Source organism: Streptomyces sp. NPDC005303, assembly GCF_040607335.1.
GTDB lineage: Bacteria > Actinomycetota > Actinomycetes > Streptomycetales > Streptomycetaceae > Streptomyces.
In genome coordinates, this window is sequence record NZ_JBEXGM010000032.1 from 1 (window position 1) to 56143 (window position 56143).

55 protein-coding genes and 1 pseudogene (1 of these 56 cut by a window edge) are annotated in these 56143 nt (G+C 70.4%); 25 read left to right on the plus strand and 31 right to left on the minus strand.

Annotation, left to right across the window (positions count from 1 at the left end; translation table 11 throughout):
• From ABZT93_RS32260 to ABZT93_RS32290, 7 genes and pseudogenes are all read right to left on the minus strand, one after another.
• Window positions 1-148, minus strand: a pseudogene (locus ABZT93_RS32260) (MBL fold metallo-hydrolase); the annotation flags it as partial.
• Between the two features lie 38 nt (window positions 149-186).
• Window positions 187-798, minus strand: coding sequence for a DsbA family protein (locus tag ABZT93_RS32265; protein WP_356111338.1), 612 nt, complete (start codon window positions 796-798; stop codon window positions 187-189).
• Window positions 799-924: 126 nt separating this feature from the next.
• Window positions 925-1428: a MarR family transcriptional regulator gene (locus tag ABZT93_RS32270; protein ID WP_356111341.1), complete on the minus strand. Its 504-nt coding sequence runs from the start codon at window positions 1426-1428 to the stop codon at window positions 925-927.
• Between the two features lie 134 nt (window positions 1429-1562).
• Window positions 1563-3617 (minus strand): nitrate- and nitrite sensing domain-containing protein, encoded by a 2055-nt coding sequence (locus tag ABZT93_RS32275; protein WP_356111342.1) that lies wholly within the window; start codon window positions 3615-3617, stop codon window positions 1563-1565.
• 391 nt (window positions 3618-4008) lie between these two features.
• Complete coding sequence (locus ABZT93_RS32280; RefSeq protein ID WP_356111344.1) at window positions 4009-5130, minus strand: PP2C family protein-serine/threonine phosphatase; 1122 nt, start codon at window positions 5128-5130, stop codon at window positions 4009-4011.
• A complete protein-coding gene (locus tag ABZT93_RS32285; protein WP_356111346.1) occupies window positions 5127-6005 on the minus strand; it encodes an MFS transporter in 879 nt (292 codons plus the stop codon). Before ABZT93_RS32285 ends, ABZT93_RS32280 begins: the two co-directional genes overlap by 4 nt.
• A 270-nt stretch (window positions 6006-6275) precedes the next feature.
• Window positions 6276-7988: a helix-turn-helix domain-containing protein gene (locus tag ABZT93_RS32290; protein ID WP_356111348.1), complete on the minus strand. Its 1713-nt coding sequence runs from the start codon at window positions 7986-7988 to the stop codon at window positions 6276-6278.
• Between the two features lie 139 nt (window positions 7989-8127).
• Between ABZT93_RS32290 and ABZT93_RS32295 the strand changes: the two genes are divergently transcribed.
• From ABZT93_RS32295 to ABZT93_RS32320, 6 genes are all read left to right on the plus strand, one after another.
• On the plus strand, window positions 8128-9867 hold the full coding sequence (locus ABZT93_RS32295; protein WP_356111350.1) for an FAD-dependent monooxygenase: 1740 nt from the start codon (window positions 8128-8130) through the stop codon (window positions 9865-9867).
• A 51-nt stretch (window positions 9868-9918) separates the two neighbouring features.
• Entirely contained in the window at window positions 9919-10788 is an 870-nt protein-coding gene (locus tag ABZT93_RS32300; RefSeq protein WP_356111351.1) for an intradiol ring-cleavage dioxygenase, read from the plus strand.
• Entirely contained in the window at window positions 10785-11852 is a 1068-nt protein-coding gene (locus ABZT93_RS32305; protein ID WP_356111353.1) for a maleylacetate reductase, read from the plus strand. Before ABZT93_RS32300 ends, ABZT93_RS32305 begins: the two co-directional genes overlap by 4 nt.
• A gap of 43 nt (window positions 11853-11895) precedes the next feature.
• Window positions 11896-12810, plus strand: coding sequence for a YceI family protein (locus ABZT93_RS32310; RefSeq protein WP_356111356.1), 915 nt, complete (start codon window positions 11896-11898; stop codon window positions 12808-12810).
• Window positions 12811-12859: 49 nt separating this feature from the next.
• Window positions 12860-13267, plus strand: a complete 408-nt coding sequence (locus ABZT93_RS32315; RefSeq protein WP_356111358.1) for a DUF3224 domain-containing protein — start codon at window positions 12860-12862, stop codon at window positions 13265-13267.
• A 207-nt stretch (window positions 13268-13474) separates the two neighbouring features.
• Window positions 13475-14581 (plus strand): FAD-dependent oxidoreductase, encoded by a 1107-nt coding sequence (locus ABZT93_RS32320; protein WP_356111360.1) that lies wholly within the window; start codon window positions 13475-13477, stop codon window positions 14579-14581.
• Between the two features lie 228 nt (window positions 14582-14809).
• On the opposite strand, the gene ABZT93_RS32325 is transcribed toward ABZT93_RS32320, so the two are convergent.
• On the minus strand, window positions 14810-15487 hold the full coding sequence (locus ABZT93_RS32325) for a response regulator transcription factor (protein ID WP_356111362.1): 678 nt from the start codon (window positions 15485-15487) through the stop codon (window positions 14810-14812).
• A gap of 243 nt (window positions 15488-15730) precedes the next feature.
• Here ABZT93_RS32325 and ABZT93_RS32330 point away from each other — a divergent pair, with 243 nt between their 5' ends.
• A complete protein-coding gene (locus ABZT93_RS32330; protein WP_356111363.1) occupies window positions 15731-16582 on the plus strand; it encodes a hypothetical protein in 852 nt (283 codons plus the stop codon).
• Between the two features lie 74 nt (window positions 16583-16656).
• On the opposite strand, the gene ABZT93_RS32335 is transcribed toward ABZT93_RS32330, so the two are convergent.
• Window positions 16657-17502, minus strand: a complete 846-nt coding sequence (locus tag ABZT93_RS32335) for a helix-turn-helix transcriptional regulator (RefSeq protein ID WP_356111365.1) — start codon at window positions 17500-17502, stop codon at window positions 16657-16659.
• A 103-nt stretch (window positions 17503-17605) separates the two neighbouring features.
• Between ABZT93_RS32335 and ABZT93_RS32340 the strand changes: the two genes are divergently transcribed.
• Entirely contained in the window at window positions 17606-18313 is a 708-nt protein-coding gene (locus ABZT93_RS32340; RefSeq protein WP_356111367.1) for an SDR family oxidoreductase, read from the plus strand.
• A 46-nt stretch (window positions 18314-18359) separates the two neighbouring features.
• Here the strand turns inward: ABZT93_RS32340 and ABZT93_RS32345 are convergent, their stop codons facing one another.
• Window positions 18360-19553: a CaiB/BaiF CoA-transferase family protein gene (locus tag ABZT93_RS32345; protein ID WP_356111369.1), complete on the minus strand. Its 1194-nt coding sequence runs from the start codon at window positions 19551-19553 to the stop codon at window positions 18360-18362.
• A gap of 146 nt (window positions 19554-19699) precedes the next feature.
• Entirely contained in the window at window positions 19700-20158 is a 459-nt protein-coding gene (locus ABZT93_RS32350; RefSeq protein WP_356111371.1) for a MarR family transcriptional regulator, read from the minus strand.
• A 185-nt stretch (window positions 20159-20343) separates the two neighbouring features.
• On the opposite strand from ABZT93_RS32350, the gene ABZT93_RS32355 reads away from it, so the two are divergent.
• Window positions 20344-20697, plus strand: coding sequence for a hypothetical protein (locus tag ABZT93_RS32355; RefSeq protein ID WP_356111373.1), 354 nt, complete (start codon window positions 20344-20346; stop codon window positions 20695-20697).
• A 15-nt stretch (window positions 20698-20712) separates the two neighbouring features.
• Here the strand turns inward: ABZT93_RS32355 and ABZT93_RS32360 are convergent, their stop codons facing one another.
• Both ABZT93_RS32360 and ABZT93_RS32365 read right to left on the minus strand, forming a co-directional pair.
• Window positions 20713-21702, minus strand: a complete 990-nt coding sequence (locus ABZT93_RS32360; protein WP_356111375.1) for a helix-turn-helix domain-containing protein — start codon at window positions 21700-21702, stop codon at window positions 20713-20715.
• Between the two features lie 547 nt (window positions 21703-22249).
• Complete coding sequence (locus tag ABZT93_RS32365; RefSeq protein ID WP_356111377.1) at window positions 22250-23227, minus strand: alpha/beta hydrolase; 978 nt, start codon at window positions 23225-23227, stop codon at window positions 22250-22252.
• Between the two features lie 245 nt (window positions 23228-23472).
• Between ABZT93_RS32365 and ABZT93_RS32370 the strand changes: the two genes are divergently transcribed.
• A complete protein-coding gene (locus ABZT93_RS32370; RefSeq protein WP_356111379.1) occupies window positions 23473-24441 on the plus strand; it encodes a TerC family protein in 969 nt (322 codons plus the stop codon).
• 101 nt (window positions 24442-24542) lie between these two features.
• Window positions 24543-25424, plus strand: a complete 882-nt coding sequence (locus tag ABZT93_RS32375; protein WP_356111380.1) for an LLM class F420-dependent oxidoreductase — start codon at window positions 24543-24545, stop codon at window positions 25422-25424.
• A gap of 137 nt (window positions 25425-25561) precedes the next feature.
• Here ABZT93_RS32375 and ABZT93_RS32380 read toward each other — a convergent pair whose 3' ends face one another.
• A complete protein-coding gene (locus ABZT93_RS32380) occupies window positions 25562-26125 on the minus strand; it encodes an NAD(P)H-dependent oxidoreductase (RefSeq protein WP_356111382.1) in 564 nt (187 codons plus the stop codon).
• A gap of 101 nt (window positions 26126-26226) precedes the next feature.
• On the opposite strand from ABZT93_RS32380, the gene ABZT93_RS32385 reads away from it, so the two are divergent.
• The 4 genes from ABZT93_RS32385 to ABZT93_RS32400 are packed head-to-tail and all read left to right on the plus strand — an operon-like array spanning window position 26227 to window position 30662.
• Complete coding sequence (locus tag ABZT93_RS32385; protein WP_356111383.1) at window positions 26227-26907, plus strand: TetR/AcrR family transcriptional regulator; 681 nt, start codon at window positions 26227-26229, stop codon at window positions 26905-26907.
• 59 nt (window positions 26908-26966) lie between these two features.
• On the plus strand, window positions 26967-28001 hold the full coding sequence (locus ABZT93_RS32390; RefSeq protein ID WP_356111505.1) for a LacI family DNA-binding transcriptional regulator: 1035 nt from the start codon (window positions 26967-26969) through the stop codon (window positions 27999-28001).
• 16 nt (window positions 28002-28017) lie between these two features.
• On the plus strand, window positions 28018-29196 hold the full coding sequence (locus tag ABZT93_RS32395; protein WP_356111385.1) for a 4-hydroxybenzoate 3-monooxygenase: 1179 nt from the start codon (window positions 28018-28020) through the stop codon (window positions 29194-29196).
• A 29-nt stretch (window positions 29197-29225) separates the two neighbouring features.
• Window positions 29226-30662 carry an aldehyde dehydrogenase family protein gene (locus ABZT93_RS32400; RefSeq protein WP_356111387.1) on the plus strand — a complete coding sequence of 479 codons (1437 nt, stop codon included), beginning with the start codon at window positions 29226-29228 and terminating at the stop codon, window positions 30660-30662.
• A gap of 3 nt (window positions 30663-30665) precedes the next feature.
• Here ABZT93_RS32400 and trxA read toward each other — a convergent pair whose 3' ends face one another.
• Window positions 30666-31094: a thioredoxin gene (gene trxA / locus ABZT93_RS32405; protein WP_356111507.1), complete on the minus strand. Its 429-nt coding sequence runs from the start codon at window positions 31092-31094 to the stop codon at window positions 30666-30668.
• Between the two features lie 484 nt (window positions 31095-31578).
• Between trxA and ABZT93_RS32410 the strand changes: the two genes are divergently transcribed.
• Both ABZT93_RS32410 and ABZT93_RS32415 read left to right on the plus strand, forming a co-directional pair.
• A complete protein-coding gene (locus ABZT93_RS32410; RefSeq protein ID WP_356111389.1) occupies window positions 31579-32034 on the plus strand; it encodes a hypothetical protein in 456 nt (151 codons plus the stop codon).
• Window positions 32021-32479, plus strand: a complete 459-nt coding sequence (locus tag ABZT93_RS32415; protein ID WP_356111391.1) for a helix-turn-helix transcriptional regulator — start codon at window positions 32021-32023, stop codon at window positions 32477-32479. Before ABZT93_RS32410 ends, ABZT93_RS32415 begins: the two co-directional genes overlap by 14 nt.
• 93 nt (window positions 32480-32572) lie before the next feature.
• On the opposite strand, the gene ABZT93_RS32420 is transcribed toward ABZT93_RS32415, so the two are convergent.
• Both ABZT93_RS32420 and ABZT93_RS32425 read right to left on the minus strand, forming a co-directional pair.
• Window positions 32573-32794 carry a hypothetical protein gene (locus ABZT93_RS32420; RefSeq protein ID WP_356111393.1) on the minus strand — a complete coding sequence of 74 codons (222 nt, stop codon included), beginning with the start codon at window positions 32792-32794 and terminating at the stop codon, window positions 32573-32575.
• A 5-nt stretch (window positions 32795-32799) separates the two neighbouring features.
• Window positions 32800-33009: a hypothetical protein gene (locus ABZT93_RS32425; protein WP_356111394.1), complete on the minus strand. Its 210-nt coding sequence runs from the start codon at window positions 33007-33009 to the stop codon at window positions 32800-32802.
• A gap of 386 nt (window positions 33010-33395) precedes the next feature.
• Between ABZT93_RS32425 and ABZT93_RS32430 the strand changes: the two genes are divergently transcribed.
• The 3 genes from ABZT93_RS32430 to ABZT93_RS32440 all read left to right on the plus strand — a co-directional run bounded on the left by ABZT93_RS32430 (window position 33396) and on the right by ABZT93_RS32440 (window position 35817).
• The gene (locus ABZT93_RS32430; protein ID WP_356111396.1) at window positions 33396-33920 is read left to right on the plus strand and encodes a DUF6879 family protein; all 525 of its coding nucleotides are present in this window, start codon (window positions 33396-33398) and stop codon (window positions 33918-33920) included.
• Between the two features lie 20 nt (window positions 33921-33940).
• Window positions 33941-34789 (plus strand): helix-turn-helix transcriptional regulator, encoded by an 849-nt coding sequence (locus ABZT93_RS32435; protein WP_356111397.1) that lies wholly within the window; start codon window positions 33941-33943, stop codon window positions 34787-34789.
• 86 nt (window positions 34790-34875) lie between these two features.
• Window positions 34876-35817, plus strand: a complete 942-nt coding sequence (locus ABZT93_RS32440) for a hypothetical protein (RefSeq protein ID WP_356111399.1) — start codon at window positions 34876-34878, stop codon at window positions 35815-35817.
• A 131-nt stretch (window positions 35818-35948) separates the two neighbouring features.
• Here ABZT93_RS32440 and ABZT93_RS32445 read toward each other — a convergent pair whose 3' ends face one another.
• The 8 genes from ABZT93_RS32445 to ABZT93_RS32480 all read right to left on the minus strand — a co-directional run bounded on the left by ABZT93_RS32445 (window position 35949) and on the right by ABZT93_RS32480 (window position 42661).
• Window positions 35949-36545 (minus strand): hypothetical protein, encoded by a 597-nt coding sequence (locus tag ABZT93_RS32445; RefSeq protein ID WP_356111401.1) that lies wholly within the window; start codon window positions 36543-36545, stop codon window positions 35949-35951.
• A complete protein-coding gene (locus ABZT93_RS32450; RefSeq protein WP_356111402.1) occupies window positions 36542-36790 on the minus strand; it encodes a hypothetical protein in 249 nt (82 codons plus the stop codon). The genes ABZT93_RS32445 and ABZT93_RS32450 overlap by 4 nt, the downstream gene beginning before the upstream one ends.
• A gap of 45 nt (window positions 36791-36835) precedes the next feature.
• Entirely contained in the window at window positions 36836-38032 is a 1197-nt protein-coding gene (locus ABZT93_RS32455) for an HK97 family phage prohead protease (RefSeq protein ID WP_356111404.1), read from the minus strand.
• On the minus strand, window positions 38033-38410 hold the full coding sequence (locus ABZT93_RS32460; RefSeq protein WP_356111406.1) for a hypothetical protein: 378 nt from the start codon (window positions 38408-38410) through the stop codon (window positions 38033-38035). It lies immediately after the preceding gene.
• An 83-nt stretch (window positions 38411-38493) separates the two neighbouring features.
• Entirely contained in the window at window positions 38494-38745 is a 252-nt protein-coding gene (locus tag ABZT93_RS32465) for a hypothetical protein (protein ID WP_356111408.1), read from the minus strand.
• Between the two features lie 100 nt (window positions 38746-38845).
• Window positions 38846-40684, minus strand: coding sequence for an AAA family ATPase (locus ABZT93_RS32470; protein ID WP_356111410.1), 1839 nt, complete (start codon window positions 40682-40684; stop codon window positions 38846-38848).
• Window positions 40685-40738: 54 nt separating this feature from the next.
• The gene (locus ABZT93_RS32475; RefSeq protein ID WP_356111412.1) at window positions 40739-40990 is read right to left on the minus strand and encodes a hypothetical protein; all 252 of its coding nucleotides are present in this window, start codon (window positions 40988-40990) and stop codon (window positions 40739-40741) included.
• Window positions 40991-41116: 126 nt separating this feature from the next.
• Window positions 41117-42661 (minus strand): recombinase family protein, encoded by a 1545-nt coding sequence (locus ABZT93_RS32480; RefSeq protein ID WP_356111413.1) that lies wholly within the window; start codon window positions 42659-42661, stop codon window positions 41117-41119.
• A gap of 193 nt (window positions 42662-42854) precedes the next feature.
• On the opposite strand from ABZT93_RS32480, the gene ABZT93_RS32485 reads away from it, so the two are divergent.
• A complete protein-coding gene (locus tag ABZT93_RS32485; RefSeq protein ID WP_356111415.1) occupies window positions 42855-44294 on the plus strand; it encodes an NAD(P)/FAD-dependent oxidoreductase in 1440 nt (479 codons plus the stop codon).
• A 123-nt stretch (window positions 44295-44417) separates the two neighbouring features.
• Here ABZT93_RS32485 and ABZT93_RS32490 read toward each other — a convergent pair whose 3' ends face one another.
• Window positions 44418-45065, minus strand: coding sequence for a peptide deformylase (locus tag ABZT93_RS32490; protein WP_356111417.1), 648 nt, complete (start codon window positions 45063-45065; stop codon window positions 44418-44420).
• Window positions 45066-45183: 118 nt separating this feature from the next.
• Here ABZT93_RS32490 and ABZT93_RS32495 point away from each other — a divergent pair, with 118 nt between their 5' ends.
• Window positions 45184-46578 carry a PepSY domain-containing protein gene (locus ABZT93_RS32495; RefSeq protein ID WP_356111419.1) on the plus strand — a complete coding sequence of 465 codons (1395 nt, stop codon included), beginning with the start codon at window positions 45184-45186 and terminating at the stop codon, window positions 46576-46578.
• A 53-nt stretch (window positions 46579-46631) separates the two neighbouring features.
• Here ABZT93_RS32495 and ABZT93_RS32500 read toward each other — a convergent pair whose 3' ends face one another.
• The 3 genes from ABZT93_RS32500 to ABZT93_RS32510 are packed head-to-tail and all read right to left on the minus strand — an operon-like array spanning window position 46632 to window position 47954.
• The gene (locus ABZT93_RS32500) at window positions 46632-46973 is read right to left on the minus strand and encodes a tetratricopeptide repeat protein (RefSeq protein ID WP_356111421.1); all 342 of its coding nucleotides are present in this window, start codon (window positions 46971-46973) and stop codon (window positions 46632-46634) included.
• 55 nt (window positions 46974-47028) lie between these two features.
• Complete coding sequence (locus ABZT93_RS32505; RefSeq protein ID WP_356111423.1) at window positions 47029-47475, minus strand: MarR family transcriptional regulator; 447 nt, start codon at window positions 47473-47475, stop codon at window positions 47029-47031.
• Window positions 47472-47954: a MarR family transcriptional regulator gene (locus ABZT93_RS32510; protein WP_356111425.1), complete on the minus strand. Its 483-nt coding sequence runs from the start codon at window positions 47952-47954 to the stop codon at window positions 47472-47474. The genes ABZT93_RS32505 and ABZT93_RS32510 overlap by 4 nt, the downstream gene beginning before the upstream one ends.
• A gap of 135 nt (window positions 47955-48089) precedes the next feature.
• Between ABZT93_RS32510 and ABZT93_RS32515 the strand changes: the two genes are divergently transcribed.
• Both ABZT93_RS32515 and ABZT93_RS32520 read left to right on the plus strand, forming a co-directional pair.
• Window positions 48090-49055, plus strand: a complete 966-nt coding sequence (locus tag ABZT93_RS32515) for a pirin family protein (RefSeq protein WP_356111426.1) — start codon at window positions 48090-48092, stop codon at window positions 49053-49055.
• A gap of 1244 nt (window positions 49056-50299) precedes the next feature.
• Window positions 50300-51169, plus strand: a complete 870-nt coding sequence (locus tag ABZT93_RS32520; protein ID WP_356111428.1) for a DUF3592 domain-containing protein — start codon at window positions 50300-50302, stop codon at window positions 51167-51169.
• A 477-nt stretch (window positions 51170-51646) separates the two neighbouring features.
• Here the strand turns inward: ABZT93_RS32520 and ABZT93_RS32525 are convergent, their stop codons facing one another.
• Both ABZT93_RS32525 and ABZT93_RS32530 read right to left on the minus strand, forming a co-directional pair.
• Window positions 51647-52720 (minus strand): tetratricopeptide repeat protein, encoded by a 1074-nt coding sequence (locus ABZT93_RS32525; protein ID WP_356111430.1) that lies wholly within the window; start codon window positions 52718-52720, stop codon window positions 51647-51649.
• Window positions 52717-53934: an ATP-binding protein gene (locus ABZT93_RS32530; RefSeq protein ID WP_356111432.1), complete on the minus strand. Its 1218-nt coding sequence runs from the start codon at window positions 53932-53934 to the stop codon at window positions 52717-52719. Before ABZT93_RS32530 ends, ABZT93_RS32525 begins: the two co-directional genes overlap by 4 nt.
• 593 nt (window positions 53935-54527) lie before the next feature.
• On the opposite strand from ABZT93_RS32530, the gene ABZT93_RS32535 reads away from it, so the two are divergent.
• Window positions 54528-56143: the 5' portion of an AAA family ATPase gene (locus tag ABZT93_RS32535; RefSeq protein WP_356111434.1), read on the plus strand. The gene runs 1261 nt beyond the window's last position; the window shows 1616 of its 2877 coding nt (coding positions 1-1616); the start codon lies at window positions 54528-54530; its stop codon lies off the right edge, out of view.

Below are 56143 nucleotides of genomic sequence, written 5' to 3' on the forward strand. Positions count from 1 at the left end.
TCTCGGCGACCAGACGGTGTCCGTCGGCGCGGGTGAAGGCCGCGTCCACCAGCAGGGCCTCGCTCTCGCCGGTGACGAGGGTGGCCGTCTTGTTCTTGCTGCCGGCGGGGAAGTCGAGGTCGAGGATTTTGAAGTCGAGGGTGCTCATGAAGGGGGCTCCTGGCTGGTGGAGAGGGTGGGACGGGGTCAGGACAGGCTCGCGAGCCGGTGGTCGATCTCGTCGGCGGTGGCGTGACCGCGGGCCAGCGGGACGACCCGTTCGCCGTCGACGGCGAGCAGGGTGGGGAAGCCGGTGACGCCGAGGTCGGCCGCGCGGCGGAAGTCGTTCTTCGCGGCAGCCGACGCCGCGGGGTCTTCGAACGCGGTGACCACCGCGTCGGCGTCCAGCCCGGCCGCCTCTGCGATCCGGCGGTAGGTGGCCGCCTCCGACAGGCTGCGCCCGTCGACGTAGAAGGCCGTCTGGAGGTCGATGGCCAGCTCCACCGCACGCTCGGGAGCGGACCCGCGCAGCGCGGCCAGGCCGCGGGCGGCGGCCTCGGAGTCCATCACGAACGAGCCGTCGGCGATCAGCCGCTCGTAGCCCTCGCCGAAGTCGGCGCCGGTCAGCTCCGCGATCTGGGCGTTGGCGCCCTGGACGTAGCCGAACTCACGGATCGGGACCCGGCGGCCGCCGGTGAACAGGCCGCCGGAGACGACCTCGACCGGCAGTTCGGGGTGGCGGGATACGACCTCGCGCAGGGTCGCGGAGAAACCGTGGGACCAGCCGCAGTAGGCGTCGAAGACGTGGACGAGCTTCATCGAAGACCTCGGGGGGAGGGTTGCGCCCGCCTGGTGCGGACGCTCACCTCTGGGAACATTATCTGACTCAGCAGGTATTTCGACGCGAGGGAGCCCGGTGGAGTGATGCGCGTCACAGTCCGCTGCTCAGGGCAGCAGCGGCAGGGAGTCCCGGGCCGCGTGGCTGAGAATGCGCAGGTCCTCCATGAAGCGTTCCCGGTGAGTGGCGGGCAGGGGCTCCAGGAAGTACCGCTTGATGTTCTCCACGTGCAGGCGGGATGCGCGTACGGCGGTCTCCTCACCCCGGGGTGTCAGGGTCACCAGGCGTCCGCGGCGGTCGTCCGGGTCCGTGACGCGCCGCACCAGCCCGGCGGCCTCCATCCGGTCCACCAGCCGCGTCGCCCCGCCCGTGCTGAGCACCTGCTCCTGCCCGATCGCCCGCATCGACAGCCCCGGCTCGCCCGCGCGGCCGAGGATCAGCAGCACCTCGAACATCAGGTGGCTGATCCCGCACTCCTCCTCGATGCGTCGGCCCAGGATGTACTCCAGCCGGCCCGCGGCGCCCTGCAGCCGTCCGAACGCCAGCACCAGCGCGTCGTCGGCCGCCTCCCTGGCGGTCGTGATCTCCCTGTGTGCGTCCGGCTCGCCCACGGCACCTCCGTATGTTCCCAGAGGCGGAACCTATCGCGCCTGATCGGCGGCAGCGGCCCGGGTGCGGGCGGAGCGGTGCCGGGGAGAAGGCCGCCGGTGACCGAACACCGCGTCTCGCGACCGGTGTCGGCCGCCTACCTGTCGTTCCAGGCCTCGTAACCGCGGGCGGTGGCCCCGGGGAAGCCCGGGTCCGCGAAGGTTGCCAGGGCCATGGTGTCGATGTCGGACTCCGTCGCCGTCCCGCGGTAGGTGATCGTGTCCGGGAGCATCGCCAGTGCGGTGGTGCCCTGTCCCTCCTCGGACGGGCGCAGCTGGACGCGGATGCCGTGCCGGTCCGCGAGCCGGCCGACCACGTACAGGCCCATGCGCTGGGAGATCGCCGCGTCCACGGTGGGCGGGTCGGCCAGGTGGTGATTGATGTCGGCCAGCTCATCGGGCGGCATCCCGATGCCCCGGTCGTGGATCTCGACCATGATCCGACCGTCGGGCAGCCGCGCCGCGGTGACCAGGACCCGGGACTGCGGCGGCGAGAACGCCGTCGCGTTCTCCAGGAGTTCGGCCAGCAGGTGCACCAGGTCGGTCACCGCGCGGCCGTGGATCTCGGCCTCCGGGATCCCCGACAGCTCGACGCGCTCGTACTGCTCGACCTCCGAGGCCGCCGCGCGGATCACGTCGACCAGGGGCAGCGGCTGGTCCCACTGCTGGGCGGGTGTCTCACCGCCGAGCACGAGGAGGTTCTCGCCGTTGCGGCGCACGCGGGTGGCGAGGTGGTCCAGCTTGAAGAGGTTCTCCAGCTGGTCGGGGTCGGCCTCCCGGCCCTCGAGATCGGTGATCAGGCCGAGTTGACGCTCGATCAGCGACTGGTTGCGACGTGCCAGGTTGCTGAAGATCGTGTTGATGTTGGCGCGCAGCAGGGCCTGTTCGGCGGCGAGCCGGACGGCCTCGCGGTGCACGTGGTCGAAGGCGCGGGCGACCTCGCCGATCTCGTCCGTGGTGGTGATCGGGATCGGGGCGAGCTGGGCGTCGACCCGGCCCGGGATGGCCCGGGTGAGCTGGGTGAGCAGGGCGGGAAGACGCTGCCCGGCGATCTCGTGGGCCGAGGCGCTCAACCGGCGCATGCTGGTGCTCATCGTCCGGGCCACCCAGGCGGCGAGCAGGAAGGCGACGAGGACCGCGGTGAGCACCAGCGCGGCGTTGATGACGGCGTCGTCGCGGGCGTCGTCGGCGATGCTGTGGGCGTCCGACAGCGCGCTGTCGGTCAGATACACCTCGACACTGCGGTACGCGTCGAAGCTCAGGGTGGAGGCGGCGAAGAACGTCTCGGGCGTGATGCCCTGCGCGGTGAGCTGCGCCGCCGACTTGCCCGAGGCGATCTCCGCGGCCATCTTCTCCAGGCTCGGCGGGGCCACGAAGGGCTTCCCCGCCGCCTCGGCCTGCGTCCGGGCCGCCTCGGCCTGCTTCTCGCCCTGCTTCTGGGCATCGGACAGCGCCTTGCGCAGCCGGGTCATGTCTCCGGCGGTGCCGGCGCCCGCGTACTCCTGGAGCGCGACCTGCTCGAGATACACGTAGGAACTGAACGAGCCGAGCTGCGCCTGGAGTTCGCCCGGGGCCAGCTTGCCGCGGTCCTCGACCAGGAGATGGGTGCCGATCGCCCGGATCAGGGACTCGGCGGCCTGGGTGAGGGAGACGGCGTAGAGGGTGCGGCCGAAGCTCGCCTGGTTGCTGCTGCCGAAGCCGAGCTCGTTGGAGATCTCCATCAGCGGGTGCTGGACGGCGTGGTAGCTCTCCTCGGTCTGCACGCCGGTCAGCCGGGAGGTGAAGGCGTTCGCGCGCACGGTCGCGAGCTGTTTCTCGCCGATGCGGACGAGTTCGACCCGGCGCAGCAGTCCGGCTGCCTGCGGCATCCGCTCCACCGCCTCGTCGAACTCCCTCGCGTCCGCGTCGGTGTTCGCGCGGGCCTTCGCGACCACGCTCGACGTCCGGTCGCCCTTGACCAGGGGGATGACCGACACATCGCGTTCGTCGATGGCGTCGCTGGCGTACTTGTTGGCCGCCTGGACCAGTTCCGCCACGCGGACCGCGTCGTCGGCGTCCTGCCAGGTGTCCACGGAGCTCTTGACGCGTATGCCGCCGAGGACAAGGGCCACGATCACCGGGATGAGGAGGATGGCCTGGAGTTTTCTGGCCACGCGCCAGTTGCGGGTTCCCCATCCCCGGCGGGTGGCGGTCGGTGTGTTCGACAAGATGGCCTCACGGTTCTGGTTCGCCTCGCGTCCTGCACTCCTAACAACGCGGCGCACAGGGGTGGTTGTTCAGATCGTCCCGCCGGACGAATCGGGGGGAGGGGCGCGAGACGAACAGTTCTGGCCAATTCCTAGCACTGCGTCTCGACCTGTGACCGGCCTTTCGCCGAAGTGGGTCTCACCCCGGCGCCACCCGGCGCACCCGCGCCGACTCGGCCTCGGACGGGCTGCCCAGGAAGCGGCAGGCGATGCCGGACAACCGTCGGCCGGCGACGGAAGCTCGTCCATGGAGCCGACGCCAAGGGGTCCCGCAGGCCTGCCCGTCGCAGCGCGCCTTTCAGGGCCGCACGGAACGGCGGACCGTCAGGACGGCCACGTCGTCGTGGGGGCCGCCGGGGCCGGCGAACGCGCGGGCGTCGTCGTGCAGGGCCTGCGGCAGCTCGGTGGGGGAGAGGTCGACGTATGTCGTCAGGCGTTCGTCGACCGGGTAGAACGTGCCGTCGGCGGAGCGGGTCTCCGTCAGGCCGTCGGTGCTCAGCAGCAGCGTCGCGCCCTCGGGGAAGTCGAACCAGCCCACGGTGGTGGGCTCGTGGGCGAGCTCGGCCAGGCCCAGCGGGACGCCGGGATCGAGTTCGAGTGTGCTGACCGTCCCGTCGTGCAGTACATGCGGCAGGACGTGGCCGCAGTTGACGGCCTGCACCTCGGTGTCCGCGTCGACGCAGACGATGAGCGCGGTCACGAAGCGTTCGTCGTCGCCGGTGTGCGTGGCGTAGGAGTTGTGCCGTACGACGGCGGCGTCCAGGGTGTCCACGAGCGCGGTGAGGGTGGGCTCGCGGTGGGCCGCCTCCCGGAAGGCTCCGATGACGGCGAACGCGGAGCCGACGGCGGCGAGCCCCTTGCCCTGCACGTCCCCGATCAGCACCCGGGTCCCGAAGGGTGAGTCGACGACGTCGTAGATGTCCCCGCCGACGAGCCGTTCCTCCTGGAGCGGTTCGTACACACCGTTGACCAGGACGTCGTCGGTCACCAGGGGGAGGGGATGCAGGATGTGCCGCTGCATGGCCGCCGCGGTGGAACGCAGCCGCAGCATCGCGTCCTCGCGCCTGATCCGGCGGTGGCAGCCGTACACGGAGGTCGCCGCCAGGACCAGCGTGAACAGGATCAGCAGCAGCCGGTCGAACCAGTGGCCCGCCTGGCGGTCCCGCACCAGCACGCTGGCGGTGACGACGAGCGTGGTCCACACGGCGACGAACGCCGTCTGCCGGACCGTGCCCAGCGCCGAGGCGGCGCCCGGCAGGAACACCAGCAGCCCGAGAAGCCACACCTCGGACCCGGACAGCGCGCCGAGGAACTCGACGAGGCCCGTCACGGTCACCACCGCGGCGACCAGCCCGGCGTCGCCCGGAGGCTCGATGGCGTCGAAGGCGTCGCCGGGTCTCTTGCGGCGGCTACCGGTCATGCGGGCTCCCGGGCAGGTGGTGATCTGCCTCTACGGTATGCAGGCCCGCGTCGGCCCGGGGTGGCGCCCCGCCGATCGGGGCCCCCGCTCTGACACCGCCGGTGCGGGGGCGCGGCCGCTCGGCGCCCTGGTCGTGCCCGGCGGCGGGCGGGCCGTACCGGCACCGGATCGGCGCCGCTCACCACGGTATTGCTGACACTGCCGATGCCCTCGACCGTGAGCGTGACCGTGTCACCGGGCTTCAGCGGGGCCGGGTCCCGCTCACCGCGCAGACCCCACAGCTCGGCGAGGCAGCCGCCGTTGCCGCAGGTGCCGGAGCCCAGGACGTCCCCGGGGCGTACCCAGGTCCCGCGTGCGGCGTACACGGTCGCCGACGCGGAGGCGCACATGGTCTGCAGCGCGAGGTACTTCACCCGCAGCCGCCCCGAGTAGTAGTCCCCGATCAGTGTCGTGCAGCACGTCATGATCGCTGCCTCGGTGACGCCGACCAACGCCCGGCTCGCGATGATCGCCCCCAGCGACTCCAGCCACAGCGGCGCCGTACCGAAAACGGCGTACAGCAGCGTCGCCACGATCAGCAGCCGCTTGCGCCCGAGCCGGTCCACGATCACCCCGGCGAACGGCGCCAGCAGGGTCGGCGACAGCGCGGGAACGGTCAGCGCGAGCGGCACGAGTGCCTTCGCGCCCGGGACGGACGCGAAGTGGTCCTGCATCTTCGGCAGCACCGGGGCGATCAGCACCGCCCCCAGGATCGGGAGGCAACTTCCCGCCATCAGCAGGGTCACTCGCAGCAGATGGGCCGGGCCCGACACGGTGACGGGGGAGGGGACGCTGTCGTCCTGCGCGGCGGGGGACCGGGGCATGGATCCGGGCATGACGACTCCAGAGAACGGTGTACGGGGAGCGGGCATGCCGTGAGCGAGACGCCTACGAGGGCGGCCGGCAGGCGGTGCGGTCCGCACACCGGCGGCTGGTCCGGACAGCGGCGTGCGGGCTGGCACGACTATGGGCGGTCCGGACGGTCCACCGCCATCCTCCACACGATCCGAATCCCGTATCCGGCTCATCCACGCAGTGGATGCCGGCGGCCGGGACCACCCGCAGGGTTCCTTGACGCGCCGGGGCGGGCGTCCTGGCCGTGCTCCTCAGCCCTCGTACTCCCGCAGTTTGCGATACAGCGTCGCCCGCCCGATGCCGAGTGCCGCGGCCGCGCGGGACTTGTTGCCGCCGTGGCGGTGCAGGGCCTCCAGGATCGCGGCACGCTCGGCGTGTTCCATCGGGCTGAGCGGACGGGCGGCGGGGCCCTCCCGCACGGTGTCCGGCAGCTCGGCCCGGCGGACCGGTCCTGAGAGCCGTCGGTGCTCGGCCAACGCCTGCACGACATGGGCGAGTTCGGTGACGTTCCCGGGCCACGGATGCTGTTCGAGGGCGCGCAGGGCGTCCAGGGTCCAGGTCAGTGGAGGGCTCCCCGGTGCCGGGCGCGGCGCGAGGGCCGACAGCAACTCCCGGATGTCCTCGGCGCGTTCCCGCAGCGGCGGCAGTACGACCGTGCGGGCGGCCAGCTTGTCGAGGAGCCGCTGAAGACAGGGGCCCGGCGGGGTTCCCGGGCTGTGGGTGACCAGCAGCCGGGCATCCGGGTGCTCGTCGAGCAGGGAGTTGAGGGTGGCCACGGCGGGCTGCGTCAGCCGCTCGGCGTGCCGGAGGATCAGGGGGCTGCCGGCGGCCCATGCGGCCAAGTCCCCTTCGAGCCCTTCGTCTTCGGCCGCGTCGATCATCTGAAGGTCGCCCGCTGCCAGCAACTCCCGGGCCAGCGCGGTCTTCCCCGTCCCCCGTTCACCGGTGAACAGCACGGGCTCGGGGGAGCGGACCAGCCCGGCGGCGCGCTCCACGGCGTACCGCCACGGAAGAGAGGAGCCGGCCAGCCGGGGCAGCGGGCGCGGCCGGGGCCTCGGCGTCTCCCCGCCCCGCGGCTCCAGGACGGCCACGATCCCCACGACCGCGCCCTCCTGCCGCACCAGGTCGATCCGGGCGCCGCACCCCGCTCCCGCGGGCAGTTCGGCGGTCACCGGCGCATCCGTGTGCCGTGCCGCCAGCGCCGTACGCTCAAGCACCCGCAGGACCTCAGGAGTCGCCAGCCGCTCCGCCGCCGCGTTGATGAGGCGGTTGCGGCCGTCCAGCGCGGCCACCGCGCGGTCCTCGCCTCGGGCGGCTCGCAAGTAGGCGTCCAGGAGGACCTGTTCGGGCTGTCCCGACCGGGCCGGCAGTTCGGCCTCGACCGCGGCGGCGGCGGCCTCGGCGAGTGCGGCCTGAGGGTGCGGCGGGCGTCCGCCGCACAGGTGGGAGGCGATGGTGAGCGTGCCGATGGCCTGTCCGCTCTTCGGCGCGAGGACCGGGACGCTGACCGCCGACACGTCCTGCCACACGTCGAGGAAGTGCTCGGGCCCGTGCACCTCGGCACGACGCCGGCCGCGCAGGGCGAGGGCCGCGCTGTTGTGACCGACCTGCTGTTCCGACAGCCCTGGGCACCGGGCGAGCCCGGGCGCCTTCCCGGACGTCCACAGCACCCGCAGCCGCGCGTCGGTGAGGAGGAGGACCGAGCGGCTCGCGTCCAGAGCGGGGGCGATCCGTTCGAGCACCGGGCGGGCGGCGCCGAGCAGCGGCGACTCGGCCGGCCGGGGCGGATCGGCGGCCGGCTCCCTCAAGTCGTGCGGTACGCCGAAGAACCGGGCCCGCCGCCACGCCGCGAGGACCTCCTCCGGCACACCGTCCGGCAGCGGGCGTCCGGACAGGAAGCGCTCACGCGCCACTCGCAGGGGTGGGCGGGCGTGGACTGCGGGGGAGGGCTCTGTGGTGGTCACGACGTACCCACCGTAGCGGGCTCGGTTGAACGGACAACGACTGCGGGGGTGTCTCGTATTGAGACACCCGTGCCGGGGCGGATCGCGCCATGATCACTACTGTCCGTCGTCCCTGTTCCGTCCCCGCCAGGAGCGCCCCGTGTCCACCGTCGTCGAGACCGACGTCCTGATCGTAGGCAGCGGCCCGGCCGGTGCCTCGGCCGCGCTCGCCCTGAGCACGTACGGCGTGCCCAACATCGTCGTCACCCGCTACGCGAGCCTCGCCGACACCCCCCGCGCGCACATCACCAACCAGCGGACGATGGAGGTGCTGCGCGACCTCGGGGTCGAGCAGGACGTGATCGCGCAGGCGACCCCGCAGCACCTGATGGGCAACACCACCTTCTGCACCAGCCTGGCCGGCGAGGAACTCGGCCGGGTGCGCTCGTGGGGCAACGACCCGCTCGTCCAGGCCGCCCACGAACTCGCCAGCCCCACCCGCATGTGCGACATGCCGCAGCACCTCATGGAGCCCGTCCTCGTCGACGCGGCCGTGGCCCGCGGCACCAGCCTGCGCTTCCAGACCGAGTACCTCTCCCACAGCCAGGACGACCACGGCGTGACGGTCACCGTCCGGGACCGGCTGCGCGGGGACACGTACGAGATCCGGGCGAAGTACCTGATCGGCGCGGACGGCGGCCGCTCGAAGGTCGCCGAGGACGCCGGGCTCCCGATGGGCGGCCAGATGGGCGTGGCCGGCAGCATCAACATCGTCTTCGAGGCGGATCTGACCGAGTACACCGCCCACCGGCCCTCCACCCTCTACTGGGTCCTCGCCCCGGGTGCCACCGTCGGCGGGATCGGTGCGGGCCTGGTGCGCTGTGTGCGGCCGTGGAACGAGTGGCTGATCGTGTGGGGCTACGACGTCACGGCGGGCGCCCCCGACCTGACCACCGAGTACGCCGAGTCGGTCGTACGGCAGCTGGTCGGCGACGACGAGATCCCCGTGACGATCAAGTCGTCCTCGGCCTGGACCGTCAACGAGATGTACGCCGAGACCTACTCCGCCGGCCGTGTCCTCTGTGCCGGAGACGCCACCCACCGCCACCCGCCGTCCAACGGCCTCGGCTCCAACACCTCCATCCAGGACTCCTACAACCTCGCCTGGAAGCTGAAGCTCGTCCTCGACGGCACCGCCTCGCCGAAGCTCCTCGACACCTACACCGCCGAACGCGCGCCCGTGGGCAAGCAGGTCGTCACCCGGGCCAACCGGTCCATCGGCGAGACCGCCCCGATCTTCGAGGCCCTCGACGGTCTCTCCCCGCAGACCCCCGAACAGCTGTGGGCCAACATCGCCGCCCGCAAGGAAGCCACCGAGGCCGCCGAGAAGCAGCGGGCCGAGCTCCGTGAGGCCATCGCCTTCAAGGTGTACGAGTTCAACGCGCACGGCGTCGACCTCAACCAGCGCTACACCTCGGACGCGATCGTCCCCGACGGCACCCCCGCGGAGACCTTCGCCCGCGACCCCGAACTCCACCACCAGCCCACCTCCCGCCCCGGCGCCCGCATCCCGCACGCCTGGCTCACCTCCGGCACCCGCACCCTCTCCACCCTCGACACCGTCGGAAAGGGCCGCTTCACCCTGCTGACCGGCATCGGCGGCGAGGGCTGGATCCGGGCCGCAAAGGCGCAGGACGTCGAGATCGCCACCGTGGTCGTCGGTCCCGGGCAGCAGTACGAGGACCCGTACGGCGACTGGGCGCAGCTGAGCGAGATCTCCGACGCGGGCGCCCTGCTCGTACGGCCCGACGGGTTCGTCGCCTTCCGGCACGCGACCGCCGCCCAGGACGCCGAGGCGCTGCTCTCGGACGCGCTGCGGCGGATCCTCGGTCACGCCTGAGAACGCGCGACCATGGCAGAAGCGGAACGCCGTCGAGCACGAGGAGCCGGGATGACCAGCGACGCGATCGGAACCAGCGTCACCGAGGAGGCCGTCGCCAGTTTCCACGCGACCGCCGATCCACGACTGCGCGAACTGCTCGCCGGTCTGATCGGTCATCTGCACGACTTCGTGCGCGAGACCCGGCTCACCCAGGAGGAGTGGGAGAAGGCGGTCGCGTTCCTGACGGCGACCGGGCAGACCTGCACGGACACCCGGCAGGAGTTCATCCTGCTGTCGGACGTCCTCGGTCTCTCCATGCTCGTGGAGACCGTCAACGGCGACCGCCTACCGGGCGCCACGGAGTCCACCGTGCTCGGCCCCTTCCACATGACCGAGTCGCCGGTCCGGGAACTCGGTGACGACATCGACCTGGTGGGCGGCGCCGAGCCGTGCGTGGTCAGCGGCCGGGTGCTCTCCGCGGACGGCACCCCGCTGCCCGGCGCCGTCCTCGACGTCTGGCAGGCCGACGACCGGGGCTTCTACGACGTCCAGCAGCCCGACGTACAGCCCGCGGGCAATGGACGCGGACTGTTCACCACCGACGCCGAGGGCCGCTTCTGGTTCCGCACCTGCGTCCCGGCGCCGTACCCGATCCCCACCGACGGCCCGGTCGGCGACCTGTTGCGCGCGACCGGCCGGCACCCCTACCGGCCCGCGCACATCCACTTCATCGTCGGCGCCGAGGGCCACACCCCGGTCACCACCCACATCTTCGTCGCGGGCAGCGACTACCTCGACTCCGACGCCGTCTTCGCCGTGAAACAGAGTCTGGTGCAGGACTTCGCGAGGACCGACGACCCGTCCCTGGCCGCGGAGTTCGGCATCCCGAACCCCTTCCGGCACGCCCGCTTCGACCTCGTACTGGAGCCGAACGCATGACGTTCATGGGCGACTTCAGCTATGAGAGCCGTCCCGTACGGGTCGTGTTCCGGCCGGGTGCCGCCGTGACCGCGACCCCCGCAGAGGTCGAACACCTCGGTCTGCGGAGGGTCCTGGTGGTCTGCGGCAGCCGGGGCGAGGCCGTCGCGCGGGCGGTGGCGGACGCGCTCGGCGACTCCTGTGCGGGGCTGCACACCGAGGCCCGTATGCACGTCCCCGTCGAGGACGCCGACCGGGCCGAGGCGGTGGCCCGCGGGGCCGGGGCCGACGGTGTCGTCGCGGTCGGCGGCGGCTCCTCCATCGGCCTGGGCAAGGCGATCGCCCTGCGCACCGGACTGCCCCTCGTCGCCGTGCCGTCGACCTACTCCGGCTCCGAGATGACCCCCGTCTGGGGCCTGACCGAGGGCGGCGCCAAGCGCACCGGCCGTGACCCGAGGGTCCAGCCCCGCAGCGTCGTCTACGACCCCGAGCTGACCCTCTCCCTGCCGGTACCGCTCACCGTGACCAGCGGCATCAACGCCCTCGCGCACGCGGTCGAGGCGCTCTACGCCCCGGACACCTCACCGCTGATCGCGCTGATGGCGGAGGACGGCGTCCGCGCGATGACCGCGGCGCTGCCCCGGCTGGCCGCCGACCCGGCGGACCTGGAGGCGCGCGGACAGGCGCTCTACGCGGCCTGGCTGTGCGGGTCCTGCCTCGGGTCCACCACCATGGGCCTGCACCACAAGCTGTGCCACGCTCTCGGCGGCACCTACGGTCTCCCGCACGCCGAGACCCACACCGTCGTCCTGCCGTACGCCCTCGCCTACAACGCTCCCGAGATCCCGGGGGCATTGACCGTGCTGAAAAGGGCACTTGGCACCGACGACCCGCCCCATGCCCTGTGGGAACTGGCCGGGCGCCTCGGCGCACCGCGTTCCCTCGCCGAACTCGGTCTCCGGGAGACCGACCTGGCGGAGGCGGCCGTACAGGTGGCGGGGCAGCCGTACGCCAATCCGCGTCCCGTGACCGCGGACGGCGTGCGGGCGGTACTCGAGGCGGCCTATCAGGGCCGTCGGCCGTGAGCGCCGCAGCACCACAGCAAGTCCCCTAAGAAAGGTGAACATCATGGCCCTCGCACTCCTCCGGCGTCGGCGGTCCAAGGCTGCCCTTGCCGAGGCGGCGGGCCTTTCCGTCCCCCTCCCCGAAGGCGCGGGCGCCGTGGCCCGTGAGATCGTCGACCCGATGGGCTCGCCCATGCCGGGCGCGGACGTCACCGTCACCGCCCTGGACACGCACCGGGTCGCGGCGCGCGGCACGACCGACCCCTACGGCTACTTCCTCGCCGTACTGCCGCCCGGCCGCTACAGCCTGATGGCCGCGGCCGAGGGACTCCAGCCGCATCGCGAGACGGTCGACGTGGGTCCGTACGGGGTGACGCCCACCGAGCGGGTCTGGCTCCAGCCGGCCCAGGCGCTCCAACTGCCCACGCCCGGCGTCTGGTTGTTCGATCCGCCGCACACCGCGATCCGTTTCATCGCCAAGCACGTCGGCATGGCTCATGTCCATGGCCGCTTCGAGCGTTTCGAGGGCGGCATCCAGGTCGCGCAGGACATGTCCCAGTCCCGGGTCCAGGTCCGCATCGACGCCTCCAGCATCACCACGGGCAACACCACCCGCGACAACCACCTGCGCTCCGGCGACTTCCTCGACGTCAAACGCTTCCCGCACATCGATTTCGTCAGCAGCCGCTTCGCCTACCGGGGCGGCAGCAAGTGGACCCTCCAGGGCAGCCTCACCATGCACGGCGTGAGCCGCTCGGTCGCCCTCGACACGACCTACCTGGGCACCGTCAACGGCGGCTACGGCGAGGAACTGCGCTGCGCGGCCCTCGCGACGGCGGAACTCCACCGCGAGGACTACACGCTGAACTGGCGTTCCATGCTGGCCCGGGGCATCGCGGTCGTGGGACCCACGGTCCAGCTGGAACTGGACGTCCAGGCGATGTACCGCACCCACGACACGCCGACCCCGCCGGAGTAGACGGGACGGGCGGCGGGGCATTGTCAGACCCGGTCGGTACGGTCGGCGCATGAGAGCCGACGGAACATTCAGCGTGAAGGCGTTCGTCCCGACCGAGCTGACACCCGAGCCCGCCGTGGCCACCGGGCTCCCGGTCGGGGTCGCGACGATCGAGAAGCACTTCGAGGGCGAGGTCGCCGGCCGCTCGGCGACCCTGTTCACCGCCGCGTACGACCAGGAGTCCGGCGTCGGCACCTATGTGGCCATGGAGTCCTTCGAGGGCTCCGTGCACGACCGGTCCGGCGCCTTCAACTTCGCCCACTCGGCGACGACCTCCGGCAGCGACCGCACCGCGGAGTTCTTCACCATCGTTCCCTCCAGCGGCACCGGGGAGCTGTCGGGGATCTCCGGTACCGGGGGCCTGGCGGTGGATGCCGACGGCACCCATCGGATCTGGCTCGACTACGAGCTCGACTGACCCGGCGTCGGTACCGCGGGGCCGGGTCCAACTCACCGTCATCCGCGGGCACATCGCATCCCGCGGTGCCCGACAGCTTCACGAAATGCACACAAGACGCCATCGAAACTTTATGTTTCAAGCGTTACGCTCGCCGTCATCCGAGTGCTCGGGGGAGCGGCTCGTCCGCCATGGCACTCCCTCCCCCCACGGTTCAGGAGACTCGGTGTGAGTGACGGCGACGTAGTGGTGATCGGCGGCGGCTATGCGGGCGTCCGGCTGGCGAAACGGCTGGACACGACAGCTCGGGTCACGCTGGTGGACCGCAAGGAGGTGTTCTTCCACCGTATCTCCTCCCTGCGGGCGGGAGTGCGCAAGGAGTGGAGCGCGATCCCCTTCATCCCGTACGACCGGCTGCTGCGCCACGGACAGCTCGTCGTGGGCAAGGTGGTCCGCATCGACACCACCGAGCGACGCGTGGTGCTCGCCAACGGCACTCGGCTGCCCTACGACGTGGTGGTGATCGCGACCGGCGCCGACTACCCGGAACCGGCCCGCTTCGCCGGGACCACCACCGAGGAGGCGATGAAGTCCTTCGCCGAGCACCAGCAGAAGATCGCCTTCGCCGAACACGTCCTCGTCGTCGGCGGCGGGCCCTCCGGCGTGGAACTCAGCGCCGAGATCCGGCTGGCCCGGCCGGACGCCCGCGTCACGCTCGCGCACTCCGGCCCCGCGCTGCTCGGCAACACGGGCAGCGAACGGGCCGGCCGCAAGGCGCGCGCCTGGCTGGAGGCCCACGACGTGGAGGTGCGGCTCGACTCGTTCATGTCGCAGGGCAACGACTTCGGCACCTACCGCGACGCCCGCGGCGACGTCATCACCGCGGATCTCTCCTTCTGGGCCACCGGCACCACTCCCAACACTCTCTGGCTGCGCCTGGGCGGACACGGCGACTGGCTGACCCCCTCCGGGCATGTCAAGGTCGACCGCTCACTGCGGGCCGAGGGCCAGCTGGACGTCTTCGCGGTCGGCGACGTCAACGACGCCACCGAGCTCAAGATCACCCCGGCGGCGCTCGCCCAGGCCGACCTCGCCGCCTGGAACATCCGCGCCCACCTGAACAGTTCGGGCCGGCACCGCAAGGAGCCGCGCTTCTACCGGCCCATCCACCGCACCCCGCTGATCGTGCCCTTCGGCCCCGCGGACGGGGTGACCATGCTGCCCGTGCCGGGCGGCGAGACGGCGGTTCTCGGCGGTCGCACCAGCACCCTGGCCAAGGCGAAGACCCTGATGACGCCCTACATGCGGCGTCAACTCGGTTACACGGCCGCCTGACCGTCGAAGACGCGGCGAGGAGGCGCACCTGCGCAGTGGCGCGGTCCGCCCGTGCGGCCCCGCCCGGCCTGTGCCGACACCGAGCCGCTGACGTGTGCGGCGCGGCCTCTCCGGCGCGCCGCGGCCGCCGGCGAACACGCGGTGCCGGGCCGGGATCGGAGGAAGGAAGCGGACGTCGAGGACGGGCACGGCCGACTCCGGCAGGAGCAGGCCGTCGGCCCGCCCGCGTCACGCGTGCAGAACGTGCTGTGTGGGCCGGACCAGTCCCGACTCGTAGGCGAAGACCACCGCCTGGACCCGGCCGCGGGCGCCGATCTTGGTGAGGATGTTGCTGACATGGGACTTCACGGTGGTCGGGGCGATGCAGAGCCGGTCGGCGATCTCGGCGTTGGAGTCCCCCGAGGCGACCGCGGTGAGCACATCGCGCTCGCGTCCGGTGAGGGCGCCCAGCCGGTTGCCGGGGACGGAGTTCTCGATGGCCCGACCGTTGCGGACGGCGTCGATGAGCGCGCGGGTCAGCCCGGGGGAGACGACGACGTCACCGGCGGCCACGACCCGGACGGCCGCGACCAGTTCATCGGCGGTGGCGTCCTCGGGAAGGTGTCCGGCGGCTCCGGCGCGCAGGGCGCCGTAGGGGTGGGCGTCGTCGCTCGTGGTGAGCAGGAGGACGTGCGGGGCATGGAGTTCCGGCGCGTGGGCGAGGCGGCGGACGGTCTCGACGGTGTCCGTGCCGGTGCCGCGGCCGTCCAGCAGGACGACGTCCGGCCGGAGCAAGGTGCTCAGCCGGACCGCCTCCGGCCCGTGCGCCGCCTCGCCGACAACGGTCAGATCCGGCTGGGACTCGAGGAGCATTCGAAGGCCGACGCGCTGAAGTGACTGGCCTGTGGCGATGAGGACGCTGGTCATGGCGTGCGTGCTCCATCCTCGTCCAGCGGACATGTTCTGAACGAAACGGTTTCGTTCTCGTGGAATCAGGCTAACTCCGGAGCTATCGAAACGGGAGCGTATCGATTGTGGGGTGGCTCACACTCCGATTGGGTTTTCGGTTCGAGAACGCCCGCCCCGGCTCGGTGCCCGTCGCGTGCGGGGGGCAACCCGGGGCGTCCCGGCGGCGACCCCACAGTGAATCCCGCCCCCACGAAGGGAGCCATGCGCACCCGTATCGTGCGTCTCGTCACCGTTCTCGCCGCCCTGCTCGCGGTTTTCGCCACCCCCGCCGTCACGGCGGCCCCCGCGCAGGCGGCGGACAACTGGAACCCGCCCGCGAACCTCGTCCAGCCGCTGGGCGAGGTGTGGAACCACGTCGAGTCGACCTACCCCGACCTCTACGGCTTCCGCAACTACGGCTGGGACCAGGTCATGGCGAACAAGGGAAGCGTCAACTACTGCGTCCGCTGGGAATCCGACGCCCCGGTCAGTGCCGCCCTCCGCGACCAGGTCCACGCCGCACTGAAGAAGCAGTTCGGCAAATGGATGGCCGCCATGCTCGACAACGGCAGCGGCACCAACGCCTGGCCGTACACCACCGTGCCCGTCAACATCGTCGGCTGGGCGGTCAAGAACCGCTCGACCCTGCAGTGGACCGACAACTCGGTCGACATCTACGCCGGGAACCTCGACTCCGGCGGCGCCCCGCAGTGCGCCCCCGACTGCGGCCGCTTCTTCCACCAGGACGGCAACTACTCGAAGTGCCCCGGCGGCGTGGCCCGCCACTACGACCAGTCGCTCTGGCTGACCAAGGGCTTCCAGGGCGGGGCCGGCGGGGACTGGGGCCAGCGGGTCGGCCAGGAGTACTTCACCGGGGCCCTCACCCAGGAGAACATCCACATCTACCTCCACGAGGTAGGCCACACCTTCGGCCTCGACGACTTCTACGACTGGACCCCCACCGGCCAGTGCTGCTTCCTGATGAACGCGGGCAGCGCGACCCAGATCACCGACTTCGACAAGTGGATGCTGCGCGACTTCTGGCGCCACCTGAAGAACCGGTACGGCTACTGAGAACGCGGGCGGCCGGCAGGTCCGGCCGGCCGTCCCGTGCTCGACAGCGCGGGGCGGCCGGGGTGACGGACGTACTAGCCGCTCTCCACCAGGCTCTGCGTGCCCAGCACCGAGATCAGCCGGAGTCTCTCCGCCGCCTCGGTGCCCGGCTCGGCCGAGTACACGAGGATGTGGAGGTCGTTCTCCTCCACCCGGAGCAGGTCGCAGTCGAGCGTGAGCGTACCGACCTGAGGATGCTCGACCGTCTTGTGCGAGGTGGCGAGACGGCCCACCACCCCGGCGTCCCACAGCTCGGCGAACCTCTCGCTCCGGGTGCGCAACTCCGCGACCAGAAGCGCGAGTTGGCGGTCGGCGGGGTAGCGGGCGGCGGTGGCGCGCAGTTCGGCGACCATGCCCGCCTCGAAGTCACGCCGTTCCTGCGGGGTGTGCCGTACCCGGGTCGGCATGCCCGTGAAGTTGCGCCACACACCGTTGCGTTCGAAACCGCGCAGGACGGACGGATCACCCATCAGAGCCGCGTACATCGGGTTGGCCAGCAGCAGCGTCATGGCCGCGTCGGAGACCGCGACGGGGGTGTCGACCAGCCGGTCCAGCAGCCGCTGCACACTGGGCGTGATGAAGCCGGGCACGACATCGGGGCCCGGCGGCACCAGTGCCGCGAGGCCGAACAGATACGTCCGCTCGTCCCCCGAGAGCCGCAGCGCCCGGGCCAACGCCTCCACGACCTGTACGGACGGGTTGGCCGCGCGCCCCTGTTCGAGGCGCGTGACGTAGTCCACCGAGATGCCGGCCAGCAGGGCGAGTTCCTCGCGCCGCAGCCCTGCCGCGCGCCGATGGCCCCCCGAGGGGAGTCCGGCCGCGTGCGGGGGGACACGGTCGCGCCAGCGCCGCAGCGCCTGTGCCAGTTCTGTTGCCGCCATGCTCCTCAGTGAACACCGTCGGCCGCTCATGTGCCTGGTACCGCCAGTCCCAGGAAGAAGGGTCTCCTGGCTGAACCCGCCGCGGCGCAGCAATCTGGGTGACATGACGACAACACTCATCACCGGAGCGAACAAGGGCCTCGGCTTCGAGACCGCCCGCCAACTCATCGCGGCGGGCCACACCGTCCACGTCGGTGCCCGCGACGCCGAGCGCGGCCGGCGCGCCGCCGACGAACTCGGCGCGCGGTTCGTGCAGCTCGACGTCACCGACGACGCCTCCGTCGAGGCCGCGGCCAAGACCCTGGAGGCCGCGGGCGGCCTGGACGTCCTGATCAACAACGCGGGTATCGAGACCCGAACCGAGGACAACAGCGTGCCGGTCGCGGCCACCGTGACCGCCGACCAGATGCGCACCACCTTCGAGACGAACGTCTTCGGTGTCGTCCGCGTCCTGCACGCCTTCCTGCCGCTGCTCCAGCGCTCGGCCGCCCCCGTCGTGGTCAACGTCAGCAGTGGCCTGGGCTCGCTGACCCACCTCTCCGACCCGGGCCACCCCGCGCACTTCTACCCGGGCATCGCCTACCCGACGTCCAAGACCGCGGTCAACATGCTCACCGTGCAGTACGCGAAGGCGTTCCCGGCCATGCGGATCAACTCCGTGGAGCCGGGGTTCACCAAGACCGACCTGAACGGCAACACGGGCACCCAGACCGTGGCGGAGGGCGCCGAGATCATCGTCCGCATGGCACAGGTCGCCGCGGACAGCCCGACCGGGGGCTACTTCGACGCCAGGGGCCCGCTGCCCTGGTGACTCCTGGTGACACCCGGGTGAACCGTGTCTGCTCCGGGTCGCGGGTTCAGACGACCGCGTCCGCACGCAGCGCCGCGATGTCCTCGCCGGTACGGCCGAGTTCCGTGAGGATCGCCTCGGTGTGCTCGCCCACCGCCGGGACCGGATCCATTCGGGCGGGCAGTCCCGCCAGGTCGGCCGGGGGCAGCAGCGCCTGAACCGTGGCCCCGCCGGGTACGGCGACCTCGTGCCAACGGCCGCGGGCGGCCAGGACCGGGTGGTCGAGGAACGCGGCGACGTCGTTGACCCCGGCGCACGCGATGCCGATGCCCTCCAGGTCCCTCAGGACCTGCGCGGCGTCGGAACGCGCGATCCGCTCGGCGACCACGGCGTTGAGTTCCTCGCGGTGGGCGACCCGGGCCGGGCCGGTGGCGAAGCGCGGATCCCCGGCCAGCTCGGGCCGCCATAGGAACTCGGCGCACAGGACGATCCACTCGCGTTCGTTCTGGATGGAGAAGAGCACGTCCTTGCCGTCGGCGGCCGTGAAGGCGCCGTACGGGGCGATGGTGGCGTGCTGGGTGCCCAGACGCGGCGGCTGGCCGCCCCCGTAGCGCGTGTAATTGGCCGGCTGGCTCATCCACTCGGCCAGCGCCTCGAACAGGGACACCTCCACCGGGTGGGCCCTGCCGGTGGTGGCGCGGGTGTACAGGGCGGTCAGGATGCCGCTGTAGGCGTACATCCCGGCCGCGATGTCGGCGACGGAGATCCCGACCCGCGCGGTCTCCTCCGCGGTCCCGGTCAGCGACACCAGGCCCGTCTGACACTGCACCAGCAGGTCGTACGACTTGCGGTCGGCCCACGGCCCGTCCGTGCCGTACCCGGAGATCGTGCACGGGATCAGCCGCGGCCGGCGCTCGGCGAGGACGTCCACGCCGAGGCCCAGCCGGTCGGCCGCGCCGGGCGCCAGGTTCTGGACGAACACGTCGGCGCCGTCGAGGAGTTGGTGCAGGATCTCCAGGCCGCGCGGGTCCTTCAGGTCCAGGGTGAGCGACTCCTTGGACCGGTTGAGCCACACGAAGTAGCTGGAGTGGCCGTGCACGGTCGTGTCGTAGCGGCGGGCGAAGTCACCGTCGCCCGGCCGCTCCACCTTGATCACCCGGGCGCCGAGGTCGGCGAGCTGACGGGTCGCGTAGGGCGCGGCCACGGCCTGCTCCAGGCTGACCACCGTGATCCCGGACAGGGGCAGCTGCGGCAGGCTCATGCCGCCCTTTGTACGGCCCGCCCGAGAGGGTGTCAACGACTGCCCCAGCCCTCTGACCTGTGCTGTTCACCACCTCAAGACGGTGGCGATCTCCTGTACGGCCGCCACGAAGCCCGGGGAGTGCTCACCCGGCACCGGGGGCTGACTCAGGCCGGTACCCCGAGGGCTTCCAAAGCCCGTACCAGGGGGACGAGTTCGGGGTTGTCGGCGGCTTGGTCGAGGGCTTCTCGCAGGGCCTTCTCGTTGGTGGGGCGGGCTTGTTCGAGGAGGGTGCGGCCGGTGTCCGTGACGTCGGTGTAGATGCCGCGGCGGTCGGTGGGGCAGAGGTAGCGGGCGAGCAGGCCGCGGTCCTCGAGCCGGGTGACCAGGCGGGTGGTGGCGCTCTGACTGAGGACGACTGCGTCGGCGACCTGCTTCATCTGCAGGTGTCCGCCCTCGCCGTCGTGCTGGCGGCCCAGGACGTCGAGCAGGGAGTACTCGCGCACACTGAGGTCGTGTGCGCTCTGCAGGGCCTTCTCGATGTGTGCCTCGATCCGTCCGTGCAGCAGGGAGAGCGCGCACCAGCCCTGGGCGAGGGCCGTGAGCGAGGGGTCTGTGGCGGTCATGGGGCCTGCTTCCTCCGTCCCGATACGGATACGCCCAGGATATTGCATCGCTGAAACTTTCAGCGTCTGCTTCTATAGTGCGCGCGCAACTAACGGAAATAGTGCGCGCAACTAACGGAACCTCGCGTCCGGGCCCGCAGCACGCGTACCCGTACTCCCGTCCGCCCCCGCAGAGAGCGACTCCGATGACGACCCGGCCCCCCACCACGACCCTCTGGCGCCCGACCGGCCCCGTGGAGCTGGACCTGGTCCGTGAGCTCGACTGGCGCGCCTGGCCGCCGAGGCTGCCCGAGCAGCCGATCTTCTACCCGGTCCTCGACGAGGACTACGCGATCAAGATCGCCCGGGACTGGAACGTCAAGCACGACGGCGCCGGCTTCGTGACCCGCTTCGAGGTCGACTCGGACTTCCTGAGCCGCTATCCCGTCCAGCAGGCGGGCGGCCGCACGATCCTCGAACTGTGGGTCCCGGCCGAGGAGCTCGACGAGTTCAACGCGCACATCGTCGGCCGGATCGACGTCGTGCACGAGTTCCGATGAGCCGGTGAGCCTCCGCTACGGCCGTGCCAAGTGCCGCATGGTCAGGGCCAGTTGCAGTCGCAGCCGCCCCTGAGGCGTGCGCAGCGGCCAGCCCAGCAGATGCTCCGCGTGGGACAGCCGGTCCTGGAGCGTGGAGTGGTGGACGTTGATCTCCGTGGCAGCGGCCCGCAGGCTCACCGTCGAGACCACGGCGTGCAGCGTGGCGAGCAGCCAGGGCGTGCTCGCCCCCGCCGCCTCCAGCACTTGGACGTCGGGCGGCGGCTCCGCGCCCGGTGCGACGAGGTCGGCCAGCAGCGCGACGCCGCCCAGTTCGTCGGCGTACACGGCCTTCGGCCCGGGGTCCCGAGCCGTGCCCTCCGCGGTGAACCGCAGCGCGGTGCGGGCGTCCGCCCAGGACCGCGGCAGATCGAGAACGGGCACGGCGGGGCCCACTCCGACGCGCCCAGCGGGCAGTTCGGTGTCCGTCCGCCCGGCCACGATCCGGGGCCGCCCGTCGAGCGGGGCCAGCGCACGCGCGGGCGCCACCGGGTCGAGTCCGAGCCCGCGTGCCGCGTGCAGCCGTGCGGCCTCGGGGGCGGCGGCATCCAGCACGGTCTCGACCAGCGCGGGATCATCGGCGGCCGCGCGTCCCCGCGTACGGTCCAGAACCAGCCGTACCGCCCCCGCGGCCCGCTCCAGGATCACCGCGTCGACCACGCTGGGCGCCGCCTCGGTCCGCTCCAACCACAGCGCGGCGGCCCCACCGGGCGTCAGGGCGGCGGACGGCCAGCCGGGTTCCGGCGGCACCATGGTGTCCCGGCGCGTACCGTCGGCCTCGACCCGGACCTGCACCCGCCGCTCGGCATCGACCAGCCGCGCGGGCACCCCCGCCAGCACGGCGGCTCCGCGCACCAGCGCCTCCAGCCCGGCACGGGATTCGGACAGCCGATCGAAGTAGGCGATCACCCGCACCGCGGCTCCGGCATCCGGGTCCAGGGCGGTCAGGCGCCCGGCCAGCTCTTTCATACGCCCATGGTGCGGCATGGGCCGGGGCAGGAGGAGTCCTCGGCCAGGTTTGCGAGGCCCGGACGGCCGGACGCACGACAGTAGGACATCTACGCCAGACACAGCCGCCGCCGCGTCCCCCGACCCGGCAGCGCCCCGCGCCCCCTCGCCCGCGGAGGGCTCCGCCGTAGAAGGCCCCGGCCCAGCAGACTGCAGCAGGGCCGCGGGGAAGCGCGCGCGACCAGTCACGCCACCGGGACCCATCGGAGCCGCCCGCGCGCTCGCGCTCCCGCGCGTCTGCGGAGGGCTCCGCCGTAGAAGGCCCCGGCCCAGCAGACCCCAGAAGGGCCGGGGGAAACTGCGCGACCAGCCACGCCACCGCAACCGCCAGAGCCGCCCGCGCCCCCGTGAAAGGCTCCGCCGCACAAGGGCCCGGCCCGGCAGCGCCCCTGAAGGGGCGCGGGGAACTGCGCGAGCAGCCACGACGCCGCCGCAGCCGCCCCCCGCGGCCCCCGCCGCACTTCCTCCCGCGCCCCTCCCACAGCACCTCGGCGCCCCCGCGACACCCCTAGCTGCCCAGCAACCTCCGCAACCACGCCAGGTGAGCCGCGCGCGCCGCCTGCGACAACGCGGCCTGCGGAGCGAACCCGTCGAAGCCGTGGAAGCCTCCCGGCCACACATGCAGCTCCGCCACCCCACCCGCCCGCCAGATCCGGGACGCGTACGCGACGACCTCGTCCCGGAACGTCTCCGCCGACCCCACGTCGAGGAAGGCGGGCGGCAGTCCCGAGAGATCCTCGGCCCGGGCCGGCGCCGCGTACGCCGGAACGTCGGGGCCACCCCGCAGTTCACCCAGCAGCGCCGTCCAGCCCGTCTCGTTGGCCGTACGGTCCCAGACGCCCAGTCCCGCCATCTGGTGCGTCGACGGGCTGTCGTTGCGGTCGTCCAGCATCGGGCACATCAGCAGCTGCCCCATCGGCCGCGGCCCCTTGCGGTCCCGGGTGAGCAGCGCCAGCGCCGCCGACAGTCCGCCCCCCGCGCTCGCACCGGCGATCACGATCCGCTCGGGGTCGCCACCGAACTCCTCGGCGTGCTCGGAGGTCCACACGAGCCCGGCGTAGACGTCCTCGACGGGCGCCGGATGCGGGTGCTCGGGCGCCAGCCGGTACTCCACCGACACCACGACGGCGTCCAGTTCCTTCGCCCAGGCCAGCGGGCCGTCCACGCCGACCCGGTTGTTGCCGAGGACCATGCCGCCGCCGTGGACGTGATAGATCACCGGGCGTCCGATGCCCGCGGGGGCCGGAGCGGCGGGGCGGCAGATCAGCAGCGAGATCTCCGGGGCGCCCTCGGGCCCGGGCACCGGCCGGTCTTCCACCTCGAAGAACCCGCCGAGGGTCAGATCCATGTCGGCCAGCAGCTGGATGCCCGGTCCCTGGCGGACCAGCTCGATGTCGTCCAGGGTCATGCCGGGCGAGATCATCTCCCGGATCAGGTCGAGGGCGGCGGCGAGTTCGGGATCGAACGGGGGTGGGACGTAGGTCATGGCTTCTCCTCACGCGGGGCGCGGCGGCTCGTGGAGTCATGATTCGGCGGCGACCTGCGTCCGGGGCGCCGCCGTACGGCGGAACCTGCCCGCCGTGCGGCGGGTGACGCGAGCCGTGATGCCGCTATGTTCCGCTGTGACCTGCGGTTCCTTGCCATGGCGTGACCTGTTGTTCACCTTTTGCGGGTGGAAGGGCCGCCCGTCGGTGGCAACGCTGTCGATGCCCCCCATGCACAGGAGAACCAGTGAACGTCTCGCTCACCGTCTGGCTGCTGACCGTCGTCGCCCTGTGCGTCCTGGTCGGCGCCGACTTCTTCATCGGCCGAAAACCCCACGACGTGTCGGTGAAGGAGGCCGGCATCTGGACCGTCGTCTGGGTCGTACTGGCCTGTCTCTTCGGACTCGGACTGCTCCTCTTCGGCGGGGGGAAACCCACGGGCGAGTTCTTCGCCGGATACATCACCGAGAAGTCCCTGAGCGTCGACAACCTCTTCGTGTTCGTCCTGATCATGGGGAAGTTCGCGGTGCCCTCGCAGTACCAGCAGCGGGTGCTGATGGTCGGCGTCGTGATGGCGCTCGTGCTGCGAGCCGGCTTCATCGCGGCCGGAGCGGCGATCATCTCCACGTTCTCCTGGGTGTTCTACCTCTTCGGCGCCTTCCTGATCTGGACCGCCTGGAAGCTCGTCCAGGACGCCCGCAAGGGCGCACATGAGGAGGAGTACGAGGAGAACAAGCTGCTGAAGCTGGTGGAGAAGCGTTTCGGCGTGGCGGACCGCTACCACGGCACCAAACTGTGGATCGAGCAGAACGGCAAGCGGGTCATGACGCCGATGCTGGTCGTGATGCTGGCCATCGGCTCCACCGACGTGCTGTTCGCGCTCGACTCCATCCCCGCGATCTACGGGCTCACCCAGGACCCGTACATCGTCTTCACAGCCAACGCGTTCGCCCTGATGGGTCTGAGGCAGCTGTACTTCCTCATCGGCGGTCTGCTGAAGAAGCTGGTCCACCTCAGCTACGGCCTGTCGATCATCCTCGGCTTCATCGGCGTCAAGCTGGTGCTGCACGCCCTGCACGAGTCCGGGGTGCACGTCCCCGAGATCAGCATCCCCTTCTCCCTCGGCTTCATCGTCCTCGTCCTGACGATCACCACCCTGACGAGTCTGCGCGCCGCGAAGAAGCAAGGGGAGCCGGAGGTGGAACGGGTGGCGTGAGAGGCTCAGTTGCCTGGTTCCGGGGGCTGCCCTTGACTTCGAGAGCACTCCAAGTTCTAGCGTCTGCAGGGTCGGCGAAGGCCCCGTGAGCGGAGACGGACATGCGCGTAGGCGTGCACATCAACCGGTTCAATCACCCCGCGGGCGCACCCGCTCTCGGTGCCGAGCTCGCCGCCGCGGGGGCCGCGGCGGAGGCGGCCGGGGTGAGCTGGCTGTCGGTGATGGACCACTACTTCCAGATGGAGTTCAACGGCGGCGCCGAGGACCCCATGCTGGAGGCCTACACAACCCTGAGCTTCCTCGCGGCCCACACCGAGACGGTCCGGCTCGGCGCGCTGGTGACCGGAGTGACGTACCGTCACCCCGGCCTGCTCGCCAAGATCGCGACCACGCTCGACGTGCTCTCCGGCGGCCGGGCCGCCCTCGGTATCGGGGCCGCCTGGTACGACCGGGAACACGAGGGGCTCGGCGTGCCGTTCCCGCCCCTCGCGGAGCGCTTCGAGCGGTTGGAGGAGACCCTGCGGATCTGTCTGCAGATGTGGGACCCGGCGGCGAACGGCCCCTTCGAGGGCACCCACTACCGGCTCGCCGAGACCCTGTGCGTCCCTGCCCCGGTCAGCAGCCCGCACCCCGAGATCATGATCGGCGGCAGCGGCGAGAAGAAGACCCTGCGCCTGGTCGCCCGTTACGGCGACGCCTGCAACCTCTTCGCCACCTCGCCGGAGGAGGTCACGCACAAGCTCGACGTGCTGCGCCGCCACTGCGACACCGAGGGCCGCGACTACGACGAGATCCGCAAGACCATGACCTACACGCCCGACACGACCGACGGCGGCGACCTCGACGCCTTCACCCGGGACATCACGGGCTACGGCAAGCTCGGCATTGACACGGTCATCCTCGCCCCGCGCACCGGCGCCCCCGCCGAGTGGATCGAACGCTTCACGGCCCCCGCCGTGCAGCGGCTCGCGGAACTGGACTGACCCGCCCGCGAGGCGGGCGGGTGCTGGGGGTCGGTCCCCCGACAGCCCTTGCCGCTGCGAGCAGCCCCCACCGGCCCGCCGAGACCGGACAAGGGTCGGAGTTCGGAAACTCCGACCCTTGTTCCAGGCGTCGCAGGTCAGGCCGCGGCGACCGTACCGGTGTTGCTGTGCAGCTGCGCGACGACCTCGGTCAGCTGCGCGGCGACCTCCGCGTCGTCGGCCGGGTGGGTCTCGGCGAAGCGCACCACGGAACCCGGGATCGACAGCTTGACGTCCTCGAGCACCTTGCCGCCGGCGATGCCCACGGCCTTGCGGGTCTCGTCCTGCGCCCACACGCCACCGAACTGACCGAACGCGGTACCGACCACGGCGACGGGCTTGCCGCCGAAGGCGCCGGCGCCGTAGGGGCGCGACAGCCAGTCGATGGCGTTCTTCAGGACGGCGGGGATGGTGCCGTTGTACTCGGGGGAGAAGAGCAGGAACGCGTCGGAGGCCTGAGCGGCCTCGCGCAGCTTCGCGGCGGCCGCGGGGACGCTGCCCTCGACGTCGATGTCCTCGTTGTAGAAGGGGATCTCGGCGAGGCCCTCGTAGAGCACGACCTCCGCGCCCTCGGGGGCGTGCTTGACGGCCGCCTCGGCGAGCTGACGGTTGTGCGAACCGGCGCGGAGGGATCCGACGAGCGCAAGGATGCGAACTGACATGCGTAGCTCCAGGGGTGGTGAAACACTGCGGTAATGTTCCGGACCGGGGTCCGTTTCTGTTTCTAGCATCCTAAACGGACCGAGGTCCAGTTTTCTTCCCGATGCTTTACGCTGGCTTCATGTCCGCGACCCTGCCGCCGTTCCCGAAGCCTCAGGAGCCCTTCGACACGACCCAGCTTCTGGAGGTCGGCTCCGCCCCCGGCGAGCCCTGCCTCCGCGCCGACGCGGCCCGCAACCGCGCCCGCCTCCTGGAGGCCGCGACCCGGCTGATCGCGGAGCACGGCGTGGCCGGAGTCACCATGGAGGCGGTGGCCACGGCGGCCGGCGTCGGCAAGGGCACGGTCTTCCGGCGTTTCGGCGACCGCACCGGACTGCTCTTGGCGCTCCTGGACCACTCCGCGCACACGCTCCAGGCGGACTTCCTCGGCGGCCCCCCGCCGCTGGGCCCCGGCGCCCCGCCGGTGGACCGGCTGCGGGCGCTCGGCGTGGCCGTGCTGTACCGCTCCGCCGAACAGCTGGACCTGCTGCTGGCCGCGCAGTCGGAGCCGACCCGCCGCCACTCCCACCCCTCGGCCCGCGCGCTGCACATCCACACCGCCATGCTGCTGCGGCAGATCCTCCCGGACGCCGACTGCGAACTCCTGGCCCAGACGCTGATGGCGTACCTCGACCCGGCCCTCATCCACCACCTCACCCGGCAGTGCGGAATGCCGCTGGGGCGCCTGGAAACCGGCTGGAACGACCTCGTCACCCGGGTGACCGGCACCGATCCACTGCGCTGAGCGAAGCGGCAACCCCACATGTGGGCGCCTTCACAGGTTCTGCAAAGATGACGACCGTCATGGTGCAGATACCGAAAATGCCCGCGCCCGTTTCCCCGGCGACGCGCCCGGTTCCCACGAGCGCCGACGTGGCCCGCCTGGCCGGCGTCTCACGAGCGACCGTCTCCTACGTCCTCAACAACACCAGCGCCGTCCGGATCAGCGAGCCCACGCGCCGCCGCGTCCACGACGCCGCCAAGGAACTCGGATACGTCCCGCACGCGGCCGCCCGCAGCCTGCGCGCCGGCCACAGCCGGATGGTCCTCATGCCCGCCCCGTCCATCCCGGTCGGTCCGCTCTACAGCCAGTTCATCAGTGAACTCCAGTGGGCCCTGGGCCGGTTGGACTACACCGTCGTGCAGTACGGCAGCGTCGGCCTCCAGGGCGACGAGGCGGCCCGCGCCTGGGCCGAGCTGCGCCCGGTCGCCGTCCTGGTGCCCGGCGCGGGACTCGGCCCGCAGGGTGTGGCCCTGCTCCGGCGCTCCGGTGCCCGAGCGGTGGTCACCCTCGGTCCCGAGGTGGTCGAGGGGGCCCACGCCCTGCTCATGGACCACGCGGGCGTCGGCCACGGCGCCGCCGCCCACCTGTACGCCCGCGGCCGGCGCCGGATCGGCGTCGTGGTGCCTGAGGAGGCCGGTCTGGAGGCCTTCTCGCTGCCCCGCCTGGCCGGGGTGCGGAGAGCTCTGCACGGCACGGACGCCACCCTGACGGAGCTGCCCCTCGCCTTCGAGGAGCAGTCCGCGGTCAAGCTCGCCGCCCGCTGGCGGGAGCTCGGTCTGGACGCCGCGTTCGCGTACAACGACGAATACGCGATGCTGTTAATGCGGGCCCTCCAGGACGAGGGCATCCGCATCCCGGAGGACACGGCGGTGATCGGCGCCGACGACCTGCTCCTCGGCCGGTTGCTGCGGCCGCGGCTGAGCACGGTCCACCTCGAGCTCCCGTCCGGCCGTGACCTCGCCGAACTGGTCGACCGCGCGGTGCGCGAACCGGGCGCCGCGACCGAGACGCACACGGTGCTGGGTGCCGCGGTGGTCCACCGCGACTCCAGCTGACGCAGGGAGGCCTGCCATGCGCACCACGGTCGGGATCATCGGCGGCGGCCCCGCAGGACTGCTCCTCGCCCGCCTGCTGCACCTGGCCGGCATCGACTGCGTGGTCCTGGAGAGCAGGACGCGGGAGTACGTCGAGCACCGTCAGCGCGCCGGGATGCTGGAGCAGGGCACGGTCGACGCCCTGCGCGCATGCGGCGCCGCCGGGCGGCTGGACGCCGAGGGGCTCGTCCACCAGGGCATCGAGCTGCGGTTCGCGGGGGAGCGGCACCATCTCGACTTCCCCGTCCTCACCGGCGGCCGTACGGTCACCGTCTACGCCCAGACCGAGATCGTGAAGGACCTCGTCGCCCTCCAACTGGCCGAGGGCCCACCGCTGTTGTTCGATGCGGAGGCCCTGGCGGTCGAGAAGCCGGAGAGCGACGCCCCCCTCGTGCGGTTCCGGCACGAGGGCCGCGAACAGACGCTGACCTGCGACTGGGTCGCGGGCTGCGACGGCTTCCACGGCATCTCGCGCGGGGCCTTCCCGACGGCGACGAGCCGGACGTACGAGCACGAGTATCCGTACTCCTGGCTCGGGATCCTCGCCGATGTCGCCCCGTCCTGCGAGGAGTTGGTCTACGCCCGCGGGGAGCGCGGCTTCGCCCTGCACAGCATGCGCTCACCCTCGGTGTCCCGGCTCTACCTCCAGGTCCCCAACGGTACCGACCCGGACGACTGGTCCGACGAGCGGATCTGGGACGAGCTCGCCGCGCGCTTCGCGATCGACGCCGACTGGACCCTCGCCAGGGGGCCCGTCACCGCCAAGTCCGTGACGTCCATGCGCAGTCACGTCCACGAACCGATGCGCCACGGCCGCCTCCTGCTCGCGGGGGACGCCGCGCACATCGTGCCGCCGACCGGGGCGAAGGGGCTCAACCTCGCCGTGTCGGACGTGTCCGTCCTTGCCCGTGCCCTGACCGATCTGTGCCGTACGGGATCGACACAATTGATCGACAGATATTCAGAGTTGTGTCTTTCTCGTGTGTGGCAGGCCACGCGGTTCTCGGACGACATGACTAGGATGTTGCATGCTCAACCAAATGGGGATGCGTTCGAGAGCCGGATGCAGCTCGCACGGCTGCGCCGTATCACCGCATCCCGCCACGCGGCCGCCGAACTGGCCGCGAACTACACGGGACTACCGCTCCCCGTGTGAGTCCACCGGTGATCGAACGGAGAGCCGTCATGTCGTTGCTCGACCCCAAGAACTGGCAGCCCCACCCCCTGTCGGGACCTGAGTACGCGGTCACCGAACCCGCCACCGGCGACACCCTCGCCACCGTCACCCTCGCCGGCGGCGAGGACGTCGAGCGCTCCGCCGAGGCCGCCCGCGCCGCCCAGAGCGAGTGGGCCCGGCTCCCGCACTTCGTCCGCGCCGGGGTGCTGCGCAAGGCCGGCGACCTGTTCGCCGCGCACGCCGACGAACTGCGCGGATGGCTCGTCCGCGAGTCCGGGTCGATCCCCGGCAAGGCCGACTTCGAACTGCACGTGGCCGCCCAGGAGTGCTACGAGGCCGCCGCCCTCGCCTCCCGCCCCGCGGGCCAGGTGCTGCCCAGCGAGGCGCCCCGGCTGTCCTACACGCGCCGCGTCCCGGTCGGCGTCGTGGGCGTCATCGCGCCCTTCAACGCCCCGCTGATCCTCTCGATCCGCTCCGTCGCCCCGGCACTCGCCCTAGGCAACGCGGTGATCCTCAAGCCGGACCCGCGCACCGCGGTCTGCGGCGGCCTCTCGCTCGCCGCCGTGTTCGCCGAGGCCGGGCTGCCCGAGGGCCTGTTCCATGTCCTGCCCGGCGGCCCGGACGTCGGCCAGGCCCTGGTCGCCGACCCGCGCGTCCCCGTCATCTCCTTCACCGGCTCGACCGCGGCGGGCCGTGCCGTGGGGGAGGCGGCCGGACGCCACCTCAAGCGCGCCCACCTGGAACTCGGCGGCAACTCCGCCCTGATCGTCCTGGAGGACGCCGACATCGAGGCCGTGATCTCGACGGCGGCCTGGGGATCCTTCTTCCACCAGGGCCAGATCTGCATGACGACGGGACGCCACCTGGTCCACGAGTCGCTGTACGCGGAGTATGTCGAGCGCCTGGCCGCCAAGGCCGACTCGCTCGCCGTCGGCGACCCCCACACGGAGCAGGTCCACCTCGGCCCGATCATCGACGACAACCAGCTCGCCAAGGTGCGCGGCCTGGTCGAGGCCAGTACCGCGCAGGGCGCCAAGCTGGCCGCCGGCGGTACCCACGAGAGGCTCTTCTACCGCCCGACGGTCCTCGCGGGCCTCGACGACAGCACGCCCGCCTACGCGGAGGAGGTCTTCGGCCCCGTCGCGCCCGTACGGTCCTTCAGCACCGTCGACGAGGCCGCCGCGCTGGCCGCCGCGGGGCCGTACGGCCTCTCCCTCGGCATCGTCACCGGGGACGCGGCCCGCGGTCTCGACCTGGCGGAGCGGATCCCGACCGGAATCGTGCACATCAACGACCAGACCGTGAACGACGAGGCGGTGGCGCCCTTCGGCGGTATCGCCGCGTCCGGCACCGGCGCCCGCTTCGGCGGCGAGGCCAATGTGGAGGCCTTCACCGACGTGCGCTGGACGACGGTACGCGCGGACGTGGCGACGTACCCCTTCTAGGGGCTACTCGCCGTTCTGCTCGGCCTGGGCCTGCTGCGCTGCCACGGACTTGCGGACCTCGTCCATGTCCAGCTTGCGGGCCTGCCCGATGACGTCCGTCAGGGCGGACTCGGGCAGCGCGCCCGGCTGGGCGAACACCGCGACCTGGTCGCGGACGATCATCAGCGTCGGGATCGACTGGATACCGAAGGCCGCGGCCAGCTCCGGCTGCGCCTCGGTGTCCACCTTGCCGAACACCAGGTCGGGGTTGTCCTCGGCGGCCTTCTCGTAGACCGGCGCGAACTGGCGGCAAGGACCGCACCAGGACGCCCAGAAATCGATCAGGACGAACTCGTTGTCCGTGACCATCTGGTCGAAGTTCTCCTTGGTGAGCTCCACGGTGCTGGTCACTGTTTGGGTCTCCTTCTGTATCGCGCTCTCACGGCCTTGCAGGGCCTCGCCGGTGGCGGGCACCTACCCAGCGGTGGCGGGCACCTACCCAGCCGCAGCAGCCCCACACAGCCACAGCACCGCGCCGCCTCGGGCTATTCCGTGCCCGTGGGATCGCCCACGTAGTCAAGGGGACCTCATTGCCTCACCCCTGGGCGGCCAGTAGGACCAGTACTTAATCGGTGATTGGGTCCAGCCTGCGAGGATTCCACCAGATCGCCTCTGACCTGCATATTTGGGTCATCGTTGGTTCTGGTCACTTACGGTCGTTGCTCGGTGTCTGGTGTCCTGATTGTGTCCAGTACCACCAGCCAGGATCGTGGTTCAGAGACACTCGCGGGCCTGCAGAGCCCCTCGATCAGACTATGAAACGATGACCCGAAATGCCCCATTTATGGGCCTGTCGTACGGTCTTGCACTGAAGGCGATCAAGAGCGGACATCTTCAGTAGCACCACTCGACACAACATATATGTTGGGGTAGGCTGATGCCAGTACCGAGCTTCACAGATCACGGGTACCTTCCTGCAGGTGATCATGAGGTCACTTGGCAGGAACTCTATGACCGGTTCGGCTGGAATGAAGCACGCCGAGAGCTGCTCGCCAACTTCAAAGTGGTGCGGGACGGGCTGGAGAGTCTCAAGGTGGAGACCATCTGGCTAAACGGATCGTTTGCCACAAGCAAACACCGCCCCTCTGACATCGACGTGATTTTCGTTCCGCCACCAGGTGCCGATATCGCACAGTGGGGACTACTCAGCCCCCATCAGCGAGGGCACTTGAAGCAGCGCGGTGGCATCGACCTCTGGGCGTATCCGTCCTACGCCTACCACGGCCGAACCAGCCACCACCAAACCATCAAAGACTTCATGAGCTCCGATAGGGACGGTGTCCCTAAGGGGATGCTCCTACTAGTACAGGAGACCTACCTTGATCAGCACTGATCGCCAGCTGCAGCTGATGGAGGAGAAGCTTGTCGATGCCCAGAAGTCCGCCAAGGACTCCGAGGGTATCGAGGCGGACGTCCTCCGTGACCTCGTCGAGGAAATGGAACTGGAGATCGCCGAGTACAAGAAGGTCGTAAAGGGCGAAGAAACGATCTTCACCGTCTCGAGTGTTTCAGACCTCGCCAATGCGCTCATCAAGGCGCGAATCGCGAGGGGCTGGAGCCAGGCTGAGCTTGCTCGACACCTGGACAAGCAGGAGCAGTCGGTACAGCGAGACGAGGCCGGGGGGTATGAGCGGGCCACGTTGGCTCGGCTTGCAGATGTCGCAGATGTACTGGGATACCGGCTCAGGGGTGTGCTCGAACCAGCCCAGCCCCGAGAGCCTCTCAAAATTAGCGACCTCGGCCTTCCTAATGCTCATTCCAAAGCTGGACAGAAGTAGGGTTCCCTGAAGGATCAACTCCTTCTAGCTGCCCGACCCAGCGCACGAGCCGCCCGCGCGGCAACCACCACGCGGGCAGGCCGGGGGCCCTACTCAACGGCGCTCCACCGCAGCCTGCAACGCCTCGGCCATCTTCTCCGCCACGTCGGCGCGCACCATGCCCAGGTGGACGTACGGCTTCCCGCTGTGAGTCACCATCGGGCGGACGCTGCCCCACACGCTCTCGGGAAGGCCGAGACCAGCCAGCGCAGCCCTGATGGCCTCCGCGGCGTTGCTGGCCGCTCTACGGCCGTCCCGGTAGGTCTGCATGTCCATAGCCATCAGTGGACCCCGGAGGCGTGGTCGCGGATCAAGGTTGCGTGGCGCGAAGCCTGGACGATGTTCCCGTCATCCTTGGCGGCGTTGAGGTGTCTCCAATTGACCTGGCACGTCTTGCAGCCGGGCGCGGGTGCGCAGTCCAGCAACCAGGCGTTGAGCCCCACTGGGAGTTCGATGGGGCGTTCCTGTGTCGTCTTGTGCTTCGTGGCCATGGGCGCTCCCCGCTCTTCGTGACTCCGGTTACGACCGTAGGAAGTTGGGAACGGTGGGGTCCACGAAGTTGCACGCGGTTGCACGCGGCCCGTCACGGCCTTGACGCCCTGGTCACGGCACCGTGAGGCTCTGGTGCCACCGGAAGCAACCGGCTCGACATCGGGAGGGGCGATGCAACTACGGTTCGTCGGGAAAGATCCAGAGTCCGGAGATCACGGCTGCCCGGCGGTGTGGGTGGACGAAGTCACGAATGATCTCGTTATCCAGGGCACCACAGCCGACGCCGAGACGGTCGCTCGGACCGTCCAGGACAGCCCACTCCCGGAACATGAGAGCGTGATCCGACTGCCGCAGCGCATGATCCCGCTGCTGAGGGAGGCACTTGATGGCGCAGAGCCTCAGTAGCTTTGCCGACCTGATCCGGTCTGTGGAGCACTCCGCCGTACACCTTGAGATGCGGGACGTGTACGCGGTCTCGAACGAGGACGAAGGGTTCGAGGCATGGAAGCGCGGCCACCGGCTCGACCCGGACGACCGCGAGTCGTGGTGGCGGCCGTGGCTCGACCTCGTCCAGGAGGTCACCGCCAAGGGTGTCGTGATGCGCCGCGCCCGCATCGTCGGCGAGCCACATAGCGAGTACATCAGGTACGAGCACGCGTTCACGTTCACAAACATCGCCGCAGGCGAAGAGATCCGCTGGCTGCCGAGGCGACAGGCTTCCGATCTCGCCCTTCCGGGGAACGACTTCTGGCTCTTCGACGACCGCATCGTCCAGTTCAACGTCTTTGACGGCGAAGGGCGTTGGGTCCACACCGACCAGACGGACGAGCCGGCGATCGCCCGACTGTGCTCGACGGCCTTCGACTCCGTCTGGGAGCGGGGTATCCCGCACGAGAAGTACGTCATCTGAGAAGCCTGGTGCGCCAGTTCATGCCCACCTCACCGCTGTCCACCGCACAGGCTGCCCGCGCGGCCATCGCCACCAGCCTGGACGAGATCAGGAAGGACGCCGGGCTGACCGGGCATGAGCTGGCGCAGCGTTGCGGCTGGCACAAGTCGAAAGCGTCCCGCATCGCGCGGGCCAAGACGGCACCGTCGGATGCCGACATCCGGGCGTGGTGCCGGGCGTGCAGCGCAGAGGATCAGGCAGCGGATCTGATCGCAGCCTCCCGCACCGCCGAATCCATGTACGTCCAGTGGCGGCAGATCCACCGCGACGGCATGCGGCGCGTGCACGAGAAGACCCTCCCGCTGTACCAGCGCACCGCCCACTTCCGCGTCTACGCTTCGAACTTGGTGCCCGGCATGCTCCAGACCGGCGAGTACGCGACAGGACTCCTGCGGTCCATCACAGACTTCCAGGGCACCCCTGACGACGTGGCCGAGGCCGTCCATGCACGGCTGAACCGCTCCCGCGTCGTCCACGAGGGCAACCACCGGTTCGCGCTGCTGCTCGAAGAGGCAGTGCTCTCCTACCGGGTCTGCGACGATTCGGCGATGGCCCGGCAGCTCCGATACCTGCTGGAGATCATGTCGCGGCCGAACGTGTCCCTCGGGATCATCCCCTTCATGGCTCGGCGCACCGTGTGGCCGCTGGAAGCCTTCTACGCCTTCGACGACGCCCAGGTGGCAGTCGAGACGCTGACAGCCGAGGTCAACATCACGGCCCCCGGAGAGATCCGCACGTACCTCAGGGCGTTCGCTGACCTGTCGCGCATCGCTGTCCACGGCCGCGAGGCGAGAGCATGCATCGCCAAGGCCCTTGACTCCCTGGGCTGAAGCGCCGGAGCCCTCGGCATCCCGGCGAAGGCCGGGCCACAAGAATCTGGTCGCATCTGTATTACAGGGCCGCTAACGTCCTGTTCATGAACGATTCGCTCTCCTTTGAGGGCTTCTTCCAGGGTGCCAAGAAGGCCGCCCATAAGGCCATGGACGACCATGGCCGCGCGGAGTATGACGAGTTCGCGCTCCACGCCGGTGTCGCCGTGGAGCGGCTCGCGAAGGCCACCCTGGTCTCGAAGAATCCGATCTACATCGCCGAGATTCGCAATGCGGACATGCTGCTGTACCTCGGAGGCCACCTCCAGATGGACGAGGAGAAGGTCCGCACCGTCGGGGCCAAGGACGCTGTCGCTCGCCTCCGGCGTATCGGCGCGCTCCAGGTAGATCCCCAGCTCGACCTGCTGATCGAGATGCGCAACGGAGCCGCCCATGCCTCCCCTGACAGCACCCAGGCCAAGGGGATGATCTCTCCCCTCGCCCGAACGATCGAGACCCTGCTTGACGAACTCGGAAAGCCGCTGGACACCTTCTGGGAGCGGTGGACCGAAGCCGTCAAGGCGGCCGTGAACGAGCAGGAGGACCAGGTCTTCCGCGACGTACAGCTCCGGATCACCCAGGCGCGTCACGCATTCGACGACCGGTTCGTGGGTCTCCCGGCGGAGGTCAAGGAAGGCGCACTGAAGGCACCTCAGCCCCGCAAGGAGGAGTGGTTCGCCAAGCCGATGGGGGTCAGGGACGGAGACCTGCTCGTACTGAAGACCTCGGGCGGCGACTGCCCGGCCTGCGGCGGACAGGGCCTCCTCACCTTCGAGCCCGTCCGCCATACGGCCACGGAGACGACGTTCACGGCGAACGGCTTCGGCTGCTACCTGTGCAACTTCGAGGTGAGCGGCCCGGATGAGATGGCCGCCCTGCGGAAGGCCAACACCCCCGGACTGATGACCACGGTGGCCGTCTCCCACGGCCCCACCCTCACCCCGGAGGAACAAGCACAGCTCGTGATCGGCGAGACCAGGCCAGGCTGATTCGTCGCGTCGAAGGCCCGGCGCGGGCCACAGCATGTGATCGTTTTCCGCATCGCGGAAATAGAGAGAGAAGCCGCTGACTGGGCGGGGTCATTTGGCCCTGATCATCGCTAGGCGGCCCCCCGCCCCCCTCATTGCACCTCGGATTCGGGTGCCAGAGGGCTCCAGTCGATACCGCCGCGTGCCAGCCGCATGGCCCTTTCCTTGTCGTTCTCCAGCAGGCTGAGGGCTGACCGTGCCTTGCGCAGACCGACCTCCGCGTCGGCGAGGCTCTCGCGGGCGGTCACGTTCTCCCGCTTGGTCCGCGCGCTCCTGATGGCGTCGACCGGCTTGCGTACGAAGCCACGGTCAGCGGTGAGTGTGCCGCCGCCGTCGTCGCGGCCGAGGGGGCCAAGATTCTCGGAGAGGATCATGGGGGTCTGGGCGTCGTCGACTCCGGCCTTGATGGCGGCGCGTGCCGCGTCGAGGTAGCGCCGTTCGGCCTGGGCGTAGACCGCCTCGGCCTCCACGGTGATCTTCGTGGCCGCCGCGATGGCAGGGGCGAAGGCGTCGATGGCCTTCTGCTCCTCGCGACTGATCTCGACGGCGGGGTGGATCAGCTTTGAGTCGTCCAGCTGAAGGCCGGTCATGAGGCAGAACCACCCGAGCTTCACCGGACGGCAGCTCTGCTCGCCGACTTCGCGCCCGCAGGTGTCGCAGGTCTCGATCTTCCTGTTTACACGGCTCATGATGGGCCTCCGGTGGCCTTAGCGACAGCGATGTTCTTGGCGCGTTCGATGACGAAGATCAGCCTGGTCGTCTCCTCGGTGTCGAGGTGAGTGATCCGCCCCATCGTGTAGCGAGTGTTGCCATCCAACTGGCTCATTCCATCGTCGAGTTCGAGTGCCCGGAGGAGTTCGGCCTGCTTTTCCTCCGTCGGGCTTAGATATTTCGGCACGGCTATAACTCCCTTGTCCTCAGCAGGTGTTCGCATGATCAGTCCCCAAACTCGTCAGCGATGAGGCCCTTCTGGAGCCGGTCAAGGTAGCCTTCGGGGTGGTGGGTCCCCTGCTCGACGACGTGCGCGGCGAGGGCAACCAGCCCTATGTACGAGGTCGGCGGGGTCGACCATGGTGATGAGGGCGTCGTGTGCTTCGCGGTCGCGGGCGATGGCGGCCTTCACGAGCGCGAGCGCGGCGGCCACGGAGTCTGTGCAGCGGTTCATCACCGCCCACCTCTCGCAGAGGGCGCGGAGCCCTGCGAGCTGGGCCTGCTCTTCGTCTGCACCGTCCAGGTGGGCGATCTCGTGGGTCACGACCTCGTACGCCTTGGCGGCGCCGAGATCCGCACGCACCCAGACCTGGTCGGGCACGGCCTGCGGGCGGCAGAAGCCGCCGATCTTCGTGTCCGTGAACTCGACCCTCGCCGGGTCGTTCTCTTCGACGAACCAGCGCACGGTGACACCAGGGGCGGCCAGCCGTGCGAGCGCGCCCCTGGCGGCCTCGCGGGCCTTCGCCGGTACGTCCGGGCCGCTCACCTCGCGGTAGCCCGTCAGGAAGCCTTCTGTGACCGCGTAGCCCTTCAGCTCCTCGATGAGGGCTGCGCGTTCCAGGTCGCCGTAGAAGGAGTTCCGCAGCCGCTTCAGCTCGTTGAGCTCGTCGCCCATCAACTGCGTGCGAAGTCGGAGGAGTTCGTCTCGTGTCGAGGGATCGAGGGGCACGCCGGCGGTTCGCTGAAGGTCGCTCTTGACTGCAACGAGCCTCGTGTTGATGCCCGCTGCCACCAGAACGGGGCTCACCTCGTGGACAGTCATCTTCCGGAGGGTGCGCCGGTGCTCCCGCCCGTACGTGCTTTCACGCGGGGCCGGTGCCGAGTCGTCCACGTCGAACCCATAGCTGAAGCTGGCCAGCTCCCCGAGTTCCTTCACGGTCTCGAACGCGTCGCGGCCGTGCGTGGTGCTCATGAAAAACTGGCCTTCGAGGATCGCCTCGTCGCCGTCTTCGTAGATGACACCCTTGCCGACCGGCTTCGCGCCCTGCCAGGACGTGTGATTCCAGTCCGAGATCATTACCGGGGCGCCGTTTGTGAAGGCGCCGGGAAGAGTTACATCACCGTCATGGTCGACGACGTGAAGGGTCGCGAAGACGGCGGTGATCCGGCCAGTGGTCTCGGACTTGATTTCGACGCCACCCACGTATTCCTCGCCGTGCGCGTCGAAGGCTCGTTTGTACTCCACCTATGCCGCCTTTCGCCTTGTCGCTTCGGCGTAGACCTTGGCGGCGTCGAATTCCCACCGACCGTTTGACAACTGGCGTCCGCCGATTTGCTCGCCGAGCTGGCGGACCCTGCGAGGCTTTACCCCGAGAACCCGCGCAGCTTCGGCCGAGCCCAACTTCGGATTCGAGTCTTCCGGAATGGTGCCCGGATTGGTTGCCGCATTGCCGCTTTCCGCGATGACGTTGATGACGGCACGGAGCCGGGCGCTGATCACCGGCCCGTTGCGCGCGTTTGGGTCAAGCTGAAGCGCCGTTTCGCAGGCGGCTGCGACCGTGGCCGCGTAGCGGGGCGGTACGACCAGCGAGCCGTCCGGCAGCCGCAGGGGGAGGGTGGGCATGGCGGGCTCCTTGCGTGGCTGCAAGGGGGCCTGTGGTTCTCCCTATATCGCGGTTGTTTCGGTCTCGGGGTTAGCCCAAGCCGTCAGCGGGCCGTGCGCGGCCTCGGGACGGTGTCGGCCAGCCGCAGGTGCCGGGCGACGTGCTGGCTTTCCAGGGCGGCGGCCTGGCGTTCGGCGGCGGCGGTCTGCCGCTCGGCGAGGACGACCAGGGCGAGCACGGCGTGCGTGATCCCGCTCGGCCGGTAGGCCAGCAGGGCGGCCTCGGCGTGGTTGCCGGTGATCATGTCGACCTCGCAGCGGTTGGCGATCTGGCAGCGGTTGGTGATGTAGTCCATGACTCTCTCCTCCGTGATCTCTTCGGGGCTTCGCCTCGGTGGGGACAGAGGGAGTTGGGGGCTTGATTCTTCCTTGATCGCTCAGGGGTGAGGCTCTGGCTCAGTCGCCGGGGATAGAGAGTTGCCCAGTCAGGCCAGCTTCGCGCGGAGTCTGGCCTGACTGGCGCTCAGTGGGTCCAGTTGGGTCAGTCAGTCCAGTCAGACCACTCTCCCCAGGGCTTTGGCCCAACTGGGTGCGACCTGCACTTTCTCCCGGCTGAGTGCCGGGCAGCGACCAGTAGGTACGCCGGGGGAAGCCGCTGGACGTGGAGACGATCTTCAGCCGGCGTCGTGCGCGCTTCAGGGTCGACTCCGAGTGCCCGGCCTTCCTGGCGGCGGTCTTGATGGATGCCGAGTCGTCGATGCCGCCGTGCTGCGTCAGATGGTCGGCGAGCCAGTCCCCGGCCTCGGCGGCGGCCGACCGGGCGTCAAGGTCTCCGTCCGCGTCGGCGAGCGCGTCGGTGATGCTGCGCTCGGTCTCGCCGAGCCACTTCAGGCGGCCTGTGAACACCGGGCCCTCGTCGGTGTCGGCGACGTGCGCCTGCTCGATGGAGAAGGTGAGCGTGGGCAGGTCGGTCCGGCCCAGGTTGTTCTTGGGCTGCCCGAGGAGCCTCACGGCCTCGTTCTCCGGGTCGGTCATGATGTAGAGCACCGCGCGCGAGACGGCCACGAACGCCCTTGACGCCATGATCCGGGTGAGCGGGTCGGCGCCGGTGGACTTGTTGACGTGAATCAGCCCGAGCACCGAAATCCGGTGCCGGTCGGCGAGAGCCGCGATGGGTTCTAGCGCCTGCCGCACCTCGGAGTCCCTGTGGCTGTCGAGGCTTGCGTCGAGGCGGCTCATCAGCGGGTCCAGGAGCAGGAGCGCGGCGCCGCTCTCCTCGATGCGACGGCCAAGAGCACTGACATCGGAGGGCAGCGTCAAGGAGCCGTCCCCACCCTCGGCCGTCGTCACAGTCACCTGGAGGACCCGGTCCATATCGGCACCGGCAGCCTTGAGCCGGGGCGCGATGGTGTGTTCCCACGAATCCTCGGTGGCGGCGACGATGACGGCCCTCGGCTGTCCCTGGTAACAGCCGGGCAGCTTGGCGGTGGTGATGTCGGCGGCCACTTGATACGCACAGGTCGACTTTCCGATGCCCTCCCGTCCAGCCACGAGACTGAGACACCCGAGCGGCAGCCGGTCCTTCCACAGCCAGTGGACGGGCCGGATCTTGATTTCGCTGGCGGGCTTCAGCGAGATGGTGCGGCGGCTGGTGGCGGCGTTCGCCTCGCCGCTCTGCCGCTCTGCAGCGCCCGGCCGTACCGTCACCGATGGCGGCGCCTGCCGCTGTCCTGGGACCGGTGCGGCGCCCTCCGGCATCGACCTGGGCTCGCGCATCCCTGCATTCAGCCCCGACCGGATGGTGGCAGCCACCTCCCACGGTGGCAGGCCGCACAAGGCAGCGGCCTCGGTCAGCGCGTCCTCCACGGCCTCGGCCGTGAGGTCGGTCCAGGCGGCCCCAGCGAGGGTCCCGAGCGCGAAGGCGGCCTCGTTCAGGGTCATGTTGCGCGTGCCCTCGGGAGCGGTGGCCACCTTCTGGGCCTCGCTCTTGAGCGCGGCTCCCGAGTACCCCTCGCTGACGGACGGCTCGGAGTCCATGAAGTGGTCGGCCCTGAATTGGTTCCACAGCCGCTGGACTTTGGGATGCGCCTGGTATGCGGCCGTCAGGGCGTCATGCCGCTCGGGGGCGATGTCGAGCAGGGCGACGATGAAACGGATCGTCTCGTCGGTGCCGACCTCGTCGATACTCGCGGCTACCCACTCGGTGGCGTCCGCCATACTGGGAGGAGACGTCGTGGCCGTCGTCTTCGGGTCCGCGCCGGGTTCCTTCCGGCGCGGATCTTCGTTTGTGCTCATGATGTTGTCTTTCGGCTCGTGGAAGCGGTGCGGCACCTCCTTTGGGTAGGGGATTTACGCCGCGTCGACGGCGCTCGGCGGAACCTTGGTTCCGTCGGTGGGTGCGAGCAACGCGCGCAGTTCGGCGAGCTGCTCGGGGGTGGGCAGCGGCGCGGTGGAAACAAACGCGCGAATGTCGCGGCCGAGGATTGCCGCCTTCAGCTCGCGGCGCGCCTTGTTCGCCTTTTCGGGGTCGCTGTCCTTACGGCTGAAAGCGGCCACGCGGGCGCGGTGATGGGCGACTTCGGAATGTACGGAAGGGGACACTTGCGGCCTCCCTGTGTATGTGGCCGCGTGTCCCCTGGATCTCCGCTGCGGATTTACTTGCCTATAGAAGCTGCTTGCCCCCGTAGTTACAGCGCCTAAACCGGCCCGTCGTTTGGGTGACGTGAGTCACTCCCGATGCCAAACCACTCGGTCCCGTACCTCGGCAGACACGGAGTCCCGGGTGCGCCGGATCCGGACCTCACCGAGCAGTTCCGGATTCAGCAGCAGCTTTGCGATGGCGCGTTGGCGATGGATGGGGGTGCGTGCCCAGCGTCGGGCCACGGTGGCGGCCGGTCCCTGCTCGAACAGTTCGGCCAGCGGGTTCGGGCGGGTCAGTGCGCGCTCGCGATCCTCAAGCTGCCGGATCTCACCCGTCAGTTTGTCCTCGCGTTTGGCCAGCCGCGCCTCGTGGGCCAGCGACTCCGCCTCGGTGCTGCGGGTGGCGTCCAGATCGGAGCGCTTGACATCCAACTGGGCACGCACGGTGCGGAGTTCGTCACTGTCACGGTCGTCGCCGAGGGATGCGTAGACCTCTGGGCGCGCCAGGTAGGCAAGGATGATCTCGGTGAGGTAGTCGTCGAGACCGTCCTTGTCATTGACGCGAAGGCATCCCTTGTTGCGGCAGGTGTATGCCTGTCCGCCGTCGGGCGTGGCGTGTCGGGTGACCGTCATCGGTCCGAGGCATTCAGCGCAGCGCACGGTCAGGGTGAACACATGCTGTGCGCCGCCGCCCGGATTGGTGCGGCGGCCATTGGCGCCGAGCAGGGTTTGCACCTCATGGAACAACTCCACGAATTCCTCGGGCGAGATCGGCGAGCCGTCGAAGTCGGCGATGACCGGCCACGCGGCGTCGGTCTCGCCCAGCACCACGTTTTTGCGCTTGCCGGTTTTCTCGTTGACGACGGTCTTCATGCGCACCCGCTTGCCGACGTAGGAGATCCGCCGCGCCGTCTGGGACAGTACCGACACGGAGAACTCCGCGCCCTTGCGGGTTGTGATGCCCCGCTCTTTCCAGTCGCGCTCGATCTCCCCCAGCGAGTCACCTGACGCGAGACGGGTGAACAATTCGATGACGTTGAGCGCCTCGGCGGGGTCGGGGAGCTGCTTGTCGGGACGGCGGACGAGGCGGCCCTTGGCACTGCGCACCTGGGTATAGGTACGGGCGTAGCCGTAGGGGATGAGTCCGTGCGGCTTGCCCTTTTCGAAGTTGCGCTTGAGGGTGCGAATCACGCGCTCGGAGGTTTCCTCGGAGTGCGCCTCGGCTTTGAGCGACTCCTCCATGAGCGCGTGCCGGTCGCGCCACTGGTCCAGATCGTAGGTACGCCGATGCGTCGTGATCAGGATCTTGACGCTCTGCGCCCGGCAGGCGTCGATCAGGTCCAGCCATTCGCGAGGCTGGCGCGAGCCGCGCGACGCCTCCCACATCACGAGTAGGTCGGCGCCGAACGTCCCGCCGGTGAGGTCGGCCATGAGGCGGGTGAAGTCGCCCCGCTTGGTGCGCGCCCTGGCGGAGCTGGAGCCCACGTCGGAGTAGTAGTCGCCGAGTGTGACGCCCAGCTCTTCGGCAAGATCGGTGTTGTCCGACTGCTGGTCGTCGTTGGAGCGCTCCTCACCGGAGCGGTCGAAGCTGACGCGGAGGTACTCGCGTCCGGTGAGCCGTACTGCGGTCATGCCTCCAAGGATGCACCCAAAGGGCGAGCAGCAACACGGTGCTGCTCATGACGTGATCCCTCTTCCTGGTCTCGGAGCGAAGCCGTCGGCACAACACGGCCCGTCGGCCTGGTATTCCACAGCTGTCACCTCTGGGTATCCGGCGCGCGTACCCCTGGTGGCCCGAGCGCACACCACCCACCAGACTGGGCCCATGACGGAAACGGAAAACATCGCCCACAGCACCTACGACGTGGTGGTGCTCGGTGCCGGACCCGTGGGGGAGAACGTGGCGGACCGCACCCGCGCGGCCGGCCTCTCCACCGCGGTCGTGGAGAGCGAACTGGTCGGAGGGGAGTGCTCCTACTGGGCCTGTGTGCCCAGCAAGGCCCTGCTGCGGCCGGTGATCGCGCAGGCGGAAGCGCGCCGCCTGCCGGGCCTGAGCGCCTCGGTGCAGGGCCCCCTTGACGCAGCAGCGGTCCTCGCCCGCCGGGACTGGTTCACCTCGAACTGGAAGGACGACGGCCAGGTCGGCTGGCTGGAGAGCATCGGCGCCGACCTCCACCGCGGCCACGGCCGCCTCAGCGGAGAGCGCACGGTGACGGTCACCGGCCCCGACGGTGTACGGAAGGTGCTGACCGCCCGGCACGCCGTCGCCGTCTGCACCGGCACCCGCGCCGTCCTGCCGGACCTGCCGGGCCTCGACGAGGTCAAGCCCTGGACCAGCCGCGAGGCCACCAGCGCCAAGGCGGCACCGGGACGGCTCGTCGTGGTCGGCGGGGGAGTGGTCGCCACCGAGATGGCCACGGCCTGGCAGGCCCTCGGCTCACAGGTCACGCTTCTCGTGCGCGGCAAGGGTCTGCTCAACCGCATGGAGCCCTTCGCGGGCGAACTCGTCGCCGAGGCGCTCACCGAAGCGGGCGTGGACGTCCGCACCGGCACCTCGGTCGAGTCGGTCACCCGCGAGAACGGCACGGTCGTCGTCGCCACCGGCACCGGCGGCCGGATCGAGGCCGACGAGATCCTCTTCGCCACCGGACGCGCCCCGCACACCGACGACATCGGCCTCGACACGATCGGCCGGGAGCCCGGCAGCTGGCTGGAGGTCGACGACAGCCTCCGCGTCACCGGCAGCGACTGGCTCTACGCCGTCGGCGACGTCAACCACCGCGCGCTCCTCACCCACCAGGGCAAGTACCAGGCCCGCATCGCCGGCGCCGCCATCTCCGCCCGTGCCTCGGGCGCCGCGGTCCAGGCGGACCCGTGGGGTGCCCATGCCGCGACCGCCGACCACGACGCCGTTCCCCAGGTCGTCTTCACCGACCCGGAGGCCGCCGCCGTGGGCCTGTCCCTGGCGGAGGCCGAGCAGGCCGGCCACCGCGTCCGCGCGGTCGACTACGACCTCGCCTCGGTGTCGGGCGCCGGCCTCTACGGCGACGGCTACCGCGGCCGCGCCCGCATGGTCGTCGACCTGGAACGCGAGATCCTCCTCGGCGTCACCTTCGTCGGCCCCGGCGTCGGCGAACTGATCCACTCCGCGACGATCGCGGTCGTCGGACAGGTCCCGATCAGCAGGCTGTGGCACGCGGTCCCGTCGTTCCCGACGATCAGCGAGGTGTGGCTGCGACTGCTGGAGGCGTACCGGGACAACTGACGGGCGGCGTCCGGGGTTCTGGGCCGGGGGTGGCGGAGAGGGAGTGCGCGGTCGGGCTCCCCGCACCGTCGCCGACCCGCGGATCCCAGCACGCTCTCGCCGTCGTCCGTCGTCCGTCAGCCGTCAGCCCGGCAGCTCGAAGCCGAGGGACGCGGCCGCCTGCTCCGGCGTCGGTTGCGTCCAGCGCTCGGCCATCGCCTGGTGGGAGGACAGCGAGCGCAGCTCGGCGCGGTCGAGATAGAGCGTGCCGTCGAGGTGGTCCGTCTCGTGCTGGACGATCCGCGCGGGCCAGCCGCTGAACACCTCGTCCACCGGGCGCCCGTTCTCGTCCTCGCACGTCAGCCGCACCTCGGCGGGCCGGGCCACCACGGCCTGCCACCCCGGCACGCTCAGACACCCCTCGAAGAACGCCATCCGTTCGGTGCCGACCGCCCCGTACGACGGATTGACCAGCACCCGGAACGGCAGCGGCACCCGCCCGCGCGCCAGCCGGATCTCCTCCGGTACGGGCGCCGGGTCTTCGACGACCGCGATCCGCAGCGGCACCCCCACCTGAGGGGCGGCCAGCCCCACGCCGGGCGCCGCGTGCATGGTGACGCGCAGCGCCTCGACGAAGCGGGCCAGGAGAGCGGGGTCCAGCTGGCCGTCGTAGCGCTCGGTGCCGCGCCGCAGGACCGGTTCGCCGGCCGCCACGATCGGCAGCGGGCAGTCCGCGGCCAGGAGTTCCTCGATCAGCTCGGCAAGGGGCGCGCGGTGACTCGGAGTTGACATCGCGCCAGGATGCCATGGAGCGCCCTGTGATGCAGGTCACTTGGGAGCCCGGGAACTCGGCGCACCTTTCCTCCGACTACTGGACCGCCCCCGTCCCCAGCCCCCGGAGAAGCCGCCGATGTCCATCGCCCCCTCGACGACCACGGACGAGGCCCCCGGGCCGGCCGCCCCCGCGTCGGCCCCCAGCAGATGGTCCCCGCTGCGCCCGCTCGTGCTGCGTCTGCACTTCTACGCCGGCGTGTTCGTCGCCCCCTTCCTGCTCGTCGCCGCCGTCACCGGCTTCCTGTACGCCGGTGCCTTCCAGGCCGAGAAGATCGCCTACCGGGACGAGATGACCGTCGCCGCCGTCGGCGACACCAAGCTCCCCGTGTCCGACCAGGTGGCCGCCGCCCGCAAGGCCCACCCCGAGGGCACGGTCTCGGCGATACGCCCCTCGCCCGCGGCCGACGCGACGACCAGGGTGCTGCTGTCCGGCGTGCCGGGAGTGGACCCGAACCACACGCTCGCCGTGTTCGTCGACCCGTACACCGGCGAGGTCCGCGGCGCGCTGGAGCAGTACGGCTCGACCGGCGCGCTGCCGCTGCGCACCTGGATCGACGAGTTCCACCGCGACCTGCACCTCGGCGAGAACGGCCGCCTCTACAGCGAGTTCGCCGCGAGCTGGCTGTGGGTGATCGCGGGCGGCGGCATCGTGCTGTGGTTCTCCCGCCGCCGGGCCCTGCGCAAGGTCCGCGGCACCAGCGGGCGGCGCCGCACGCTGGGACTGCACGGCAGCGTCGGCGTGTGGGCGGCGGCCGGCTTCTTCTTCCTGTCGGCGACCGGACTGACCTGGTCGACGTACGCCGGCGCCAACATCGACGAACTGCGCACCTCGCTCGGCCAGTCCACGCCGTCGGTCTCCGCGGCCGCGGGCGGCGACCACTCGGGCCACGGCGCGTCCACCTCGGCCGGGGGCGCCGAGCACGGCGTCGGCCCGGACAAGGTGCTGGCCGCCGCCCGCGCCGAAGGGCTCGGCGACCCCGTCGAGATCGTGCCGCCCGCCGACGAGTCCTCGGCCTATGTCGTACGGCAGGTGCAGCGCAGCTGGCCCGAGAAGCAGGACTCGGTCGCCGTCGACCCGACCAGCGGCGAGGTCTCCGACACAGTGCGGTTCACGGACTACCCGCTGCTCGCCAAGCTGACCCGGTGGGGCATCGACCTGCACACCGGCGTCCTGTTCGGGCTGGTCAACCAGATCGCCCTGATGCTCCTCGCACTGGCGCTGGTCCTGCTGATCGTGTGGGGCTACCGCATGTGGTGGCAGCGCGGCCGGGGCTCCGCCTTCGGCCGGCCGATCCCGCGCGGCGCCTGGCAGCAGGTCCCGCCGCAGATCCTGGTACCCGGCGTGGTGGCCGTCGCCGTCCTCGGCTACTTCGTGCCGCTGCTCGGCATCCCGTTGGCCGGCTTCATCGTCGCGGACGTGATCCTCGGCGAGATCGCGCACCGGCGGGAGAAGAAGAGCGCGACTGTCTGAGACGTACATGGGCCCGGTTCCTGTGCGGAACCGGGCCCCTGTGATGCCGGGCGTTACTCGAAGTCGCCCGCCAGCGCCGAGGCAAGGCGCAGGTGCGGCTCGGCATCGGTGTGCCGTCCCTGCCGCTCAAGCGTGCGACCCAGCATCAGCCGGGCGTACTGCTCGACCGGGTCGCGCTCGACAATCACCCGCAACTCGGTCTCCGCGCGCCGCAGTTGGGCCGAGTGGTAGTAGGCGCGGGCCAGCAGCAGCCGCGGTCCGGTCTGCTCCGGGACCTCCTCGACCAGTCCGTCCAGGACCCGCGCCGCGGTGTCGTACTCCTTGGCGTCGAAGAACATCTGCGCGCGCTCCCAGCGCTCCGCCGGCGTTCCGTGGTCGTAGTACGTGGTCTCCACTGGTGCCTCCTTCGGCTTCGAGGCCGACAACCGAACCAGGTGGTTCAATATTCCACTACTTGGTGAGGGCGGCGAGTTCGTCGTCGGCCCGCTCGGTGATGAGGGCCAGTACGCGTCCGGCGACCGCCAGGTCCTGCGCGGGGATGCCGGCGTAGACCCGGGCGGTGACAGGGGCGGTCGCGGCGGACGTCGCCTCGAACAGGGCCCGTCCGGCGTCCGTGATCCGTACCCGGGACGACTCATGGCGAGCCAGCAGCCCCGTGGAGATCAGCTCGTCGACCAGGGAGTGCGCCTCCGCCGCGTCGATCTTCAGTGCGCCGACCAGACCCTCGACGATGCCGGCCCTCTCGACCGGCCCCTCCGCGACGGCGGCCAGCCGCAGCGTGACGGACTGCTGGAAGGTCGCGCCGTGGCGGGCCAGGACGTGCTCGAGAAGGGCGCGGCCGGCGTAGTGGGCCAGGCCTATGACGCGGGGGCCGAGGACGGGAGTGGTGGTGGTCATGACTGCTCCTTGAGGTTCTCGTTCGTCGGGTCGAGAGGTGCGTCGAGCAGGGTCGTCAGCTCACGCTGCAACTCCCGCGTGCGTGCGCTGTCCAGGCCTCCGAGCGGTGCCAGCAGTTGCTCCAGGAGACCTTGGACGACCTCGATGGCCTGCCGGGTCCGCTCGCGGCCCTCCTCGGTGAGCGCCAGTTGCACCGCGCGCGGGTCGCGCGGGTCGCGGGCGCGCTCCAGGAGCCCGGCGCCCTCCAGGGAGCGCGCCAGCTTGGAGACATAGAGCGGTTCGAGGCCGGTCCGGTCGGCGAGGCGTCGCTGGCTGGGGCGTTCGCCGCCGCGCTGCATGCCGTACAGCGATGCCACCAGCGAGTACTGGGCGTGCGTCAGACCGAGTGGCGCCACCGCGCGGTCGACGGCGACCCGCCACTTCATCGACAGTCGCCAGACCAGGAAACCGGGCGTCGCGCCCTCGGATGCCGTACTCATGACCGATACGGTACATGGCTATTATGTCCATGGCTACTATTTCCGGATAGCGGCGGACCGCCCGGGGCGCACCGGTCCCGGAGCCCCGAGAGGAGGACCTGACGGGAAACGCTTCACGGGGCTAGGTTGGGCGCCATGAGCAATCTTGATCGCCAGGCGGTCCCCGCCCTGTGCGGCGGCCGCGGCTTCGTGGTGGCGGAACCCGTGCGCGAACTCCTCAGCCCCCGCCGCGTCAAGCTCGGCGAGTCCAGCGAGGTGCGCAGGCTGCTGCCCAACCTCGGCCGCCGCATGGTCGGCGCCTGGTGTTTCGTCGATCACTACGGCCCCGACGACATCGCCGACGAGCCGGGCATGCAGGTGCCCCCGCACCCGCACATGGGCCTGCAGACGGTGAGCTGGCTGCACCAGGGCGAGGTCCTGCACCGCGACTCCACCGGCAGCCTCCAGACCATCCGCCCCCGGGAGCTGGGGCTGATGACCTCCGGCCGCGCGATCAGCCACTCCGAGGAAAGCCCGAAGTCGCACGCCCGGTTCCTGCACGGCGCCCAGCTCTGGGTCGCCCTGCCGGACGGGCACCGCCACACCGACCCGCGCTTCGAGCACCACACCGGGCTGCCGCAGGTCACGGCCCCGGGCCTGACGGCCACGCTCATCCTGGGCGACCTCGACGGCGCACGCTCACCCGGAACGGCGTACACCCCCATCGTCGGCGCCGACCTGACCCTCACCCGTGGCACGGACGTACGCCTGCCGCTGGAACCGGACTTCGAGTACGCCGTCCTGTCCATGTCCGGCGAGGCCCACGTGGACGGGGTTCCGGTACTGCCCGGCTCGATGCTCTACCTCGGCTGCGGCCGCACCGAACTCCCGCTGCGCGCCGAGTCGGACGCGGGCCTGATGCTCCTGGGCGGCGAGCCGTTCGAGGAGGAACTGGTCATGTTCTGGAACTGGATCGGGCGGTCCCAGGAGGAGATCGAGCAGGCCCGTCAGGACTGGATGGTGGGGACCCGGTTCGGAGAAGTCAAGGGGTACGACGGTGCTCCGCTGCCCGCTCCGGAACTGCCGCCCGTGGCGTTGAAGCCGCGGGGAAGAGTGCGCTGACCCGCAGGGATGCCTGGCGTGTTGGCGGCGTTATCGAGTGGGGCGTGGCCGGACAATGCCTTAGCCGGTCGACCGCTTGCTGGAGAGTGGTCGACCGCGCTTTCGTCTGGCCCGGTGCGGGCGGCGAGTCCACGGTGTGGCCGTCTGTGGGCGGCTGTGGCAGAACGCTTGCTGACTTTTGCTGACTTTTCTGATGCTCCGTCAGGTGATGCTGAAGGGTTCCATTCGAAGCCCAGTCGCTTGCGCAGGGCTTGGCGGGTTTGGTGGGCACCAGGTGAATGCTGACTGACGCGTGGTTGGGGCGGGCGCTGGTGCGGATTCACGGGGCTCGCACTGTCGCCTTGTGGAGAGTCGACAAGGTCAGGTGTCGTCACTGCTCCCTCTAACCGCACGCTTGGTCCGATGCGTAGTGCGCGGCGCTGAATAGCTACAGGTCAGAGGCCTTGTTTGCTCGCTGAACAAACTGCCCGGGTCGAATCCGGGGCGAATTTGGGCCTTGGGTATCGTCGTTCCTGTCTACTGTGCGTGCGACATATTCGGCATTCCGGGACTTGAATGCGGTCCGATGCCGATCTGCAGCGGACATCTCGGCACCGGATGCATCCGAAGTACATGTACGGGGTGTCTTCATGTGGACCAGCTCTGGATGAACTCGACTGCCGATGGTGCGTCCGGCAGCGGAGCCTGTTGGAAGTGATCACTGGCGAGAGCGTCTACCGGACTGTTCTGCCGGGAACCACTGGTTCCTGGCGAAGGCGGTCGTGTGCGGCATGGTGGCTGGTCCCGTCTCTGTGGCGTGGTGCCATCGTCCGCAGTGGCTTCGCGAGGCCGCAACAACGCAGGTCCTCGCCGCGATGGTGTCCGTCGCGACGTCGGGCTGGACGTGGAAGCAGTCGCCTCGACCATACGACCCGCCGACGAGGAAGGTGGCGTGGCGGGCGATGGGCAGCCGTGACCCGCACACTCGGGTGGTGGCTGGGCAGCGTCAGACCTGTACGTCGGCTGGTCGATGACCTTGCTGGGGTAGTCGCGACGACCGGAGCCTGAGTCGTGGCGCTGTCTGTTGCGTCGCCATCGGTGACTTCGATCCGGGACAGGGCCTGTCATCCGTGGAACTACGGAGATGGCCGACCTGACAGGGAAAGATGCGTAATTCCACTGAGGATTTCCAGTCCAGCAACTGGAAGGCTCTCGCCGTTGTGGACAGAGTTCGACCTCACGTGTGGCGAGGCGGGGATTGACGGATGTCAGGAAACGCGTTGCTGCTGCTGTTGGCTGCCGGCTTCGGAGGGTGGGCGCTGGTGGAGGCGGTGTGGTACGCGACAAGGTTCACCTCGGACCCGGTGGCGCGCTCCGTCGGCTCCCGGATCGTGCGGGTCGATGTACCGCCGCCCGAGACGGATCGAACGCACGGCCTGCCGGTGACCGTGGCCTTCCAGGTCCCGTCGACCGGGCAGGAGCTGACGCTGCGAACGGCCGACGGGAAGAACGGCGCGCTCTACGTCGCCTGGGAGGGCCGACCGGTCTGGGTGCGTTTCCCGTCGGGAGAACCCTCCGCGTTCCGCGTGCGGAGCTCGCCGGTCAGCCGGGGGCAGGAGTTGGCCGGTGCGTTGTGGGCCGCGGTGCTCTGTGCGGCCGTCCTGCTCCTGCGTTTCACGACCGTCCAGCACCACAGTTACGGCTGGGCCCTGCTCGGTCTCGGCGACGGCCTGACCGTCCTCCTCACATGCGCCTGCGTCGGCGCCGTCCGGCGGCGAGGGCGTCGCCGGGCTCTGCTCGACGGCGCATCGACCGTGACCGCCGAGGTCGTCTCCCTCATGCGCGACGCCCATCACAACGAGGAGATCACCACATACACCTACGCTGCCGTCGTCACCTTCACGACGCACGAGGGTCTGACGGTCATCGGCCTCGGCCCCTCCGGCCTGACCCACCACGACGACGTCCCCCTCGGGACCCGCCTGTCCGTCCGCTACAGCCCCGAGGACCCCGCGATCTTCGCCTTCGCCCCACCCTACGATGTGGATCCTCACCGCACGGTGATCGCGTGGATCGTCGTGACGATCGCTTGGGGAGCGATCGTCACACTGTCCGGCATTCACGCTCTCCTCTGAGCCCCTGGCCGGTGGCGAGGTGAAGGCGACGCCCGTGATCGCAGACGGGGACCGCCGGCCTGCCGGTCATCACTGCACCACCTTGCACGGCGCCGCTCGGTCCTGGTCACCGGCACCCGGCACGGTCACCGACTGCGAGGTTGGAAACCGGAGACCGGCACGGTGCGGCACATCGCGTCGGATGTGGCGCTCACCTGTCCGGCCACCGCGGGTCCGGTCCTGATAGTCGGACACGACCGCGGAGTTCTCAGCGTCCCGCTCATGAGGCGGTGAACCGTTCCGGTCCGGTCGGGGACTCCGCGCTCCCCACCCGTTCGAAGGACCGGTCACAGCGTCGGCCGGACGGGCCACACCCTGTGACCGTCGGCCATCCGGCAGGAGCCCGAAAGCTCATGCTGGCCCGCGAAGGCACGGTGATGCCGACGGACTTCGGCATCGCGACCTGCCGCACGACGATCACCGGATGGGTGTCTCCCTTCACTGGGTCTTACGTCCGCCCGTCTTGGGCGTCAGCGAGAGCGGGACCAATCCACCCAGGAAGATCGCGGCGAGTTCGACCGTGGAGAGCTGCGGCAGGGTCAGCGCGGCGATCGCGCCCAGCATCGCCACGAGGATTCCGAAGGCCGACGTCGCGAAACGGCGGTCGCGCAGGAGCATGGCCCACATCGGGTCGCGCAGCGCACGGGGGAGGCGCCGACGTGTCGACCAGGCCCAGCATGCCCAGACGAGGGCGATCGCGGCCAGCGCGGCGAGGCGCGGTTGCAGGGCCGCCGACGGTGCCGGGCCGTCCAGGCGGGCGCCACCGAGGTACCAGCGGAGGGCGGGCGCCCCGAGGAGGCACCACACGGTGAGCCGGCGTGCCGTGGTGAGCACTCTCAACGCCACGACCAGGACGTTGTGCTGCGCGGCGGACGACTGCGGGTCGGTGGCGAGGGACGCGGCGAAGTCCTGGGCGGCGCCGAACTGGCCCCGGTTGCGGCGGCCGTTCAGCTTGAGGGTGCCCAGGTTGTTGCGGGCTTCGGCGTGCTGGGGGTTCAGCCGCAGAACCGTGCGGTAGGAGCGGGCGGCGGTCTGGTGGTCGCCGGAGGCCTGGGCGACGTAGCCGAGGGTGAAGTGGGCCTGTGGTTCCTGGGGAGCGAGTTCGGTGGAGCGCAGGGCGGCGGCGCGGGCGGCGGGAAGCCCTCCGGGGACGGTGGCGAGGGCTCGCGCGTGGGCGTTGTGAGTGGCCCAGCCGCCCGGTGCCAGTCTGACCGCTTCGGCGGCCGCGTCCACGGCGTCCGCGTGGCGTTCCAGGGTCAGCAGGGTCAGGGCGCGGATGCGCCATACGTACGCGTCGGTGGGGTCGTACCGCAGGCCCTGGTCGGTGGCGTCCAACGCCCCCTCCGGGTCGCCGAGTTCCCTGCGGCAGTGGGCGAGGAGGGACCAGGACATGGTGTCGGTCGGATCGGCGGCCAGGTGCCGGGCGAACAGCGCCGCGGCTTCCTGGTGACGGCCTGTCTCGGCGAGCGCCAGGGCGCGCTGAGCGATGGTGTCGTGGGGAGTCGTTCTCACGGTCGGCGCTTTCCGCTTCGCTTGAAATAGGTGAGCAGGTCGTCGTACATGCCGCCCTCGTTGGCGAACATCGCCACATTGCGGGCGCTGTCGAACCAGGGCCCGGTCGAGGCCCGCACCTGGCTGAGGGCGGCGGTCAGATCGTCGTTGCCGATCATCCGGGGTGTGCCGCCGGCGACGGAGTCCATGAGTGCCCGCTCGGAGGCGGTCTCGCACAGGTGCTCCAGGTCGGCGCCCGAGTAGCCGTCCGTACGGCGGACGACGGCGGCCAGATCCACGTCGGCAACGGGGCGGCCCCTCAGGTGGTAGCGCAGGATCGACGCGCGCGCCGGGGCGTCCGGTGGCAGCACGAGGAGAGTGCGGTCCAGACGGCCGGGGCGGCGCAAAGCGGTATCCACGTCCCAGGGATGGTTGGTGGCCGCGAGCACGAACACGCCCTCGTCGGTGCCGGCGTGGATGCCGTCGAGTTCGGCCAGGAGCTGGTTGACGGTGGTGCGCAGCCCACTGTGACGGACCATGCTGCGCTTGGCGCCGAGCGCGTCGAGTTCGTCCAGGAACAGCACGCAGGGGGCGTTGCGGCGGGCGGTCTCGAAGACGCCGTGCAGGTTGCGTTCGGACTGGCCGATGTACATGTCGAGGACGTCACTCAGGCCCACGGTCATGAACCGCGCGCCGAGCTCACCAGCGACGGCACGGGCGATGAACGTCTTGCCGCAACCCGGCGGGCCGTACAGGAGGAGCCCGCCACGCATGCGCTTGCCGTACAGCCTGCGCAGTTCCGGGTTGCGCATCGGCGCAAGGAACGCGGCTTCCAGGCGCCGCTTGACGTCATCCATGCCCCCGACATCGGCCAGCCGTACCCGGCCTGCGTCCTCGACGTCCCAGGCCCCGTCCGTCCCTTCGGTGAAGCGCGGCTCGACGACGGCGACACCGGCGAACTCGCTCTCCGCACGGCGCCAGTCGAATTCGGGCGCCGAGTGCTGGACGGGTGCCCGGTCCTGGGCGGGGGCCGGGTTCATGGCGCGGGCCATGACGGCGCGCGCCCGCGCGTCGCTGGGCGAGCGCTGGAGGGCGGCGGCGACTTCGACGACGGCCTCGTCGGCGCGGCCGTGTTCGAGCAGCAGCTCCGCCAGGTGGAGCCGCAGAGGTACGTCGTCCGGGGCGGCGCCGACAGCAGCCCTCAGACTGCCGATCAGCGGTAGTTCGTCACGCACGCGCACCCCTGAGGTGACGGAAGGCGAACACGTTTCTCCCTTGAAGTGCTGCGGGCGACGCCGTGAACGCAGTCATCGCGCACCTGGATACGGATCCGGGTAGATCCGGGTCGTGCCCACACAGCGGCATTCCGGCGCCATCGGTCGGCGTGCCCAGGGCTGACGCGGATGCGGCCGCATGCGGACGTCGATCTTCTCGGATCCGGGCGCTGGAAACATCGGTGGAACTACGTATGCGGATACGGCCTCGGCGCCAGGGGCGGCGGTATCCCGCCCCCGACAGACGTCTTGGATCGCAGTGCGGAGCGGACGGTTTCCGGTCGGCGTGCGTGCGCTCCCCATCGTGTCACCGAGGGCGTACGCAGGGCAGGGTGGGCAGCCGTCGCGGTGACCGCGCCGGTCGTCGGCGGGTCGGCGTCGGCGTCCGACCTGAGTCCGGGTTCACGCCACCGGCGGGCAGAGCTCCGACAAACCCGCCGCCACGACGCAAGCCGACGTCCTGCCGGGTCCGAGTCCGATATGTGTCAGTGTCAGTGGCCCCGTCTAGGATTGGCAGAGGAAGATCGACTTGGTGGCAAGGCGGAGGCACGGGCGTGGCACAACTGGTGGGCAGAGCAGCGGAACTCGCCAGGCTTGACGCCCTGCTCGCTGGCCCGGACCGGCCCGGTGTACCGGCGGTCGTCGACATCGCCGGTGAACCCGGCATCGGAAAGAGCCGGTTGCTCGGCGAAGTCTGCGCCCGGGCCCGCCAGGAAGGATTCACGGTGCTTCGCGGCCGGGCCACGGAGTACGAACAGCACGTCCCTTTCCAGGCGTTCACCGACGCGCTCGCCGATGTCGACCCCGCCATCATGGCCGCTGACCCTGCCCTCCCCGAACTGGACGTGGTGCTGCACGGCATCCGGCAAGCGCCGCCAGGCGATGGGTCCGACTGGGGCGCCGCCGCCCGCTTCGGGCTGCATCGTGCGATCACCTCGTTCCTCACGCGCCTGGGCGAGCGCGGTCTGGTTCTGGCCATCGACGACCTGCACTGGGCGGATCCCGCGTCACGGGAACTCGTGGATCATCTGATCCGGCACCCCGCCCGCGGCCGGGTCCTCCTGGTCGTGGCGCGGCGGGTCCGGCAGACCCCCACGTCCCTGACCGCGGCGCTGGCGCGCGGCACTGACAGCGGAGACGTACTCCACTTCGCGCTGGGGCCGCTCCCCGAGGACGAGTCCATACGGGCGCTGGCTTCCGACGTTCCCGAGTACGAGGCGAAGCAGCTGTACGTCGCCAGCGAGGGCAACCCCCTCTATCTGCTCGCACTGTTGCACGCGTACCGGGGCGGCGCGTCCCTGCACAGCATCCTTGCCCATTCCGACGCGACGGACGCGGTCGGAGTACCCAGCCGGCTCGCGGCCCTGCTGCTCGACGAGCTGGCCATGCTGACCGCGCCACAGCACCGTGTCGCCGAGGCGGTGGCAGCGCTCGGCGACCATGCCTCACCCGCCATGGTGACCGAGGCGATCGGGCTGTCGGTCCAGGAGGTGGAGGAGCAGATCCGCGCACTGGTGGCGCGGGATGTGCTGCGCACCGGGCCGGGCGGCCGCTGGGCATTCCGCCACCCACTCGTGCGGGCACTGGTCTACGAGAACATCGCGCCAGGGCGGCGTGCCGAGCTTCATCGTCGGGCCGCGCGGGAACTCGCCCGCAGCGGTGCTCACGCCGCCGAGCGGGCCCACCACGTCGAACGGTCGATGACCGGCTGGGACGCCGAGCCCGCGGCCGTGCTGGAAGAAGCCGCCGCACAGTGCGCGGCGACCGCGCCGGCCACCGCCGCGCATCTGCTTGACGTCGTCCTCGGACACATGCCGGACACGCCCGACTACATGCGGCGGCGTGGCGAACTGGTCCTGGCGCGTGCCCAGGCTCTCGGCGTCAGCGGGAACCTGCGAGAGAGCCGGGACCTGCTGCACCAGCTGATCGAAACATCGGGCGATCATCCCGCACTTCGTACGGAGGCTGTCGCCTGGTGCGCCGTGATGGAGCGGCACCTCGGCCACTCCCCGGAGGCCACCGCCCTGCTGCGCCGGGAGCTGTCCCGCCCTCCGGGCTCGTCTCCCGGGCAGGCGGTCTCCCTGAGGCTTGCCCTCGGCATGTCCGCCCTGCTCACCGCGTCCTATCCCGAGGCACGCGCGGATGTCGCCGAGGCCGTCTCCATCGCCCG

Coding starts and splice junctions, on each gene's coding strand:
- ABZT93_RS32265 (WP_356111338.1), bottom strand. CDS start 798: ATGAAGCTCGTCCACGTCTTCGACGCCTACTGCGGCTGGTCCCACGGT.
- ABZT93_RS32280 (WP_356111344.1), bottom strand. CDS start 5,130: ATGACCGGTAGCCGCCGCAAGAGACCCGGCGACGCCTTCGACGCCATC.
- ABZT93_RS32285 (WP_356111346.1), bottom strand. CDS start 6,005: ATGCCCGGATCCATGCCCCGGTCCCCCGCCGCGCAGGACGACAGCGTC.
- ABZT93_RS32300 (WP_356111351.1), top strand. CDS start 9,919: ATGACCAGCGACGCGATCGGAACCAGCGTCACCGAGGAGGCCGTCGCC.
- ABZT93_RS32305 (WP_356111353.1), top strand. CDS start 10,785: ATGACGTTCATGGGCGACTTCAGCTATGAGAGCCGTCCCGTACGGGTC.
- ABZT93_RS32310 (WP_356111356.1), top strand. CDS start 11,896: ATGGCCCTCGCACTCCTCCGGCGTCGGCGGTCCAAGGCTGCCCTTGCC.
- ABZT93_RS32315 (WP_356111358.1), top strand. CDS start 12,860: ATGAGAGCCGACGGAACATTCAGCGTGAAGGCGTTCGTCCCGACCGAG.
- ABZT93_RS32325 (WP_356111362.1), bottom strand. CDS start 15,487: ATGACCAGCGTCCTCATCGCCACAGGCCAGTCACTTCAGCGCGTCGGC.
- ABZT93_RS32330 (WP_356111363.1), top strand. CDS start 15,731: ATGCGCACCCGTATCGTGCGTCTCGTCACCGTTCTCGCCGCCCTGCTC.
- ABZT93_RS32335 (WP_356111365.1), bottom strand. CDS start 17,502: ATGGCGGCAACAGAACTGGCACAGGCGCTGCGGCGCTGGCGCGACCGT.
- ABZT93_RS32340 (WP_356111367.1), top strand. CDS start 17,606: ATGACGACAACACTCATCACCGGAGCGAACAAGGGCCTCGGCTTCGAG.
- ABZT93_RS32345 (WP_356111369.1), bottom strand. CDS start 19,553: ATGAGCCTGCCGCAGCTGCCCCTGTCCGGGATCACGGTGGTCAGCCTG.
- ABZT93_RS32350 (WP_356111371.1), bottom strand. CDS start 20,158: ATGACCGCCACAGACCCCTCGCTCACGGCCCTCGCCCAGGGCTGGTGC.
- ABZT93_RS32355 (WP_356111373.1), top strand. CDS start 20,344: ATGACGACCCGGCCCCCCACCACGACCCTCTGGCGCCCGACCGGCCCC.
- ABZT93_RS32360 (WP_356111375.1), bottom strand. CDS start 21,702: ATGAAAGAGCTGGCCGGGCGCCTGACCGCCCTGGACCCGGATGCCGGA.
- ABZT93_RS32365 (WP_356111377.1), bottom strand. CDS start 23,227: ATGACCTACGTCCCACCCCCGTTCGATCCCGAACTCGCCGCCGCCCTC.
- ABZT93_RS32375 (WP_356111380.1), top strand. CDS start 24,543: ATGCGCGTAGGCGTGCACATCAACCGGTTCAATCACCCCGCGGGCGCA.
- ABZT93_RS32380 (WP_356111382.1), bottom strand. CDS start 26,125: ATGTCAGTTCGCATCCTTGCGCTCGTCGGATCCCTCCGCGCCGGTTCG.
- ABZT93_RS32385 (WP_356111383.1), top strand. CDS start 26,227: ATGCTTTACGCTGGCTTCATGTCCGCGACCCTGCCGCCGTTCCCGAAG.
- ABZT93_RS32390 (WP_356111505.1), top strand. CDS start 26,967: ATGGTGCAGATACCGAAAATGCCCGCGCCCGTTTCCCCGGCGACGCGC.
- ABZT93_RS32395 (WP_356111385.1), top strand. CDS start 28,018: ATGCGCACCACGGTCGGGATCATCGGCGGCGGCCCCGCAGGACTGCTC.
- ABZT93_RS32400 (WP_356111387.1), top strand. CDS start 29,226: ATGTCGTTGCTCGACCCCAAGAACTGGCAGCCCCACCCCCTGTCGGGA.
- ABZT93_RS32410 (WP_356111389.1), top strand. CDS start 31,579: ATGCCAGTACCGAGCTTCACAGATCACGGGTACCTTCCTGCAGGTGAT.
- ABZT93_RS32420 (WP_356111393.1), bottom strand. CDS start 32,794: ATGGACATGCAGACCTACCGGGACGGCCGTAGAGCGGCCAGCAACGCC.
- ABZT93_RS32425 (WP_356111394.1), bottom strand. CDS start 33,009: ATGGCCACGAAGCACAAGACGACACAGGAACGCCCCATCGAACTCCCA.
- ABZT93_RS32430 (WP_356111396.1), top strand. CDS start 33,396: ATGGCGCAGAGCCTCAGTAGCTTTGCCGACCTGATCCGGTCTGTGGAG.
- ABZT93_RS32435 (WP_356111397.1), top strand. CDS start 33,941: ATGCCCACCTCACCGCTGTCCACCGCACAGGCTGCCCGCGCGGCCATC.
- ABZT93_RS32440 (WP_356111399.1), top strand. CDS start 34,876: ATGAACGATTCGCTCTCCTTTGAGGGCTTCTTCCAGGGTGCCAAGAAG.
- ABZT93_RS32445 (WP_356111401.1), bottom strand. CDS start 36,545: ATGAGCCGTGTAAACAGGAAGATCGAGACCTGCGACACCTGCGGGCGC.
- ABZT93_RS32450 (WP_356111402.1), bottom strand. CDS start 36,790: ATGCGAACACCTGCTGAGGACAAGGGAGTTATAGCCGTGCCGAAATAT.
- ABZT93_RS32460 (WP_356111406.1), bottom strand. CDS start 38,410: ATGCCCACCCTCCCCCTGCGGCTGCCGGACGGCTCGCTGGTCGTACCG.
- ABZT93_RS32465 (WP_356111408.1), bottom strand. CDS start 38,745: ATGGACTACATCACCAACCGCTGCCAGATCGCCAACCGCTGCGAGGTC.
- ABZT93_RS32470 (WP_356111410.1), bottom strand. CDS start 40,684: ATGAGCACAAACGAAGATCCGCGCCGGAAGGAACCCGGCGCGGACCCG.
- ABZT93_RS32480 (WP_356111413.1), bottom strand. CDS start 42,661: ATGACCGCAGTACGGCTCACCGGACGCGAGTACCTCCGCGTCAGCTTC.
- ABZT93_RS32485 (WP_356111415.1), top strand. CDS start 42,855: ATGACGGAAACGGAAAACATCGCCCACAGCACCTACGACGTGGTGGTG.
- ABZT93_RS32490 (WP_356111417.1), bottom strand. CDS start 45,065: ATGTCAACTCCGAGTCACCGCGCGCCCCTTGCCGAGCTGATCGAGGAA.
- ABZT93_RS32495 (WP_356111419.1), top strand. CDS start 45,184: ATGTCCATCGCCCCCTCGACGACCACGGACGAGGCCCCCGGGCCGGCC.
- ABZT93_RS32505 (WP_356111423.1), bottom strand. CDS start 47,475: ATGACCACCACCACTCCCGTCCTCGGCCCCCGCGTCATAGGCCTGGCC.
- ABZT93_RS32510 (WP_356111425.1), bottom strand. CDS start 47,954: ATGAGTACGGCATCCGAGGGCGCGACGCCCGGTTTCCTGGTCTGGCGA.
- ABZT93_RS32515 (WP_356111426.1), top strand. CDS start 48,090: ATGAGCAATCTTGATCGCCAGGCGGTCCCCGCCCTGTGCGGCGGCCGC.
- ABZT93_RS32520 (WP_356111428.1), top strand. CDS start 50,300: ATGTCAGGAAACGCGTTGCTGCTGCTGTTGGCTGCCGGCTTCGGAGGG.